Origin of the sequence: Streptomyces shenzhenensis, from assembly GCF_003688995.1 — a bacterium.
Taxonomy (GTDB): domain Bacteria; phylum Actinomycetota; class Actinomycetes; order Streptomycetales; family Streptomycetaceae; genus Streptomyces; species Streptomyces shenzhenensis_A.
The window spans coordinates 1-57671 of record NZ_PENI01000019.1 but is presented as its reverse complement, the minus strand read 5'-3'; the positions used below and the strand labels follow the sequence as shown (position 1 = coordinate 57671).

Sequence of the window (57671 nt, the reverse complement as noted above, 5' to 3'; positions counted from 1 at the left end):
GGGGTATGCCCCGTGAGCGCTCGAGTGCCGGTGTACGACACCGGCATGCTCATCGCGCCCGCCGATCGCAAGGCGAAGGCGATGGCGCTCCATGAAGGGCTGCGGGCGGCCCCGCACCGAGCGCTGGTGCTCGGCCCGGTTCTCGCTCAGGTGTGGCGTCCCCCGTCCGGCGCTGGTGCACTCCCTGTCCGGGGCGCTCAAGGACTGCACCGTCCCTCAGGCTCGTACGTCCGAACCGCCGGTGCGGGAGACGAAGGCGGGCCGTCCGGAGTGCCTGGCCTGCGTCACGGGCCCGGACCTGGTCGACTGGCGGCGCATCGGCACTGCGCTGGGGCGGGCGGCCCTCCCGGCGAAGAAGCGGCCGGACGCGGTCGACGCCTGGGTGGCCCTCGCCGCAGCCCGGCACGGCAGTGCGGTCGTCTTCACCAGTGCCCCGGACGACATCCGCGCGTACCTGGCGGTGTTGGCCCCGCCGGATGTGCATGTGGTTGCCGTATGAGGCGGTGCGGCGGGGTGGGTGATGCCGGCGGTCATGGTCGTTGTCCTTCGGTTGTCGGTGCCACGGCCGGCGTTCAGGGCGGCTGTGTTCGCGGAGTTCGGTGTCAAGCGGCTTGGCCTGCGGTGATGGAGCGCGCCGTCGGCGCGTTCACGGTCTGCCGCTGCCAGATCGACGCTCCGGCGCAGATGAGGCCGATCAGGAACGGGTGAACGGCGCCGCGTTCGATGAGGCCGATGACGCCGATGGGGGTGTCGCCCGCGGTGAAGATCATCGCGAGGTAGAGCGTCATCGAAAGCAGGCCGATCACGCCTACCGCGATCAGCGCTGCTCCCATGCGCGGCGAGAGGCCGATGCGCCGACGCCTGCTTCCGAGCACGAGGGCGAGCGTGTTCCCGCCGATGAAGCCGGCGAAGGCACCCATGCTGTGGAACTCGCCGGTGCCGTTCTCGAGTGCCTCGCCGGATCCGGGAAACAGCGCGAGCAGGACACCGCCGACGGCCAGCAGCGTCGCGGGTACGAGCGTTGCCCAGCGGCGCCCTCCCGACAGATCGCGCAGCGTGGCGACCCCGGCCAGGATCGTGATCCCGAAGAGGAGGAATCCGGTGTTCATCACCCAGGCGAGGGGCGAGTACATGTACTGCCCGAACAGGGTCGAGGGCCCGTGGACTCCGAGGTTGCTGATGAAGTGGTGCGTATAGCTGTACGCCGGGTCGGTCCACGCTGCGGCGGCGATGAACTCCCCGAGCAGGAAGATCGCCGGCCCGGCGATGAGCAGCGCTCCCGCAGTCCGGCGCTGCGGAGACAGGTGCGCGTCGGTTTTCTCGGTCATGGCCGTTGTCCCTTTCCACTGGTGGTGCCGGGTCGGCGCGAGGGTCGCCGGAGATGGCGGCGGCGTACACGGCGAGCCATGGCTTCACTGACACACTTACTATATCGAGACTACTTTTGCCGTCAATGTAGTTAGTGTTCGAAGGTAGAGTGAGCGCATGGTGGATGCAGCGGCGGTCGGGCGACGCGAGCGCAAGAAGGCGGCGACGCGAGCGGCGATCCTGGAGGCGGCGACGACGCTCTTCCTCGCGCGCGGCTTCGACGCGGTGACCGTGCGCGAGATCGCGGACAAGGCCGACGTGTCACCCAAGACGGTCTTCACGCACTTCCCGCACAAGGAGGCGCTTGTCTTCAGTGACGAGGACGAGCGGCATGAACGCCTCGTCGCCGCGGTGAGCGGCCGCCCGGCGGGGACCACGATCTCCGACGCGCTGAAGGCCCACTACCTCGCCGAGATCGCCGCGCTCCACACCGAGCCCCAGCGTCAGATCCTTGCCCTCATGGAGGACACGCCGGCCCTGATCGACTACGCGGAGAAGATGTGGTTGCGCCACGAGGACGCCTTGGTCGCGACGATCACCGAGGAGTTCGGGCTCGCCGAGCCGAGTGACGAGATCCGCTTCTACGTCCGGTTCGCCCTGCACGTCCAGCTCATCGCCACCCGCGAGGCCGATCCTGAGCCGGCCGTCGATGCGGGATTCCGGCTCCTCGACAAGGGCTGGGCGCGCTACGGCGAGACCGGCGGACAGAGCGCGGCCGCGAAGGTGCGCTGAGCAACGCGGCGGCTTCCCGGGTGGGGTGAGTTCTTGAGGGGCTGGGACGGTTCTGTTTGAGAGCCTTTGGGGGTGTTACGTGTCAGGCGATGGATACGGTTTCTGCCGAGAACCGCGGCGCACGGTGACCGGGGCCGCGGCGGCGGGCTCGACGGGGCGCCCGCGCGGCTGAGCGCGCTGCGGGCGTACGCGGCCGGTATCGGGACGACGCTCGACGAGGCGACGACCTGCGGGGAGCTGACCCGGGCGGCGGCGGGGCTCGCGGGCGGCGCGGCGGCCGTTCTGCGCCGGGTCGGCGGGACCCTCACCGGCTATGCCGCGATCGCCGGGGACCCTGGTGCGCTGCCCGACGCCCGCCGGGCCGCCGCCACGGCCCTGGACGCCGGTTTCCCGGCGGACGGCACGCCGCAGCACTGGACCCACGGGGGCCGGCCCGCGCTCTGTGTGCCGCTGGCCACCGGCGAGCGCCACTACGGCGTACTGGTCTGCGGCCGGGACGCCGGGCCGTTCACCCCTGCGGAGGCCGAACTCCTCGCGCTGCTCGCGGAACGCGCCGCCTCGCACATCCGGCACGCCCGCGCGTACGAGCGGGTCAGCCGCACCGCGGGCGATCTGCAGCGGGCCCTCCAGGCCGAACCCGGCCGGCCGCACCCGAACCTGGCCGTCGCGATCCGCTATCTGCCGGCGGGGCGGCGGGCGCTGGTCGGCGGCGACTGGTGCGAGGCCGTACGGCTGCACTTCGGCCGCACCCTGCTGGTGGTCGGCGATGTCATGGGGCACGGCCTGGAGGCCGCCGTCGACATGCACGCCTACCGCTCCTCGCTGCGCTCCATCGCCTCCGCCGACCTGCCCCCGCACCGGGTGCTGCGCCAGCTGGACGACATCGCCGCCGCCGAGGCCGACCGCCGGCCCGCCACCTGCCTGCTCGCGCACGTCGATCCGGCCCGGCGGCGGCTCACGGTGGCCGGCGCCGGGCATCTGCCGCCCGCCCTGATCACCCGGGACGGCACGACGAGGCTGCTCCCCGTCCCCGTCGGACCGCCCCTGGGCACCGGCTTCGGGGGGTACGAGTCGGCCACGCACACCCTGGAAGGGGACGAGACCCTGGTCCTGTTCACCGACGGGCTGGTGGAGCGCAGGGGCGAGGACATCGACAGTTCCCTGCGCCGGCTGGCCGGGCTCCGCTTCGCGCCGGGTGCGACCGTCGAGAGTGTCCTCGACACCATCGTCACCCGTCTGGACGCCCGCCGTGCCGAGGACGACGTGGCGGTCCTGGCCGCCCGGGTCCGCCCGCGCCGCGGCACCGTCGCCGCGACGGATCCGTAGAGCGCGTCGCCGTGCCCGCGCGTGCTTCCGGCCACGGTCCGGTCACGACCCGGCGGCAGGCGCTCGCCCGCCAAAGTATGGAAACAGTCGCGGTCTAGACTCTGCACGCAACGGCCTGCGCACCGACGACCGTGGCCGGAAGTAGGCAGTATCTGCCAAACCCGAAGGGTATTCGGCGCTTTGATACGGATAGATTCAGTCACCAAGCGGTACCCGGACGGCACCGTGGCGGTCGACCGGCTGTCGCTGGAGATACCGGACCGCTCGATCACCGTGTTCGTCGGGCCCTCCGGCTGCGGCAAGACTACGACGCTCCGGATGATCAACCGAATGGTGGACCCCTCCGAAGGGCGCATCCTCCTCGACGGCGTCGACATCCAGGCGCAGCCCGTCAACACACTGCGCCGGTCGATGGGTTACGTCATCCAGAACGCCGGTCTCTTCCAGCACCGCAGCATCGTCGACAACATCGCCACGGTCCCCAGGCTGCTGGGCTGGAGCAAGCAGAAGGCCCGCGCGCGGGCCGCGGAGCTGATGGCCCGGGTCGGACTCGACGCCTCGCTCGCCAAGCGCTACCCCTACCAGCTGTCCGGCGGACAGCAGCAGCGCGTCGGCGTCGCCCGGGCGCTCGCCGCCGATCCGCCGGTGCTGCTGATGGACGAGCCGTTCTCGGCCGTCGACCCCGTGGTGCGCAAGGGCCTCCAGGACGAACTCCTGCGGATCCAGGAGGAACTGGGCAAGACCATCGTCTTCGTCACCCACGACATCGACGAGGCCATCAAGCTGGGCACCATGGTCGCCGTGATGCGCACCGGCGGCAAGCTGGCCCAGTTCGCCCCGCCCGCCGAGCTGTTGAGCGCCCCCGCGGACGCCTTCGTCGAGGACTTCCTCGGCGCCGACCGGGGCATCCGCCGGCTGTCGTTCTTCCCGTCCGGCGAACTGGAGCTGCGCACCGCGCCGGTCGTCGCGATCGACGCCGAAGCCGGGCAGATCGCCGCGCGCGCCGCCGACGAAGCGCCGTACCTCCTCGTCACGGACCTCGACGGGAAGCCGCTCGGCTGGAGCGCGGCGGAGGATCTCACCGCCGGGGCGATCGACCGGGACCGGCTGCTGTCGTACGGGCGGCCGTTCGTGCCCGGCACCGACTCGCTGCGCGCCGCTCTCGACGGCGCCGTGCTCTCGCCGACCGGCTGGGCCGTCGGCGTGGACGCCACCGGCCGGGTCGTCGGCGTCGTCTCGCAGCAGATCATCGGCGAGGCGATCCGCTCCGCGCACGCCACGGGACGCAGCACGGCGAAGGTCGGCCGATGAACGGCTTCTTCGACATCCCCAGCGACCTCCAGCACAGTTACTTCGGCCTGGTCGGACTGCATCTGCGCGAGGCGTTGCTGCCGGTGCTCGCCGGACTGCTCGCCGCGCTGCCGATCGCCCAGCTCTGCGTGCGCTTCCGCCGCCTCTACGCGCCCGTGCTGGGCGTGACGACCGTGCTGTACGCGATCCCGTCGCTCGCCTTCTTCGTGGTCCTCATCGACTACACCGGCCAGAGCGAGATCACCGTGATGATCCCGCTGGCCGTCTACAGCCTCGTGGTGTTCGTCCCGGCGATCGTGGACGGGGTCCGCTCGGTGCCCCAGGAGACCCTCGACGCCGCCACCGCCATGGGGCTCGGGCCGGTACGCCGCTACCTCCAGGTGCAGTTGCCGATCGCCGCACCCGCGATCATCGCCGGCCTGCGCGTCGCCACCGTGTCCAGCATCTCCCTGGTGAGCGTCGGCATGCTGATCGGCAACCAGGGCGGGCTCGGCAATCTGCTGCACGACGGCATGATCTACAACCAGCCCCGCCTGGTCTGGCTGTCCGTCGTCGGCACGGCCGTCCTCGCCGTCCTCGCGGACACTGTGCTGGTCGCCGTCCGACTGCTGCTGACGCCCTGGATGCCGCGCGACACCCACGGGATCCGCACCGCCGGGGCCGACACGCAGACCACCACCCGGCCCGAACCGACCGCGGTCGCCCTGGAGGACGCAGTCCGGTGAACCTACTCCACTTCATCAACGCCTTCTTCAGCGACGGCGCCCACTGGCACGGCTACGACGGCATCCCCACCCGGCTGCGCGAGCACGTCCAGTACTCGGTGCTGGCCCTCGCCGTGGCGGCCGCCATCGCCCTGCCGCTCGGCCTGCTCACCGGGCACACCGGACGCGGCGGCAACATCCTGGCGTCCATCGCCACGGCCGCCCGCGCGCTGCCCAGCTTCGGCCTGCTCGTGCTGATGTTCGTGCTGCTCGGCTTCGGCCTGCTGCCGGTGATGATCCCGCTGGTCGTGCTCGCCGTCCCGCCGATCCTGGTGACGACGTACGAGGCGGTGCGCTCCGTCGATCCGTCCCCGGTGGACGCCGCCCGCGGCATGGGCATGGCGGAGTCGCGGATCCTGCTGCGGGTCGAACTGCCCGTCGCGCTCCCGCTGATCCTCAGCGGGCTGCGCTCGGCGGCCATCCAGATCGTCTCCACGGCCACCATCGCCGCGTACGTCAGCCTCGGCGGCGTCGGCCGCTACATCGTCGACGGCCTCTACCAGCGCAACTACGAGAAGGTCGTGGGCGGCGCCACGCTGGTGGCCGTGATGGCCCTGGCGACACTCGCGGCGTTCTGGGCGGTGGCCCGGATCGCGGTGTCGCCCGGCGTGCGCAGGAGCGGCTGAGGGTCAGCCCTCGGTGCGGGCCAGCGCCAGCTCCAGTACGACGAGCAGCGCGTCCCGCACCGAGCCGCGTTCCCGGGCGTCGAAGACCACCAGCGGGACGCCGTCGGTGACGTCCAGCGCCCAGCGGACCTCGTCCAGGGTGTGCTCCACCGCGCCGTCGAAGGCGTTGATCGCCACGGCGAACGGGATGCCCTTGTGCTCGAAGTAGTCGACGGCCGCGTAGCAGTCGTCGAGGCGCCGGGTGTCGACGATGACGAGCCCGCCGACCGCGCCCTCCACGATGTCGTCCCACATGAACCCGAACCGGTCCTGCCCGGGCGTGCCGAACAGATACAGCTTGAGCGTCGGGTCGATGGTGATGCAGCCGAAGTCCATCGCCACCGTGGTCGTGGTCTTGCGCGGGGTGTGCGTGAGGTCGTCGACGCCCGCCGCGACCTCGGTGATCGCGGCCTCGGTGGTCAGCGGCTCGATCTCGGAGATCGCGCCGACGGTCGTCGTCTTGCCCACGCCGAAACCGCCCGCGATGACCATCTTCACCGGCAGGGGTGGTCGTACGGGGGTGTGCGCGGCAGAGCCGTGGACCAGTGGTTCAGTCGGTGTCACGGAGTACCCCTCGGGAGTCGGGGATGGCTCGGAGGCCATCGATAACCCTGCGCAGGACGGATGCGTCGTGGGTGCTGTCGAAGTCTGGCACGTAAACCGTCAACTGCCCGGCGGAGCGCAGGTCTTCGGCCAGCACGTGGACCACGTTGAGGTGCAGCCGCAGCCGGGCCGCGAGTTCTGCCAGCGACTGCGGCAGCCGGCAGGCGGCGACGATGTCGTGCCGCTCGAAGGAGAGCCCGTCGAGCGCGTCCAGACCCGCGACGGTGGCCACCACCTGGGTCTCGACGGGCATCGTCCGGCCGGAGGCGGTGTTCGCCACCCGGCCGGACGTGACCAGGAACGGCCGTACGGCGGGGGCCGGTCCGACCGGGTCGGGGCCCGGGGGCGGGGAGCCGTCCGCCATGGCGTCCTACGCTTCCTCTCTTCGGTGTCGGTGGGCCGGTCAGCGGGCCGACGCGACGCCGACGCTGTTCTTCAGTTCGAGTACCAGCTGGGGGCTGAGTGCGGCCCCGGCCCGGTTGGCGAACAGCGTCATCTCGTAGGCGATGTTGCCCAGCTTGGCCTCCTTGTCGGCGACCACACCGAGGACGGCGCCGCTGCCGATCGCGGAGACGATGACATGACCGCCCTCCAGATCGATGATGACCTTGTTGAGGCCGCCCAGACCGTAGTTGCCGGAGGCGCCGGCGGCCAGGCTGGTGATGCCGGAGACGATCGCCGCGAGCCGCTCGGAGTGCGCGCGCTCGCGCAGCTCCGACACGGCGATGAGCAGACCGTCCGACGACACGGCTATCGCGTCGACCACGCCCGCGGTCTCGGTGGCGAAGCGGTTCAGCAGCCAGGTGAAGTCGGCTGCGGCGGCCTGCAGGTCGGTCGGCGGGGTGCCGCCCGTCGGGGTGTCACCTGTCGACGTGCTCACTGCTCGGCTCCTTCCGGATGATGATTCTGGTCATGCGGCTGGTCCGCGCGCGCGGTCCCCGTGCCGGGGCGCGCGTGGCTGCCGGTGTCGCTGTCGAGCCGGGCCCGCGCCACGGCGGCCTCGAACTCCTCAAGTGCGTCGCGCTCGGCCTGCGCGTCCCGGGGGCGCGCCGCCTGCGGTACCGCCTGCTGGACGCTCGCGGTGGTGCGGAGCGTGGCTCCGCGTACCCGGCGGCGCAGCGGGCGGGCGCCCGCTGCGGCGTCGTCCGCGGGCGCGGCGGACGGCGGCATCTCGGTGCGGGCGCGCGGGATCAGCGGGGGTCGGCTGCCGGAGGCCGCGGTCTTCTCGTGGGGCGCGGCGGAGCTGCCCTCGGTCACGGCGGCGTTCTCCCTGGTCGGCGGGGCCGTGCCGGCGGCATCCTGCGGGACGTCGCGCCGGGGCAGACGGCGGGGGAGCGGGTCGTGCTCCGCGCCGGCGCCGTCGAGGGCGTACGCGTCCTCCCGGTCCGGGCGCGCCGGCGACGGACCCGAGGGCGCGCCGGAGGCGGTGGCCGGGGCGGACGGGCGCGGCGGCTTCACGGGCAGGACCGTGGCCGGGTGCGGGCCGGTGCTAGCGGGCGTGCCCGCCGCGGTGCCGGCCGGGCGCTCGGCCGGGGCGGCCCCGGCGGCGGCCGCGCCGTCGGCGGACACCGGGCTCATGGTGAGCAACAGCGAGGACGGCAGCGACACTTCGGCCGTGACACCGCCGCCCGGGGTACGGGTCAGCTCGACCCCGGTCTCCCAGCGGCGGGCCAGCGTGCCGACCACGAACAGGCCGAGCACCTTGGTCGGTACGAGGTCGAGGCGTTCGCGGCGGATCAGCCGGGCGTTCTCCTCGGCGAGGCGCTCCGCGCTCATGCCGAGGCCGTGGTCGGTGATGACGACGTGCGCTCCCTCGGCGCCGCAGCGGACGGTCACCTCGACGGGGCTGCCCTCCGGCGAGAACGACACCGCGTTCTCCAGGAGTTCGGCCACCATGAGGGTGAGGTCGCCGATGATGTCGGGCTCGACCATGGCGTCCGACGCGGTGTACAGCCGTACCCGCTGATAGCCCTCGATCTGGCCGAGAGCGGCCCGCACCACGTTGGTGAGGGGCGTGGGCCCGGAGTCCAGCACGGTCTCGCGGATGCCGGCCAGCAGCATCAGGCTGTCCGCGTTACGGCGCAGACGCACCGCGATGTGGTCGATGGAGTAGAGGCGTTCGAGCACGGCCGGGTCGGTCTCGCCGCGCTCCACCGCGTCGATCAGGGCCAGCTGACGAGTGGTCAGGTTGCTCACCCGGCGGCCCACGTTGCCGAACATCTCGGCGGTGTTGCGGCGGCTGAGCACCTGCCGCTCCAGCAGCGCTGCGGCGGTCGTCTGCACATGGTTGAAGGCCTCGGCCAGGTCGCCGATCTCGTCGCGCGCGGTGACCGGCATGTCCCGCAGCCGGGGCGGCCGGTCGTCCTCGGTGTCGTCGTCGGCCACCCGGGCGAGCTCCCGGCCGGCCACCTCGGCGACCTCCTGCGCCACTCCGGTCAGCGCCTGCACCGGGCGGATCACCGAGCGGCGGACCAGCACGGCGAGGGCGAGCCAGAGGGCGAAGCCGAGCAGCGCCCCGCCCAGCAGCAGCCCGGCGCGCCACTGGGCCGAGCGGGAGGCGTCGTCGGCCCGCTCGGCGATCTGGCCGATCAGCGAGGTGGTGATCTTCAGCCGGGCCGCGGCCTGCTCCGGGTAGTCGGGGTAGGCGTTCAGGGCGCCCTTGACCGCCTGCCGGATCTCCTCCTGGCTGCCCGACTCCAGCCTGCTGGTGTCGATCTGCAGCTCGGCGAACGACTGGGCGATGGCGCGCTGCGCGCGGGTGTGCTCCATCCCCGCCAGCTGCTCCGCCTGCGCCTCGGTGGCGAACCGGCCGAAGCGGTCGGCCTGGTGGTCGTACAGGTCGTAGGAGCCGACCGCGTTGGTGAACTCGATCAGCGCGTTGGTGTCCCCGGTGGTGGCCGAGAACACGCTGGTCTCGAAGGCGCCGTGGGCCGCGTCCGCGCGCAGCAGCGAGTCCAGCAGGTTGCCGGTGAAAGTGGAGGCGAGCGAGGTGTTGCGGTCCAGGCCGAGCCCGTCGATGAGGCCCTGGGCCGTGTTGGCGTAGGCCGGGTCGATGTTGTCGGCCGGCAGATAGGCCGCCTCGACCGAGTCGCGCAGGCTGGACAGGCCCTCGACCTCCCGCAGCGCCTGCGCCTCGCTCTCCGGCAGCCGGCCGCCGAAGGTGTCGAGCACCTTCTGCACCTGGGCGTCCACCGCCTCCTGGGCGGCCCGGTAGTCGGCGGGTGAGGGCCGGCTGACCCCGGACTCGTAGCGCACCGACAGCAGGATCGCCTGCTGGTGCTCGGCCTCCACCCGGTCCACCAGCCGCGCGACCTGCGCGCTGTCACGCACCAGCTGCGCCGCCGACCGCGCCGTGTTCGACTGCTGGACCAGATCCGTGATCAGGTACGACAGCAGTGCGGCGACCACGGCGAGCGGGACGCCGACGAGCAGATTGAGTTTGCGCCTGAAAGGCCACCGGTCGGCGAAGCCCCTGATGCCGCTCCGCGCCGGCGGGGCGTGCCGGGCGGGCGCGTCCACCTCGTTCGTGGACACCGGTCCTCCTTCGTGGGGGGTGTCTTCCGCGGGGCGTCTTCGCCCCGGTGTACGGGGCCTCGTCACCCCGTCGTGCTGGGGCGTCCTTGCCCCGGAACTGGTGCGCAACGACACCGAAACGGAACCAGTGCACCGCTGTGCCCGAAATCAACTGCGGTGAGACTACAGCTTGATTCAAGGACTGATCAGCTCGCCTTTCATCAAGAATCCGTTACAAAGAGAACGCTCCTCATACACAACTGACCACGGATCGAAGCCAATCGGTGACCCGCTGGCACTTGACTGGGCGAGAACTGGCTGGATTGGATCAGTGGCGAGCTGTTTCAGAGTTGTTCACCAACCCCGCCAACCCCACCGCCCACTGAACCCGGAACGGGAACCGTGACTTCCAACACCCACACCAGCAGGTTCATCCGGAGACACCGAGGCGCGGCTGCCGTCGCGCTCGCCGCTGCAACGGCCCTGCTGGCGGGCTGTTCCTCCGCCGACGGCACCTCCGACGACCCGCTCAAGGGCGAGAAGGCCAGCGGCGACACCGTCGTCGTGGGCTCCAACAACTTCGCCGAGAGCATCCTGATCGCCGACATCTACGGCGAGGCCCTGAAGGCCAAGGGAATCAAGGTCACCTACAAGCCCAACATCGGCAGCCGTGAAACGACGTACGGCCTGCTCAAGAACGGTTCGATCTCGGTCCTGCCCGAGTACAACGGTGCCCTGCTCGCCTACCTCGACTCGAAGGCCACCCCGAAGACCATCGAGGAGACCACGGCGGCCATCGAGGCCAAGCTCGACTCCAAGCTGACCCTGCTGGAGCCGGCCGAGGCCCAGGACAAGGACTCCGTCACGCTCAACGCGGCCACCGCGAAGAAGTACAGCCTGACCGGCCAGTCGTCCATCGCCGACCTCAAGGACGTCGCGAAGGACCTGGTCATCGGCGGTTCCCCGGAGTTCCAGACCCGGCACCAGGGCCTCGAGGGGCTGAAGTCCGTGTACGGCCTGGAGTTCAGCTCGTTCAAGGCGCTGGACGCGGGCGGCCCGCTCACCCAGGCGGCGCTGAAGAAGAACACCGTGCAGGCCGCCGACATCTTCACCACGGACCCGACCATCTCCAAGGAGAAGTTCGTGGTCCTCCAGGACACGGAGAACCTCTTCGGGTTCGCCAACGTCCAGCCGCTGGTCTACAAGGGCTCGCTCTCCCAGGAGGGCACCGACGCGCTCAACGCGGTGTCGGCCAAGCTGGACACGGCGACCCTGCTGGACCTCGACACCCAGGTGCAGTTGGAGAACAAGGACCCGCTGGACGTCGCCAAGGCCTGGCTGAAGTCCGCCGGCCTCGGCTGACGTCCGCACCGTGGACGCGAGCACGGACGGCGCGACGCGGGTGCCCCTGGTGTCCACGGACACCGGGGGCACCCGCGTCGCACTGGACGGCCGCGGCCTGGACCTGCCCGGACTCGTCCTGCTCGCCGACGCCGTCGCAGCTCCCTTCGTCCCCCCGGAGGCACTCGACCGGGCACACCGCGCCTGGGACACCATGGCCCGCCTGGCCGCGCACGGCCGCCTCTACGGCCGCGGCACCGGCGTGGGCGCGAACCGCTCCGTCCCGGTCGAAGCGGGCGACGAGACCGAGCACGGGCTGCGGCTGCTGCGCAGCCACGCGGGCGGCGCGGGACCGCTGCTGCCCGCCCGGCAGGTCCGCGCGATGCTCGCGGTCCGCGCCAACCAGCTCCTGGCCGGCGGCTCCGGCATCCACCCCTCCCTGATCACCGCCCTCACCGAGGCCCTGCGCCGCGGCGTCCACCCGGCGGTCCAGACATACGGCGGCGTGGGCACCGGCGATCTGACGGCCCTGGCCCAGACGGGCCTCACCCTCATCGGCGAACGCCCCTGGCTGGCCGCCGCCACGGACACGGCCCGGGCGCCGGACGTGGACCGCGGCCCCACCCGGCCGGCGGCCGGGACGGACGCCGCGCCGGCCGGGCTGCCCGCGCCTGTCACGCTGCGCGCCGGCGACGCGCTCGCCCTGCTCAGCAGCAATGCCCTCGCGCTCGGCCAGGCCGCGCTCGCCGGACACGCCGTGGCCGTCCTGCTGCGTGCCACGCACGCCGTCGCCGCGCTCTCCCTCGCCGCCGTCGCCGGGTCCCCGGAGGCGTATGCCGCCCCGCTGCACGCCCTGCGCCCCTACCCCGGACCGGCCCGCGCCGCCGCCGAGGTACGCCGGCTGCTGGAGCTGCCCGACCGGCCGGTCACCGCCGGGCGGCGCATCCAGGACCCGTACGGCTTCCGCGTCTTCCCGCAGGTGCACGGCGCCGCGCTGGAGGCCTGCGACGCGCTGCGCCGGATCGTCGAGGTGGAGATCAACACCCCCACGGAGAACCCGGTGCTGGCCGCCGACGGTCACGCCTACCACCACGGCGGCTTCTTCGCCGCCCCGCTGGGCCTGGCCCTGGACGGCCTGAACCTGGCCCTGCTGCAGACGGCCCAGCTCTCCGCCGCCCGCCTGTCCGCGCTCGGCCGCGCCGACCTGACCGGACTGACCGACTTCCTCGCCACCGGCCCGGCCGGCAGCTCCGGCACCATGATCCTGGAGTACACCGCCAACTCGGCCCTCGCGGAGCTGCGTTCGTGCGCCGCCCCCGCCTCCGCCGGGCACGCCGTCCTCTCCCACGGCCTGGAGGAGGCCGCCGGCTTCGCCGGCCAGGCCGCCCGGCAGACCCGGCGGGCGGCCGATGCCTACGCCACCGTCCTCGCCTGCGAACTGGTCGCCGCCGTACGGGCGCTGCGTCTGCACCGGGCGGCCCCGCCCGTCCCCGCGCTCGCGCTGGCCGCGGCCGTGCTCCCGCCGGACACCGAGGACCGTCCCCTGACCGGGGACATCACGACGGCGACCGACCTGCTGCCGCTCCTGGCAGAACTGTGACCGGGACCGCACCCCACCCCCGGCGGGCGGTGGTGGGGCGGCTCGCCCTCAGAGGTCGAACTCGTGCGGCGGGAGGTCCAGGGTGAAGCAGGCCTCCCGGACCACCGCCTGCTCGGTCTTGTCGAAGTCGCCGTCGGCGCCGCCGATGACGATGCCGATCTGGATCACCGCGCGGGCCTCGGCGGGCTTCTTCTTCGCCTTGGCGATCTCCTGGAGCACACTGACCTTGCCGAAGTCGAAGTCGGCGGTCAGCTTGTTCAGGTTCTCCTCGAAACGGCGCCGCAGATCGTCCGCGGGGAAGTTCTGCAGCACCTCGTTCGTGGCGATCAACTGGGCCACGCGCTGGCGCTCGGCCGGGTCGATGGTCCCGTCCGCGGCGGCGACGAGCGCGCACATGGCCATGCTCGCGTCACGGAAGGCACCGCTCTTCAGGTCGTTCTTCTTCGCCACGAGCTGGGTCTGCATCGTCGATGCGGACTCCTTGATGCGGTCCCACAGGGCCATGCGAACTCCTTGAATGCACAGTCGAATGCCTCTACAGCACCGTAGAAACTCTCGGGAGTCCCGTTAAGTTCCGGTGGCCCGCGGCACGATCACCTCGGTGCCCGAGGCCTCCGTCCGGCCCACCGGCAGCGTAGGTGCGGCGCGTTCGTCGCGTACCGGTCGACCGGCCGGAATCAGGGGGCGGTTTCCGGCCGTATGGCATCGACGGCCGGCGCGCGCCGGGCCGTTGCAGGCGTGATGACCTCCGGTGGGGCGGCTTCCGCGGCTGCTGAGCCGGTCGATGTGCAGATGCACCGACCGGACCGTCCGTTCTACGGTCCGGCCGCCGCGCCATTGAGAACCGACCGTCCGCCTCGTATCGTGGCGATCAACGGTGTGGCGCACACCTGTCCGCCGGAGCCTCCGCAAACCGGGAGAGAGCCGAGGGACACCCGTGCTTCGACACCGTCCGTTTACGGAAGAGGGCGGGCGATCAGGCTCGCCCGTACCACCGTTGTGCGTGCCGAACGCCCGGTCCGCACACCGAACGAGCGCTTTCGCATGGTGAGCTATCGTGTGCGGGGGGTAAAAACAAACGGCACGCCCCGTTCTTTTCCGGCCGTCAAGGAGTGTCCAGCAGATGGCGAGGCAGTTACGCGCCGAGCAGACCCGCGCGACGATCATCACGGCCGCGGCCGACCTGTTCGACCGTCAGGGCTACGAGTCCACCAGCCTGAGCGACATCGTCGAGCACGCCCGGGTCACCAAGGGGGCGCTGTACTTCCACTTCGCCGCCAAGGAGGACCTAGCGCACGCCATCATGGAGCTCCAGTCCAGGTCGGCCCGGCAGTTGACGGCCGAGGTGGACCGCCGCGGCTGCTCCTCGCTGGAGTCCCTGATCCGCACCACGTTCGGCATCGCCCGGCTCGCCGTCGAGGGCCCCATCCCCCGGGCGGGACTCCGGCTGGCCACCGCGGACATCTCCGTACGCCCGCCGCTCAGGCACCCCTTCACCGAGTGGCTGGAACTGGCCACCCGCAAACTCCTCGGCGCCGTCAAGGAGTCCGACGTCCATCCGGACGTCGATGTGGAGGCCGCCGCCCACTCCCTGGTCTGTTTCTTCGTCGGCACCCGCGTCGCCGGCCGCTCCCTCGACCCCGTCGGCCGGCTGCCCCGCCGGATCGCCGAGATGTGGCACCTGTTGATCCGCAGTCTGGTGCCGGTGCCCCGCAGGGCCCGCTATCTCACCCTCGCCACGCAGCTGGAGCGGGAGATCAGAACCGTCTGAACCGCGCGGTACGGTGACGGACATGCCCGACACCCCCGCCGCGCCCGTGCTCCTCGGCAACGCGCCCGGCTCGTTCCCGCACAGCGTGCTCGCCGAGCGGCACCCGGCGATCGTCCGCCAGGTACGGGACTCCTTCCCGTACGGGCCCGAGCAGCACCGCGCGCTGGACGCGCTGCTGAAGAGCTGCGCCGACGGCGTGATCGAACCGCTCCCCGCCGCCGCGGCCGACCGTGACCGATGGCGGGAATGGGGCATGGCGGCGCGGACCGGCCGGTCCTGGTTCGATGTGCCGTGGCTGTGGTCCGAGAGCCACTTCTACCGCCGGCTCCTCGACGCCGTCGGCTACTTCGGCCCCGGCGCCTGGCAGGGCATCGACCCCTTCCGGCCCGTGAAGCTCGCCGAACTCGACGCCGCGGAGACGGACGAGGAACTGGCCGCGCTGGACGCGCTGGAGGACCGGCCGGAGGACGAGCGGGCACGGGCCCTGCTGCACGGCTCGCTCTGGGGCAACCGCGCCGACCTCGGCTTCCGCCTCTCGGACACGGGTGCCGAGGCCCGGGCTGCGGTCCCCGCGCTGGTGCACGACGACAGCGACGCCCTGTGGGCGCGGCTCCCGCCCGCCGGCACCGGCACGCTGTGCCTGGTCGCCGACAACGCGGGCCGCGAACTCATCCCCGATCTGCTGCTGATCGCCCACCTGCTCGGCGAGGGCCGGGTCGGGCAGGCGGTGCTGCACGTCAAGCCGTACCCGTACTACGTCTCCGACGCGACCACCGCCGATGTGGTGGACGCGCTGCGCCGGCTCACGGCGGCGCCCGGCGCGGCGGCCCGGTACGGGCGGCTGCTGTGGACGGCCCTGGCCGACGGACGCCTCGACGTGCGGGCGCACCCCTTCTCCTGCGCCCCGCTGCCGTACGCGAACATGCCCGACGACCTGCGCGCCGACTTCGCCGCGGCCGTCCTGACGATCGTCAAGGGCGACCTCAACTACCGGCGTCTGGTGGGCGACCGGATGTGGCCGCCGACCACACCCTTCCGCGAGGTCACCGCCTACTGGCCCGGCCCCGTCGCCGCCCTGCGCACACTGAAGTCCGACGTGGTCACCGGTCTGGACGCGGCCACCGAGACCGCCCTCGTGCGGGCCGAGGGACAGCGCTGGCGCACCGCGGGCACGCATGCGCTGATCCAGGTCAGGACGTCACAACGACCGTAGCGGAGGCCGGCCGGGCGCTCGACGCATACGTGGCCGACCTGCGGAACTGGCTCGCCGGCATCCTGAACTGGCACCGCACGGTCGACCGTTACAAGCCCGGCTGTCTGGGCCGCCGCGCCAACGGCTTTCTGCCGTACCGCCCGACGCGGGCACCCTCACCGCGGGCCACGGTCTGACCCTGCTGCCCCGCGCTGCGGTCGCCGTACCGCCGGCCGAACCCCCGGTCGTGCACCCCGCCGCGTCGCCGCGGTCCTCCGGTGGGGGCCGGACCGGGGTGTCCGCGTGATCTTGTGGCTTCCCACCGCCGACCCCCGGGCAGTCTCACTCGTTCGTGGCTCGTCGGGTCCGGGCACGCCGGGTAGAGCATCTGCCGGAGGCGATCCATGGAACAGACAGCGTTGCGTCCCAAGCCCATGCCCGGTCAGGAGCAGCCGGCCGACCCCGCGCCCGGTTCCGCCCGGCGCCTGCACGCCGCCCGGCGGCGCGGCCGGCGGCTCAGAGCCCTGCTGTTCGGACTGTTCGCCGGCACGGTGCTGGTCCTGTCGGGCGTCGGGCTCGGCGCGGCCGGCGCCACCGTGATCGGCATGGGCAAGCTGGCCGATCTTCAACGCCAGGCGCCGCCCTCGCACCCGTCGGCCCCCGTCACCTCGGCCGCGTCACCGGGGCCCTCGGCCGCGTCGGCCGGCGCGACCCTCGGTGTCGAGGCCGTGGACGCCGAGAAGGCGGGGGCGCAGGTCATCGCCGTCCACGAGCCCGGCCCCGGCCACACGGCGGGCCTGGTCCGCGGCGACGTACTCCTCCAGTTCGGGCCGAGCCGCATCGACACGGCCGCCGACCTCGCCCGGGCCGTCTCCCACGCCCGCCCGGGAGAGCAGGTCACCCTCACCGTGCGCCACCACGACGGCGGCCACCAGCAGGTGACCGTCGTCCCCGGCATCGTCACCTGAGCACCGGCGAGCGGCCCGCCGGCCGGCCGGCGGCACGGCACCGGGGGGATGACCGGCCGCCGCCCGGTCACCGCGACGCGCGTCCATGACGGCTCGCGCCGCCCTCGGTGTGGGGGCAGGATGCTTCCCATGGTTGTTCGCCCTGCCCGCGCACGCGTCTCCGGAGGCCTAAATGTCCGGTAGCCCGCCCGCTCCCTTCACCGCCGACGACTACCGGGCCCGCATGGACCGCGCGGCGCGCTCAGCCGCCGACGCCGGACTCGCCGGGCTGCTGGTCGCGCCGGGACCCGACCTGGTGTGGCTCACCGGCTACGCGCCCACCGCCGTCACCGAACGGCTCACCCTGCTGGTGCTGGCCGCCGACCGTGACCCGGTGCTCGTCGTGCCCGCCCTGGAGGCCCCGGACGCCCGGAAGGCGGTCGGCGCGCCCGCGCTGACCCTGCGGGACTGGACCGACGGCACGGACCCCTACGCCGTGACCGGTGCCCTGCTCGCCCCGCGCGGCCGGTTCGGCATCAGCGACAACGCCTGGGCGATGCACCTGCTCGGCCTCCAGAAGACGCTGCCCGGCACCTCCTACGCCTCCCTCACCGACGCCCTGCCGATGCTCCGCGCCGTCAAGGACACCGCGGAACTGGAGCTGCTGGCCGCTGCGGGAGCGGCGGCCGACGCGGCGTTCGAGGAGATCCGGAAGGCCTCCTTCGCCGGCCGCCGCGAGTCCGACGTGGGCCGCGACCTCGCCGACCTGCTGCGACGGTTCGGGCACTCCCAGGTCGACTTCACCATCGTCGGCTCAGGACCGAACGGCGCCGACCCGCACCACGAGGTCGGCGACCGTGTCATCCGGCGCGGCGACATGGTCGTCCTCGACTTCGGCGGCCTGAAGGACGGCTACGGCTCCGACACCACGCGCACGGTCCACGTGGGCGAGCCCACCGACGAGGAACGCACGGTCCATGACATCGTGCGCGCCGCCCAGGAGGCGGGCTTTCGCGCGGTACGGCCCGGCGTCGCCTGCCAGGAGGTCGACCGCGCCGCCCGCGCGGTGATCGAGGACGCCGGGTACGGCGAGTACTTCATCCACCGCACCGGACACGGTATCGGCGTCACCACGCACGAGCCGCCGTACATGATCGAGGGCGAGCGGCAGCCCCTCGTGCCCGGCATGTGCTTCTCCGTGGAACCCGGCGTCTATCTGCCCGGCCGGTTCGGCGTGCGCATCGAGGACATCGTCACCGTGACCGAGGACGGCGGCCGCCGGTTCAACGACACCACCCGCGACATGGTCATAGTGGAGTAAGGGCACCGCCCCCGCGAGCAGGAGACACCCCCTCGACGACACCCCGGACGACAACGGCGCGACCATGACCCAGGCACCGACCCCCACCACGGACACCGTCCGCCGGCTGATCCGTGCGCTTGTCCAGGAGAGCGCGGACGGCGCCGCCGGACCCGACGTGCGGCCCGTCGCGGAGGGCGGCGAGCACGCCACGTGGTGGGTCGGCAGCCGCTATGTGCTGCGGCTCGCCCCCGACCGGGACGCCGCCGGCCGCCAGCGGCGCGAACTGCGCGTGCGCGACCTGGTGCGCCCGCACCTGCCGGTCGGCGTCCCGGTCAGCGTGGCGCACGGCGAGTGGGCGCCGGGACTGACCTACACCCTCGACACCAGACTGCCCGGCGGTTCCGGGGAGGAGCGCGAGGTGTCCGCCGTCGGCGAGGCCGACCTCGCCGGGCTGCTCACCGGCCTGCGCGAGGTGCCCGTACGGCAGGCCGAGGGCCTCGGCGTGCCGCGCGCCGCGCCGCGCTCGCTGGAGGCGCTGCGCCGGATGGCCGTGACCGCCGCCGAACGCCTGGGCGCCGCCGACGAGTTCGACCCCGCCCTGCTGCGGCAGCTCACCCGGGCCGGCGCGGCGCAGCTCACCGCCCAGTCCGGCACCGCGGTCCTGGTCCACCACGGCCTCAAGGGCGAGCACCTGGTGGTGAGCGACGACGGGCGGGTGCGCGGGGTCCTCGACTGGACCGACACGGCCGTCGGCGACCCCGCGGAGGACATCGCCGGGCTCGCGCTCGCCGTCGGGTCCGGCGCGGCCGTGCGCGCCGCCACCCTCGCCGACTACGGCGCCCGTCCCTGTCTGCGCGGCCTGTGGCTCGCCCGCTGCGACACCGTGCTGCGGCTCGCGGACCGCCTCGACGGCCGTGACGTGGGCCCCCTGCCGCTGCTGCGGACCCAGCTGCGGCGGGCCTGGGAGGCGATCCTGCTGGAGCGGGTGACCGAGTTCCGGGACGACAAGCCGGACGAGGCCGGGTAGCCGGGCCGCCCGGCGGGTCCGGCGCGCTGCGGCGGCAGCTCAGGCCTGGTCCAGCACCACGCACGACTCGCCGGGCAGGTGCAGCAGCCCGTCCGGGCCCGGCGCCTCGACCGGTTCCCAGGCGGCGAGCACCTCGGCCCGGCGGGTGCCCAGCGCGATCGCCGCGGGGCCGGGACCGAGGTTCACGGCGACGCGGATGTCCCCGCGGCGGAAGGCGAGCCAGCGCGCCTCCTCGTCGTACGCCACCTTGGTGTCGGCGAGATCGGGATCGGTGAGGTCCGGCTGCTCCCGGCGCAGCGCGAGCAGCCGGCGGTACCAGGCCAGCACGCGCGCGTGGGGCTCGCGTTCCGGCTCCGACCAGTCCAGGCAGGAACGCTCGCGGGTCGCCGGGTCCTGCGGGTCGGGCACGTCCTGCTCGGCCCAGCCGAGCGCCGCGAACTCCCGCCGCCTGCCCCGCCGTACGGCCTCCGCCAGGCCGGGATCGGTGTGGTCGGTGAAGAACTGCCACGGTGTGCCCGCCGCCCACTCCTCGCCCATGAACAGCATCGGCGTGAACGGCGAGGTCAGCGTGAGCGTGGCCGCGCAGGCCAGCAGGCCCGGGGAGAGGGCGGCCGACAGCCGGTCGCCCCGGGCCCGGTTGCCGACCTGGTCGTGGCTCTGGGCGTAGCCGAGCAGCCGGTGCCCGGCCGTGCGGGTGCGGTCCAGCGGCCGGCCGTGGTGCCGGCCCCGGAAGCTCGCATAGGTGCCGTCGTGGAAGAAGCCACCGGTCAGGGTCTTGGCGAGGGCGGCGAACGGGGCCCGCGCGAAGTCGGCGTAATAGCCCTGGGACTCGCCGGTCAGCGCTGCGTGCAGCGCATGGTGGAAGTCGTCGTTCCACTGCGCGTGCACCCCGAGCCCGTGCTCCGCGCGCGGGGTGATGATCCGCGGGTCGTTGAGGTCGGACTCGGCGATCAGGAACAGCGGCCGGCCCAGTTCGGCGGCTAGGCCGTCCACGGCCGCCGACAGCTCCTCCAGGAAGTGCAGTGCGCGCGTGTCCCGCAGCGTGTGCACCGCGTCCAGCCGCAGCCCGTCGATCCGGTAGTCGCGCAGCCAGGCCAGCGCGCTGCCCACGAGATAGCCGCGCACCTCGTCGGAGCCGGGCGCGTCCAGGTTGACGGCCGCGCCCCAGGGGGTGTGCTGGGTCTCGGTGAAGTACGGGCCGAACGCGGGCAGATGGTTGCCGCTCGGGCCCAGGTGGTTGTGCACGACGTCCAGGACGACGCCGAGGCCGAGCGCGTGCGCCCGGTCGACGAACCGTTTCAGCGCCTCGGGTCCGCCGTACGGCTCGTGCACCGCCCACGGCGACACGCCCTCGTAGCCCCAGCCGTGCCGCCCCGGGAAGGGGCACAGCGGCATCAACTCCACGTGGGTCACGCCCAGTTCCACCAGGTGCCGGAGCCGCTCGGCCGCCGCGTCCAGGGTGCCCTCGGGGGTGTACGTGCCCACGTGCAGCTCGTACAGGACGGCGCCCGGCAGCGCGCGGCCCGCCCACGGGGCACGCCATTCGTACCGGGTGTGGTCCACGACGGCGCTCGGCCCGTCCGGTCCGTCCGGCTGACGGCGGGAACGGGGGTCGGGCAGCACCGGGCCGTCGTCCAGCGCGAACCCGTACCGCGCGCCGTCGGCCGCCGCCGCCTCCCCCGACCACCACCCCGTACGGTCCGGATCGGGTTCCAACGCGCGCGTGGCTCCCTCGCAATGGAGCGTCACCCGGTCTGCCAGCGGTGCCCACACCTCGAACTGCACGGACGGTTCCCCTTCGTCTGCTCACCGTGATGTAGCCCGTCCATCGTGCCGTGAGCGGGGCGGATCCGCTTTTGAATCTTGGCTTTCCCGGTGGATGTCGCCAGAAGTACGCGCGCGTGGCGGGCGTTTTCGCGTCGCGGGGGTCTCCTGGACACCCCGGGTTCACTGACCGACAATCGCCAATGTGACGTCGTCCTTCGAGCACCACACATATCCCGCGCGGCTGTCCGACGCCGAGCGCGACAAGGCGCTGAAGGTGCTCCGCGACGGCGCCGCCGCGGGCCGGCTGTCGCACGACACGTTCGTGCGCCGCATGGAACTGGCGCTCATCGCGCGCCGGCCCGACGAACTCGCCGCGCTCACCGCCGACCTGACCCGGGAGGGCCGCTTCGCACGCGGCGTCCTCGGCGCCGTCGAAGCGGTCTCCGGGTTCACCGTACGGCTGCGCAGGGCCTGGCACGCCGAGCGGCTGCCCAAGCTGCTGCTGCCCCACCCGGCGGCCGGCCAGGCGCTGCGCATCGGCCGTGACCCGGCCAACGGGCTGCGCCTGAACCATGAGACGGTCTCCCGCGTGCACGCCGAACTCAGCCGCCAGGGCGGCATGTGGGTGCTCAGGGACCTCGGCTCGACCAACGGCACGAGCGTGAACGGGCGCCGGGTGATCGGCGCCGCCGTCGTCCGCGCGGGCGACCAGGTCGCCTTCGGCCGAGCGGCCTTCCGCCTCACGGCAGGCTGAACAAGCCCACCACCCCGCCCACGGGCAGCCCGACGGAAGTGCCGCTCCCGCCCATTGCTCGGCGGTGGGCCGGGAGTTCGGTCATGTGGTGCGGTCGCGGGCGTGGAGGGCCGCGGCCAGGACCGTGCGCGATTGGTGTTCGACCTGGTGCTCCAGCGGCACCCAACGGGCGCGGAAACGTTTCGCAAAGGCGTCGCACCAGGCCACGACGAGCTGTTCGAGTCCGGGCGCGGCCCGGTCGTCGGCGGCCCGGAGCACCCGCAGCAGCATCGCCGCCGCCCGCAGCGGCAGCCGCCGCCCGAACGCGTCCACGCTGCCGACGTACGCCATCGTCGTGTCGACGGGCGGCGTGTCGATCCAGTCCGCGGCCAGCCCCGGAATCAGTTCGAGCGCCCACCGGGCGGCCCGCAGCAGCGGACCCCCGGTGCCGTCCAGCCGCGGCAGCGCCTCGGCCAGCACCTGGTCCACCTGGAGCGCGTCCCGCTGCAACCGGTGCGCGAGCCGGCGCATCGCCGCCGCCGGGGCGGGATGCGGCGCCGGGTCGTCCACCAGGTCGCTGGCCCACATGGGCACCTCCACCACGGCTGTGAGACCGCCGTACCGGTGCGCGTGGTACCAGGTGCTGTGCCGCGCGTCGTCCGGCATGCTCGGGTACGCGACACCGGAGTCCGGCCCCGGCATCACCCGCACCCCGGGCCCCGAGGCGGGCCACCCGGCGGCGTCCGAGGCGCCCGTCTCCACCGGGATGTGCAGCTCGGCGGCGGACTTGGCGAACGGCTCGGCGAGCCCCGGCACGTCCCTGGTCAACTGCACCCAGCTGCCGCCCAGATCGGTACCGTGCAGCGTCACCTGGAGATAGGGCCGCACCTCGTCGATCACCCCGGTCAGGGCCCGGGTCTCGGGCGGCAGCCGGTCCGGCGGCAGCACCGAGGGCGACCACTCCGGCTGCTCGGGCCCGGCCGGGCGGTAGAAGCCGAGGTGGTAGTCGAGCAGGCTGCGCGGCGTCGGCGTCACATGCAGACTCGCCCCGTCCGGGTCCGCGCACAGCAGGAAGTGCCAGGCGGTGCCGGACCGCAACTCCCGCTCGTGCAGCACCCGTTCGGCGAGAGCGAGGAGCGTGGAGCCACCGGTCGGCTCGTTGGCGTGGGCGCCCGCCACCACCAGGACGGCCCGTCGGGCATGCCCCACGGACAGCAGGTGCAGGGGTCTGCCCGCACGGGAGACACCGACCTGTCGCAGTGCGCACAGGCTGGGCCGCTCCCTCGCCAACGCCCTGGCCACCGCGATGAGTTCAGGAACGCTGGGGTAATGCAGCTCCGGCAGCAGACCCACCCCCGACTTGTCCGCCTGACTTCGCCATCCCCAGTGCCGCACGACAGCGGGGAACTGTCAAGGACGACACCGCGGAGGCTCGGGCTCCGGTGCGGCGCCGCCGGGTCCGGGGCTCCACCCCCGGGACGAGGTGGCCCGACCTCCTGTGACATGGACGAACGTGACCTGCGTCCGCCCTGGCGCACGGTCATGGCCGGGGCGCCGCACCAAGGGACGTGACGGCTTCAGTCCGTCCCGCCGGCCCGCTCCAGCAGGGCCACCGGTCCCGGCCCGAACAGGTCCGCCACGCGCGCGTGGCCGTCGAACGTGCGCTCCGGGGCCAGCACGTCCGCCCAGCGGCCCGGCGGAAGCGCGAGCCGCGTGTCGCGCCAGCCGCCTGCCTCCGCCAGCCGCAGCGACAGCCGCGTCACCGCGGTCACCACCTCCCCGGACCGCGCGAACGCCAGACAGTGCGCCGCGGCCGGGCCCTCCGCGGCCAGCGGCGCGTACGTCGCCGCGTCCCCGAAGACGTCCGGACGGCGCGCGCGCAGCCGCAGTGCCGCCGCCGTCACCGCGGCCTTCTCCCCGGACCGCCCCGGCTCCAGGGGCTCCACGGACCCGGCGGTCTCCCCGGCCGGGAACCGCACCGGCCGCCGGTTGTCCGGGTCCACCAGCGCCCGGTACTCGTCCTCCGTGCCCTGGTACAGGTCCGGCACCCCGGGCATCGTCAGATGGACCAGGGCGGTGCCGAGGACGTTCGCCCGCACGTGCGCCGCCAGGGAGTCCCGGAGGGCGGCCACACGCGCGCCGGGCGCACCGCACGGCCCGGCCGCGACGAACGCCGCCACCGCCTCCTCGTACGCCGTGTCCCGCTCCGTCCAGCCGGTGTGCAGGCCCGCCTCGCGCGCGTGCTTCAGCAGCGCCTGCCCGACCCGCTCCGGGTCCGCCGGGCCCAGCCCGAACACCGTCTGCCAGGCCGCCCAGGCGAGCTGCGCGTCCGGCATCACGGCGGCGTCGCGGCTCACCTCGGCGAGGACGTCCGCCCACCGCCGCGGGCACTCGGTGAGCACGGCCAGCGCGGCACGCACATCGGCGCTGCGCTTGGTGTCGTGCGTCGACACCACGGTCCCGGTGCCCGGCCAGTCGCGCTGCACGCGCGCGCAGTACGCGTGGAAGTCCTTGGGGGACACGGCCGGGCGGCCCGGATCGCCGCCGACCTCGGTCGCGGACAGCAGCGGCACGTACCGGTAGAACGCGGTGTCCTCCACGGACTTGGCGCGCAGCGCCGACGCGGTCTGCGCGAACCGCGCCCGGAACTCGGTGAGGTCCGGACCGGCGCCGGGCGTCCCGTCCGCGGGCGGTCCCAGCAGCAGGCCGCGCACGACGTCCACCGCCTCCCCCTCCTCGGGCACGGCGAAGGCGTGCCGGGCCTCGGCGGCGGCCTCCCGGGTGACCACCAGGGCCGTGTCCCCGGAGCCGTACGGCCGGTACACCCGCAGCCGGACCAGCAGCTCCCGCAGCGCGGTGCGCAGCGCCCAGGGCGCGCGGTCGCGCAGCGCGGGGTCCGGGGAGGCGGCGCACAGCCGGCTCGCCACCCGGGTCAGCCGGTCCGTCTCGGCGGCCAGCTCGTGCGAGAGCACCTCGTGCGCGGCCCGCCGCACCGTGGCGTCCCAGTCGCCGCCCCGGTCCGTGCGCGGCGCCGCGAACCGCCGGTAGTGGCCGAGCAGTTCGCCGGCGCCCGCCGGGTCCGTGAACAGGCCGTCGACGTGCCGGAGGGCGTCGTAGCCGGTGGTCCCTGCGACGGGCCAGGAGGCGGGCAGCCGTTCCCCGTCGGCCAGGATCTTCTCGACGACGGTCCAGCGCCCGCCGGCCGCCTCGTGCAGCCGCCGCAGATAGCCGTCGGGGTCGGCGAGGCCGTCGGGGTGGTCGACCCGCAGCCCGTCGACCACGCCCTCGCGCAGCAGCTGGAGGATCTTCGCGTGGGTGGCCTCGAACACCTCCGGGTCCTCCACCCGTACGCCGATGAGTTCGGAGATGCTGAAGAAACGCCGGTAGTTGAGTTCCGTACGGGCCAGCCGCCACCACACCGGCCGGTACCACTGGGCGTCCAGCAGCCGGGGCAGCGGCAGGTGCGCCGTGCCCTCGCGCAGCGGGAAGGCATGGTCGTGGTAGCGCAGCACGTCGCCGTCCACCACCAGATGCGAGATCTCCGCGCCGAGCGGACCGCCGAGGACCGGCAGCAGCAGTTGCCCGCCCTGGGCCGCCGTCCAGTCGATGTCGAACCAGCGCGCGTACGGCGACGCGGGACCCTCCCGCAGCACCTCCCACAGGGCGCGGTTGTGGCGCGGGGCCAGCGCCATGTGGTTGGGCACGATGTCCACGACGAGGCCGAGCCCGTGCTCCCGCGCGGTCCGTGCGAGCGCCCGCAGGCCCTCCTCACCGCCCAGCTCACCCCGTACGCGCGCGTGGTCCACCACGTCGTAGCCGTGCGCGGAGCCCGGCACGGCCTCCAGGACGGGGGACAGATGCAGATGCGACACGCCGAGCGAGGCCAGATGCGGCACGGCGGCCGCGGCCGCCGCGAACGGAAACCCGGGCTGCACCTGGAGCCGGTAGGTGGCCGTGGGCACCCCCGGTGCGGACCGCCCGGCCGGCATAGGGACATCTGTCATGCAGACCTATGTACCCATCCCGTCCTCTGTCGTGTCACAGTCTCCCCCGCACGCACGCACCCACGCGCGCGTGGCGGACGGCCGGCGCGTGGGGCGACAGGCAAGATCTCTATTTCCCCTTGGAAACACGGCTGTTCAGGCCTCGGTGCCTGCGAGTTCACGTTCGCTCGGAACTGTTTTCGTGACGCGAACAGCCCATGGACGGAGCACTATGCAAAGCATGGTTCAAGGCGGGGTCGCCGGGCTCCGCCTCGACTGGAACGAGTGCGCGGGCGGGCCTTCTCCCGTGGCCGTCGCCCGAGTCGCCGCCAACGCCGCCGATCTCCACCGTTATCCGCGAGGGCTGCTGAGCGAGGTGTCGGAGGCCGTCGCCCGAGAGAACGGCGTGGACCCCGCCTCCGTGCTCTTGACCAACGGTGTGGACGAGGCCGTAGACCTGGTCCTGACCCTGGTCGACACCGCGTGGTTCGTCTCGCCCGGGTTCGACTCCTACTCCGACCGGGCCGCGGTCCTCGGCCGGACGGCGCGGCCGATCTCACTCGACGAGCACTGGGAACCGACCGTCTCCCCGGCCGAACTCGCCGGCCAGGGCGCCGTGTTCATCGCCCAGCCGCACAACCCGACCGGCCACCTGTTCGACTCCGCCTGGGTCGACGCGGTGGTTGCCGAGGCGGAACTGGCCTTCCTTGACACGACATATGCCGCGTTCGCCGGCCCGGACCTCCAGGGGACGCTGACCGATCCGTACCCGCTGGACACTCATCCCCGCCTGCTGATGTTCCGCAGCTTCTCCAAGAGCCACGGCCTCGCCGGTGTCCGGCTCGGCGCGCTGATCGGCGCACCCGGACTCATCAGTCGGCTGCGCGGAAACCAGCGCTTCCACTCGGTCGACTCCGTTGCCCTGCACGCCCTCGCCGGCGCCCTTGACGACCCTGGGCACCAACTCAAGCTGCGTGACCAGGTGTTGACCGAACGTCCGTACTACGTGAAGGCGCTGCACGCGCACCCGGTGTTCGCGGAGGCGCGCGACACCCACGCCAACTTCGTCGTCGCCCGCACCCGCGACGGACTGTCCTCGGCAGAGGTCACCCGGCGACTGGCCGAGCAGAACGTGTGGGTACGGGACTGCGGCGAGCTCGGTCTGACCGGATGGCTCCGGATCTCCGTCGGCACCCGCGACGAACTCGGCGAGCTCATCGACGCGTTGGACGCGGCCGATCCCTTCCCCGGTCCATGACCGCCACACATCCCGCACCGCACCACGCCCGCAGCTTCCTGAAAAGAGGGTCATGAACAACCCCGCAGTAGAGACGGATTTTGAGCACCGGCTCGTCGAGGCGATCCAGCCGATCCGTCATCTCGCCCTCGCCCATGCGCTGTACACGATGCTGGACAACGGCGTGTACCAGACCGTGAAGGCCGAACCCGGCCTCACCTCCGCCGCCATCGCCGAGCGGCACGGCCTGGACGCCGAACGCTTCGCGGGACTCTGCCTCTACCTCGCCAACGAGGGCTACTTCGCACAGCGTGCAAAGGGGGCGCAGGAGGGCTGGCATCTCACTGAGAAGGCGAAGGCACTCGAGCCCTTCCAGCCCTGGTACACGCTGCTGGTGGGCGGGTACGCCCAGACGTTCGGACAGCTCGGCGAGGTGCTCAAGCACGGTGCCCCGTTCGCGACCCGCGACGGGGCCAAGGTCGGCGCCGGTTCGTGCGGCATGAGCATGTTCGACGCGCTGCCACTGGCCGACCGACTCCTGAACACCCTGCCCGCGCAGGACCTCACCGTGGTCGACCTCGGCTGCGGAGACGCCGCGTTCCTGACCGAGCTTGTCCGGCGCCGTCCAGGCCTGCGCGCCGTGGGTATCGAGCCCGACGAGGTGGGCAGCCGGCTGGCCGAGGAACGCGTCGAGGCCGAAGGGCTGTCCGACCGCGTCACGATCCACCGGGGACGTGCCGCCGACGCTGTCTCCGTCGAGCTGCCGACTGACGGAACGCTCTGCTTCCTGACCGCTTTCGTGCTCCAGGAGATGCTGGAGCAGGAGAGCGAGGCGGCGGTGACGGAACTGCTGCGCAAGACCATGAACACCTACCCGGGCGCGTACTGGCTGGTCATCGAGGTGGACCAACAACTGGACGACCCCCGGACCATGAGCCACGCACTCGGTCTGTCGTACTACAACCCCTACTTCCTGCTGCACGTCATCACCGAACAGCGGCTGGAGAAGCGCGCGTTCTGGGACGACCTGTTCGACCGGGCTCAGCTCGACGTGGTCGACTTCGCCCACCCCGACGCGAGCGTCGACTCCACCGCGCTGGAACTGGGCTACCTGCTGCGCCGCCGAGAGCCGGCCCCACAACACGTCTGACGGCTCGCGCGGCACCCGCCTCTCCCTCCCTTGCTCATCACGGCCGAACCCGAGGATCCCCCGTGCTCGCCACCCCCACCCCCACCGTCACACCGACCGCCCTCGGCGTCGTGACGGCCCTCGCGCAGCATGCACGGAGCCGCCCCGACGCCGTTGCGATCATCGACGGCCCGGACGAGCTGACGTACCGGCGCTTATACGCGGCCGCCACCCACTACGCCGCGGAACTGCGCCGCTCGGGTGTCCAGCCGGGCGACTCGGTCGGCCTGTGTGCCAGGCGCGGCCCGGCCACGGTAGTGGCGATGTTCGGTCTGCTGCTGGCTGGAGCCGCCTTCGTACCGCTCGACCCGGCGGACCCGGACGAGCGGCTGCGGTCCGTCGCCGAGCGCGGCAGGCTCAACGCCGTGATCGCGCCCGAGCTCTGGGCGAGTGCGTTCGAGGCCGCCGGGCTACGGGTACTGCCGGCCCCGGGCACGCCCGCGCCGGAGGCGGCGGACGAGCCCGCGCCCCGGTCGGCGGAGTCCGGTACGGACACCGGCCCGAGCACCGGACCGGACGCAATCGCGTACGTCATTCACACCTCGGGAAGCACCGGGCAGCCCAAGGGCGTCGCCATCCCGAAAAGGGCGCTGGACCACTTCAGCCGGGAGATAGCCGCCGGGTACGGCCTCGGCCCCGGCGACCGGGTGCTTCAGTTCTCCTCCATCGCGTTCGACGGCAGCATCGAGGAGATCTTCCCGCCGCTGTACGCGGGCGCCACCGTCGTCATACGGCCCGAGGAGCCGCTGTCGTCCCCCGGCGCGTTCCTCGACTGGTGCGGCGAGCTGGGCCTCACCCTGCTGCACATACCGACGGCGTACTGGCACGAGGTCGTCGACACCATGGTGCAGAACGGAGTGCGGCTGCCCGCCTCCGCCCGCATCGTCAGTGTCGGCGGCGAGCAGATCCGGCAGGACCGCGTCGCCGACTGGCGGCGGCTGCACCGCGGCTCCCCGGTGCGGCTCGTCAACGTCTACGGCCCCACCGAGACCACCGTGGTCGCGACCTGGGCGGACCTGGCGGGTCCGGGCACCGCGGAGCGGGCCGAGGACGCGCCCGCGGCCATCGGCCACCCGCTGCCCGGCATCCTGGTCCAGATCATGGGCGCAGAGGGCCCCACAGCGCCCGGCGAGGAGGGCGAGCTGTACATCGGTGGTCCGACCGTCGGCGCCGGGTATGTCAACCTTCCCGAACTGACCGCCGAGCGGTTCTGCGTCGGCCCTGACGGCGTCCGTTACTACCGCACCGGCGACCGGGTACGGCGGTTGCCCGACGGCAGCCTTGTCCACCTGGGCCGGATGGACCGCCAGATCAAGGTCCGCGGCTTCCGGGTCGAGCCCACCGAGGTCGAGCAGGTCCTCCTGACCGACCCGCGCGTCCGCGACGCCGTCGTACGCTACGACGCCGGGCGGGCCATGCTCGTCGGCTATCTGCTGGCGGCCGGAGACGTGGCCGCGGGACCGGTCGCCCTCGACGACCAGGATCTGACCGAACTGGCCGCACAGCTGACGGACAGGCTGCCCGCTTACGCGGTGCCCTCCCGGCTCGTCCCGGTCGAGGCGTTCCCGCTCAACTCCCGCGGCAAGGTGGACGCCGAAGCACTGGCCGCCCTCCCCTTCCCCGCGACCGCCGGCGACGCGGCGCCGGGCCAGTCGACCGGGACCGGACGGGCCGTCGCCGGGCTGATAGGCGACGTGCTGGGCGTGGGGTCGGTCGGCCCGGACGACTCCGTCTTCCTGCTCGGCGCCAACTCCCTGACCGCGATCCGCATTCTCACCCGCGTCGAGCGGACGTTCCGAGTCCGCCTCACCCTCGCGGACCTGTACGCCAACCCCACCGCGGCAGCCCTGTCGGTCATGCTGGCGGACGCAGGCAGGCCCACTGGTCCGGTCACCCGGCCGAACGCGCTTCCCCACTCGCCCGAACCTGAAAGCGCGGCCAACGACGCGACCGCCTCGGTTTCCGACGAACTGCTGCCGCTCACCGCCTTCCAGCAGGACGCCTGGCTCGCCGAACAGCTCCAGCCCGGCACACCCATGAACACCCTGGGCCTGCGTTACCGCGTCACCGGCCCCGTCGATCCGGCGTCCGTGACGGACGCCCTGCGGCACCTGGCCGAGCGGCACGAGGCGCTGCGCGCGGTCTTCGCGCAGACGGACGACGGGCCGCTGATGGTCTTCGGTGGCCCGGCGCAGGACGGTCAAGTCGACGCCCACGACCTGACCGTCCTGCCGACCGCCGAACGCGAGGTCCGGCGCGGCGAACTGGCCGCCGCCCGGGGCCGTACCGTGTTCGACCCCGCGGCGGGCCCGCTGCTCGCGGCAACTCTGCTGCGGCTGGGCGACGACGAGTGGGAACTCGTCGTCGCCGTCCACCACTTGGTCTTCGACGGCTGGTCGGCGGCGGTTGTCGCCGACGACCTCGCGCACCTCCTGGGCGGTTCCGCGCCCGCCCCGGCAAGCCGCTTCTCCGCTCACCTGCGCAGGGCCCGGCGGGCCGCGGCAGACCCGGCCGGCCGCGCCGCGCTGCTCGACCACTGGACCACCCGGCTGGACGGCATCGACACCGACGTGGAGCTGCCGGCCGACCTGCCCCGCCCGGCGGTGCGTTCCTTCACCGGCGCCAAGATCGAGCACCGGCTGGACACGGCGCTGCTGGCCCGTGTCGACGAAGCGGCCGCTCGAGCCGGCACCACCACGCACGCCTTCGTCCTGGCGGCGCTGCAGACCCTGATCGCCCGCCTCACCGGCCGTACCGACATCACGGTGCTCGCGCCAGTCGCGCTCCGCGACGACCCGGCGAGCGAGCACGGTGTCGGCGCCTTCATCAACATCCTGCCGCTGCGGACCGACCTTTCCGGCGATCCGGATTTCCGGACAGCGCTGCGCCGCGCGACCGGGACGGTGGTGGACGCCCTCAGCCATCCCGACCAGTCGCTGGCCGAGCTGGTCCGGGCACTGCCGGTGCGGCCCCGCGCCGACCGGAGCCCACTCACCCAGGTGATGCTGATCGTGGTCAACACGCCCGCGGCCATGGCCGACCACGGCCCGGTGACGGTCGAGCACCTCGGCGACACCTTCCCCGGCACCACGAAGCTCGACCTGACGGTCATGCTGGACTTCCCGCCCGCGGGGCCGGTGCTGTCGGTCGAGTACGCCACCGAGTTGTTCCACCGAGCCACCGCGCAGCGGCTGCTGGAAAGCCTGCTCACGCTGCTCCGAGGCGCGCTCGACGACCCGGCGGCGGCGATCAGCCGTCTGCCCCTGCTGTCGGCGGAGCGGCGCCGCGAGGTGCTGGCCGCCGGCGGCGCGGCACAGGCCACGGCGGCTACCGCGCAGGACACCTCCGGCACGTTCGGCCGGGGTGGCGTGCACACCCTGATCGAGGAACACACCCGCCGGGCCCCGAACGCTCCGGCGGTGACCCACGAGGGCCGGCACTGGAGCTATGCCGAACTGGACGACGAGGCCGAACGGCTCGCCCGGCGACTGCGTGCCGCAGGGGTGGGCGCCGGCGACCGGGTCGGCATCCACATGAACAGGGGCCCGCTGGTGTACGCAGCGATGCTCGCCGCCTGGAAAGCGGGCGCCGCGTACGTACCCCTGGACCCGCGGCACCCGGCCGAGCGGCTGCGCCACATGTTCACCGACAGCGGCGCCCGCGCGCTGCTCACCGACGGCCCGGCCGAGTTCCCCGTGCCCGACGGCATCCCGGTCCTCCGCGCCACCCGTGCCGGGGCCGACCACGCCACCGCGCCGGAAACCGAGGACACCTCCGGAGCAGCCGTCGGCCACCCGGCGGCGACACCGGCCGATGCCGATCTCGCCGCGGCGACTCGGGGCGGCCTCGACGACCCGGCGTACATCATCTACACCTCCGGCACGACCGGACTGCCCAAGGGCGTGGTCGTCTCCCACCGCAACCTGTGCCACGCCGTGGCCATGTGGCAGGAGACGTACGAGCTGACGCCGGGGCTCTCCCACCTCCAGGCAGCCAATTCCTCCTTCGACGTCTTCGTCGGCGAAACCCTGCGCGCGCTCGGCACCGGCGGCCGGATCGTCGTCTGCCCGCACGAGACGCTCCTCGATCCAGCAGAGCTGTACGCCCTCTTCCGCGCCGAACAGGTCAACGTCGCCGAACTCGTGCCGACCGTGCTGCGCGGCCTGCTGGAACAGGCGGAACGCGCACCGGGCGCGCCTGGGCTCCTGCCCGACCTGCGGCTGCTGGCGGTGGGCGCCGAGAAGTGGTACGTCCACGAGTACCGGCGCGCCCTGGCCCTGGTCGGCCCCGGCGGACGGGTCGTCAACTCGTACGGCGTCACCGAGGCCACCGTCGACAACGCCTACTTCGAAGGCGACGTCGACGCCGAACCGGCGCAGGCGCCGCTGCCGATCGGCCGCCCCTACCCGGGCAATCACCTGTACGTACTGGACTCCCACGGCAAGCCCTTGCCCTTCGGCGTCCCCGGCGAACTGTGGATCGGCGGCGCGGGGGTTGCCGTCGGGTATCACGACCGGCCCGCGCTCACCGAGGAGCGGTTCCAGCGCGACCCGTTCAGCCCCGTCCCGGGCGCCCGGATGTACCGCACCGGGGACGGCGCACGGCTGCGCGCCGACGGGCTGACCGAATTCCTCGGCCGGCTGGACGACCAGATCAAGATCAACGGCCACCGCATCGAGTTGGACGAGGTGGAGGCGGCGCTGGCGGCCCAGCCCGAGGTGCGTGCGGCGGCCGCCGCGCTGTGGCCGGACTCCCGGGGCGTCACCCGGCTCGTCGGGTACGCGGTTCCGGCCGACCCGGAGCGGCCGCCGAGCGCGGCAGCGCTGCGCCGGGGGGTGCAGGAGATCCTCCCGCACTACGCGATACCGTCCCAGACCCTGCTGCTGCCCGCGCTGCCGCTCAGCGCCAACGGCAAGGTCGACCGCAAGGCGCTGCCGCAGCCGCCCGACCACCTGGGCGGCACCGGCGAGCGGGTCCTGCCGCGCACCCGGACCGAGAAGGAACTCGCCGTGCTCTTCGGCGAGGTGCTGGGCCGTGCGTCGATCGCGCTCGACGACGGCTTCTTCGAACTGGGCGGCGACTCCTTCGCCGCGCTGCGTCTGGTCCGCCTGGTGGAACATCGGTGCGGGGTGCGCGTCGCGCTGCTGGACCTCTACCGCAACGCAACGGTCGAGGGGCTCGCCGAGCACATCGGGCAGCGCACCGGGGCCGCGACCGGCGCGGAGGGGGCGCGGGCCACGGCGTCCGCGGTCGGCGGGGAGGGTTCGCTGCTCGAGCGGTTGACTCCGGCCGCCGACGGCCCTGCGGCGGCCACGTTGGTGTGCATCCCGTACTCCGGCGGGCACGCCCTGGCGTTCGAACCGGTCGCCCGGGCGCTGCCCGACACCTGGTCGCTCTACGCCCTGCAGAGTCCGGGCCGGGACTGGAGCCGTCCGGACGAGTCGGCGCTGCCCTTCGACGAGCTGATCGACCGCTGCCTGGACGAGATGCGCGAACTGCCCGGCCCGCTGTACCTGTACGGTCACTGTCACGGGTCCGCGATCACGGTTGAGCTGGGGCTGCGGGCGGAGGAGGCAGGGCTGCCGCTAGCCGGTGTCGCGATCGGCGCGATGTTCCCGATGGCGCGGCTTCCCGGACGTTTCTTCGACTGGGTGTACCGGAACTTCCCGGTGGACAGGCTGGTGTCGGACCGCGCCATCCTGGAGGAGATCCGGGCGCTGGGCGGGGGCATGTCGGAGTTCGACGACCCGGCGGAGTACGCCTTCGCCATGCGTGCGGTACGGCACGACGAGCGCGGCTCCGAGGACTTCTACGCCCGGTCGCTCAGCGCGCCGCGCGCACGCGTGCTGAAGGCGCCGCTGCTGAGCGTGGTCGGTTCCAAGGACCGGGTCACCGAGCTGTACACCGAGCGCTTCCACGAGTGGGAACACTACGCGGACGATGTCGAGCTGGCGGTGATCCCGAAGGCGGGCCACGGCTTCCTCAAGCACCAACCGGAGGAGCTGGCGGCCGAGGTGGTGACCTGGGCAGGCCGTACAACGGATACGACCGGGATCGCCCCGAGAGGGGCCGTACCGGACGGCACCGGGAAGCCGCGGACCCGGCGGTCCGCGCCGCCCCCCGTCTCGTCGGCGCCGGGCCCCAAGCCCGGACTGGGCCGGTTCGCGGTGGTCGCGGCGGGGCAGTTCGTCTCGACGGTCGCCGGCGCGCTCAGCCAGCTGGTGCTGAGCCTGTGGGCGTACCAGCAGACGGGCCAGGTGACCGCCTTCGCGTTCGTCACCGCGGTCTCGCTGCTGCCCGGCCTGCTGATCGGCCCGCTCGCGGGTGTGGTCGCCGACCGTTACGACCGCCGGAAGGTGATGCTGGGCAGCGATCTGGCCGCCGGGCTCGCCACACTGGCGATGATCGGCCTGATAGCCGGTGACAGCGTCAACATGCTGTACGTCTACCTGCTCTGCGGGCTGACCTCGGTCACGAGCGCCTTCCAGCGCCCCGCGTATCTCGCGGCCGTCGCCCAACTCGTCCCCAAGCCGTTCCTCGGACACGCGGGCGGGGTGACACAGCTCGGTACGGGAGCGGGCGCGCTGTTCGCTCCGATGCTGGGCGCCGGACTGCTGAGTGTCGTCTCCCTGCCGACGATCCTGTTCATCGACGCGGCCAGCTTCGCCGTGGCCGTGGCCACGCTGCTCATGGTCCGCTTCCCCGACCGTCTGTTCCGCAGGCGTGAGGAATCCGTCCGCTCGGAGATGCTGAACGGCTGGCGCTACATCACCCGGCGCCCCGGCCTGAAATCGGTCCTGTGGTACTTCATCGTCGACCACGCGTTGTACGCCGCCGGGTTCACCCTGATCACCCCGCTGATCCTGGTCGAGTACGACGTGTCCACCCTGGGCATGGTGCTCAGCGCCGGCGGGCTCGGGGCGCTGCTGGGCTCGCTCGCCATGAGCGTGTGGGGAGGCACCCGCCGCCGGACCGACGGCATGCTGCTCTTCATGGCCGCGAACAATGTCGGGCTGCTGGTGATCGGGCTGGCGGGCAGCCCGTGGATGCTGGTCGTGGGCATGTTCGGCATGGCGTTCACCGAGTCGCTCATCAACGGCCATTGGATCGCGCTGCTCCAGCGGAAGGTGGGCTTGGAACTCCAGGGCCGGGTGCTGGCCATCTTCCTCACCGTGGTCACCTCGGCGATCCCGTTGGGCAACCTGGCGATCGGTCCGCTGGCCGATCATGTCTTCCGGCCGATGCTGATGCCCGGCGGAGCGCTCGCGGACACCCTCGGACCGGTGCTGGGTACGGGGCCGGGCCGCGGTCTCGCGCTGGTGATCATCTCCAGTGGTCTGCTGCTGACGGTCTGGACGGTCCGATCCTGGTTCAACCGGAAGCTTCGCTTCGTCGAGGACGCACTGCCGGACGCGGTACCGGACGCCGAGATCGAGGACCGCGACACCGAACAGGCGCGCGCGGATGAGCGGCTGCGCCGGCTCGCCGCAGGACTCCCCCCGACAGGGGCTGCGGTGGTCACCGGCACGGCGGGTTCCTCCGTGCGGGCGGCCGACACCGCATCAGCCGTCGACGCGGCCGTGGCAGCGGCCGAAGAGGAGTGGCTGACGACTTGGCGCAGCGTCTATGACGCCTCGTACGCCGGTTCGTGGGACGCGATGGGCGAGGACTTCACGGGCTGGAACAGCAGTTACGACGGCTCGGCGATCCCCGTCGCCGAGATGCGCGAGTGGCGGGACGCGGCCGTCGAACGGATTCTCGCGGCGGCCCCGCGCCGGGTGCTGGAGATCGGCGTGGGCAGCGGGGCGTTCCTTGTGCGGATCGCACCGCACTGCGAGAGGTACGTGGGTACGGACCTGTCGCCGTTGGCTGTCGCAACGCTCGACCGGCAGTTGGAGGCGCATCCCGCGCTCCGGCAACGGGTGGAACTGCACGCACGGCCCGCCCACCTCACCGACGATCTGCCGGCCGGGTCGTTCGACACCGTGGTGATCAACTCGGTGGTGCAGTACTTCCCCAGCGATGCCTACCTGACCGCTGTGCTGACCGGAGTGCTGCGCCTGCTGGCGCCCGGCGGCAGAGTATTCATCGGTGATGTCCGCAACCTCCGTCTCCAGGAGTGCTTCACCGCCGGTGTGCAGCAGCGGCGGGCGCTGGCCGGGACCGCCGCGGCGACGCTGCGTGTCCTGGTCGACCGAGCGATCGAGTCGGAGAACGAACTGCTGCTCGACCCGCAGTACTTCGCGGACTTCGCCGGCCGGTGCGGCGACGTGGCTGCGGTGGACATACGGACCAAGCGGGGCGTGGCCGACAACGAACTGACCCGTTACCGCTACGACGTGGTCCTGACCAAAGCCCCGGTCAGCGTGGTGGAGCTGGCTACCGCGCCGGCGGTGGCCTGGGGGAGCACGGTCGCGACCCTGGAGGAGCTCGCCACGCGGCTGGCCGACGCCGAGACGGTGCTTCCGCTCCGCGTCACGGGAGTGCCCAACGCCCGTCTGCTGGACGACCTTTCCGCCTTGGACCGGCTTCCCGGCGCCGGGATGGTCCGCAGATCTGCGGCGGGGTCCCCGGCTCCGGACCCCGAGGAGTTCCACCGCCTCGGCGCCCGCCACGGGCTGTGGACGGCGACCACCTGGTCGCAGGCCGGCGACGACTGCATCGACGTGCTGTTCGGGCCGCCGGACGCCAAGCCGGACGATGCCTTCACCGGCCTGTTCCCGCCGCTTCCACCGGCGAACCGCCGGCTGGCCAACACCCCGTCCGCACTGGCACTTCAGGCCGGCCCCTCGGAGTAGACACCGCAGCCGTGCCCCTGCCGTGCCGCCGGGGGCGCCTTGGCCCCGAGCCTCGGCGGAAAGTGACGGAACCCGCCGTGACATGTCTCCCTCTTACCCGGCGACCAGCGCACACCGCGCCGCGCGAGACGCCGTGTGCCGAACCAGTGGGACCGACAACTCCCGGGAAAGCAGGGGGAGTAGGGGGACAACAGTGCGCGAGACAGTGCACCGACATCTGGGCAAGGTGGTGGCCGGTGCGGCCATCGCGGTGGCGGCGACCGCCGTGATGATCGGGATCACCCTGCCGGGCACGGCGGGAGCCCAGGGCGCGGGAGGCGCGGGAGGTGGCGCGGCGGACGGCCCGGCCACCGGGCAGGCCGCGCCCGGACGGGCTGCGGCGGTCGCGCCGGGCGTGGTCGAGCAGCCGCCGGCGCAGGGCGCGCAGGGCAAGGGGAGCGACCCGCTCACCGACGACGAGATCGCCCGGGTCGAACGGATCGCCCTGGACCGGCAGCAGTTCGGCGCCGCGCAGAACGTCGAGGGCGAGCGCGGCCCGCAGCGCCTCACCGTCGACCTCGCCGAGCCGGACGCCGGCGAGGTCGACGACCCGGCCGCGCCGCGCCGCGCGGACGTGACGTTCTACGACTACCGGGACGACACCCTCGTCACCAGGACCGTCGACCTCGGCGCCGGCAAGGTCGTGCGGACCGGCGTCCAGCACGGCGTCCAGCCGCCGCTGAGCCGCGCCGAGAACGCCGAGGCGGCCCGGCTCCTGATCGCCGACCCGCTGGGCGCGGGCCTGCGGGCGGACTACCGCGACGCCACCGGCCGGGACCTCACCTCCCCGGACCAGCTGCTGCTCAACGGGGCGGTCTACCGGGCCGCGCCGGGCGCCCAGCCCGCGGCCCTGGACAGGTGCGGCGAGCACCGCTGCGTACGGCTGTTCCCGAAGGTCGTCAACGGGCCGTGGATCGACGCCCGGTACCTGGTGGTCGACCTGAGCGCGGGCAAGATCGCCGCGCTCGACCGCGGCTGAGCCGCAGCCCGTCGGCCGCTTCGGCCCTCTTCCATGAACCCCGGTACCGCCCGATACCCGGTACCTTCCGCACCTCCTGCGAGGGAGTCATCTCTTCATGCGTGTGACCAGAATCAGCCGTGCCCGCACCCGGGCGGCCGTCGCCCTGTCCGTGGCCGCGCTGGCCGCCGGTGCCACCACCGGCACGGGCCCGGCCGTCGCCCAGCCGCGCGCCGCCGCACCGGCCGCCGCCGACTGCAGCGCCGCCTACCGCATCGAGCAGAAGCTCGCCGGCGGCACCACCTGGCGGATGTGCTGGCGCTACGACAGCAAGGCCGGGCTCGTCCTCGACGACGTCTCCTACCAGCCCAAGGGCGAGGCCAAGCCGATCAAGGTCCTCAACAGCGCCCGGCTCGGCCAGATCCACGTCCCCTACGACGACGGCAGCGTCGAGTACGACGACCTGACGGGCTTCGGCTTCGCCCAGGGCCTGATGAACCTGGCGCCGGGCGAATGCCCCGGCGGCACCATCAAGACCGTCAAGGTGCCGGACGCCTGGGACCCGCGGCACCCGAACGTCAAGGGCCTGTGCACCACCACCCGCACCCGCGGCCACGCCTACCGGATGCAGGGCGACAGCGCGACCAAGGTCTACCAGACCCAGGGCAAGGACCTGCTGGTGTACACCGTCAACCAGGTCGGCTGGTACGAGTACATCTCCGAGTGGCGCTTCCAGGACGACGGCACGATCACCATGAACGTCGGCGCGACCGGCAGCCTCTCCTACGAGGACTACGACGCGGGCGACGGCCGCGGCTGGCCGATCGGCAAGGGCGCCAAGGCCTACGCCACCAGCCACAGCCACAACGTCTTCTGGCGGCTGGACTTCGGCCTCGACGGCTCGTCCCGGACGAAGATCGAGCAGTACGACTCGACCGTCACCGCGCCGGCCCGCGGCCAGGAGGCCCCGACGGCCAGGACCACCCGCACCAAGGTCACCAAGGAACTTGCCGGGGACTACAAGACCTACCGCTGGTGGCGGGTGGTCAGCGCCACCGGCAAGAACAAGGACGGCCACGCCCGTTCGTACGAGATCGTCCCCGGAACCACGACCAGGTACCCCGGGCGCAGCTACACCCGGCACGACGTCTACTTCACCCAGTACAACAAGTGCGAGCAGTTCGCCAGCAACAACACCGGCAACTGCCCCGCCGGGGCGGGCAAGTCCGTCGACAAGTGGGTCAACGGCCAGACCCTCACTCACCCCGTGGTCTGGATGAACGTGGGCTTCCACCACATAGCGCGGGACGAGGACCAGCAGCCCATGCCGGTCCACTGGCAGGGCTTCTCCATCGCCCCGCGGGACGTCACCGCTATGAATCCGCTCACTCCCGATCAGCTCTCCTGGCAGAACGGGCACTGGCAGCCTCGCAGTTGAGAAACGACCCTGTCCATCCGGCTGCATCGCCGACCGCTCCCGGAGTACCCTTCCTTGATCGTTGGGACGGGGATGCTCGGGGGAGCGGAAGGCGGTGCACGGGTGGGCTCGGGAGGGCTGGAGCTGCCCCCTGGTGACGGGAGTCGCGAGGGGAACTCCACAGACGTCCCGCCCGGCGCGGTGTCCCTGGCCCGGCCGATGGACGCGGCGGGCTCGATCGGCCCGGAACTGGACTGGGGCACCGAGGCCTGGCTGGAGGTGCGCACCCGGGCCCAGCGGGCCGGCCGGGCCTACATCTGGCTGAACCTCGTCGAACAGCGGCTGCGCGCGGTCGTGGCCGCCGTCCTGCGGCCCGTCTACGAACCCGTCCACGGCGACGAGTGGGTGGTCGCCGCGGCCGGCCCCGCCGGCCAGGAGTGGGTGCAGCGCGCGGTTGCCGTGCGTGAAGTCAGCCGCCGCAAGGGCTACCTGCTCGATCCGGCCGACGACAACGTGCTCAGCTTCCTCACGCTGCCGCAGCTGCGCGAGCTGATGGTGCAGCACTGGCCGTGCTTCGAGCCCTACTTCGACGAGCGCCGGGACGTCGAACTCGCCCTGGACGAGCTGGAGGTCACCCGGAACGTCGTCTCGCGCAACCGCGCGCTGTCCGAGGCCGTCCTGGCCCAGGCCGAGCGGGCCTCCGCCCGGCTGCTGGAGATGCTCGGCACGGGCGGTGACGTGCCCTCGGCGCGGCGGCTGCCCGTCGACGCGGTGGAGGACCTGGTCGGCGACCGGTACGCGGACGTGGTCGCCGTGCACCCCGACCGGGTGCGGCTGCTGCGCCAGTTCCCCGCCGAGGACATCTTCGGCGGCGCCCGCCGTCTGGACGCCATCGGGATCGGCCTCAACCTGCTCGTGCAGAACTTCTCCGGGCGGCGCCTGGTGCGCCTGGCCGAGTCCGGCGGCCGGGTCCGTCTGCTCTTCCTGAACCCGGCCTCCAGCGCGGTGAAGCGGCGGGAGCGCGAACTGGGGATGAAACGGGGCGAGCTGAGCCGGTCGGTCGAGATGAACATCCTGCACATGCGCCGGGTGCGGTCCCGGCTGCGGGACCCGGGCGCCTTCGAGATCCAGGTGTACGACGAGACGCCGCGCTTCACGGCGTACCTCGTGGACGGCGACGGCGCGGACGGGGTCGCGGTGGTGCAGTCCTATCTGCGCGGGGCGCGGGGGATGGAGTCGCCGGTGCTGGTGCTGCGGGGCGGCAGCCGCCTGGTCAAGGCGGACGACGTGGTCGAAGCCGGGCTCTTCCCGACCTATCGCGAGGAGTTCGAGCTGGCTTGGGCGGATTCGCGCCCGGTGTCCTGAACCGTCCCCGGAGACAAGCGGAATGCTGTCCTCGGATTGTCAGTGGTGCGTGCGATCGTAAGGACCGCTGGGGGAACGCACCATCGAGAAGGGGGGCCGCCCATGGGCCGGCACCGGGAGCCGCTGATCGGCTTCGACCTGGAGACGACCGGGACTGATCCGCGCACGACGCGCGTCGTCCCGCCCGCCGTCGCCGCCGACGCCGCCGTGTGTCCTCGCGCTTCGGCAGGGGCCCGGGCCCGGCGGGGCGCGGCGGGCAGCGGGGTCCTGCGATGAGCTGGATCAGCGGGCCGCTGGTCGCCTTCGACCTGGAGACCACGGGGACCGACATCGAAAGCGACCGGATCGTCACTGCGGCGGTCGTGGCCGTGGCCGCGGACGGGCGACCGCCCGAGCCCCGGACCTGGCTGCTCGACCCCGGGGTCACCATCCCGCACCAGGCCTCGGCCATCCACGGCATCTCCACGGAACACGCCCGCAGACACGGCGTGTCGGCGGCGCCCGCGGTCGAGGAGATCACCTCGACCGTCGCCGATGCGCTGAACTCGGGGACGCCGCTGGTGGTGATGAACGCGCGGTACGACCTCTCGCTCCTGGACCGCGAGTGCCGACGGCACGGCATACGGCCGCTGGCGGCGCGGCTGCGGGGCGGGGCGTCACCCGTCATCGACCCCCTGGTCCTGGACAAGCACGTGGACCGCTACCGGAAGGGGTCGCGCAACCTCCGGGCGCTCTGCGAGCACTACGGGGTGCCGCTCGACGACGCGCACAACGCGGTCGCGGACGCGGTGGCCGCGGCGCGTGCCGTGCGGTCCATGGGCGCCAGACACTCGGTCATAGGCACGCTGGCCCCGACGGAGCTGCACGACCTCCAGGTCCGAGCGGCGGCCGAACAGGCGGCCTCGCTGCAGAGATACCTGCGCCGCACCTCGAACCCCGCGGCGACGGTCGAACCGGCCTGGCCGGTCGTGCCGTACGGTCACTGACCCCCGCCCCGACGCCCGGCCGCACCGGCGCGGCGCCGGACAGGGCGCGGCACGGGCCGCCGCAGGGCGCCCGCCGCACCGGGCCCGCGAGGCGGACGCCCGGTACGTCAGAAGGGGTGCCAGCGCACCGTTTCGTCGCCGTCGCGCAGGGATGCCACCCGGCGGCGGAACTCGGCCAGCGCCTTGGGGTTGGCCGGGGCGTGCTGGGCGACCCAGGCACAGCTGGCCGTCTCCCGGGCCCCGCGCAGCACCGAGCAGCCGGCCCAGTCGCGCACGTCCCAGCCGTACGTCCCGGTGAACGAGTCATAGGCCGCGGTGGGCAGGCCGTAGCGGTCGTGGGAGAGGGCCATGACCACCAGGTCGTGCTCGCGCAGATCCGCGGAGAAGGTCTCCAGGTCGACCAGGACCGGTCCGTCCGGGCCGATGTGCACATTGCGCGGGAGCGCGTCGCCGTGGATGGGGCCCGGCGGCAGCTGGGGGTTGAGCGCGGCGGCGGCCGTCGCGAAGCCGTCGCGGCGCTCGCGCAGATACGCCGCGTCCGCGGGGTCGATCGCGTCGCCCGCGAGCCGCAGCCAGCGCTCCACGCCGCCCAGCAGCTTGCGCGGCGGCAGCGCGAAGGGGGCGGCGGGCAGGGCGTGCACGAGCCGCAACAGTTCGGCCAGATCCCGGGGCTCGGCGGGCCGCAGGGACGCGGGCAGCCGGTGCCACACGGTGACCGGATGTCCGGCCACCAGCCGGGCCTCCGGGTCGGCCGCGCGCACCGCCGGAACACCCGCCTCGGCCAGCCATCCGGCGATCCGCAGCTCGCGCCGCGCCCGGTCGAGCAGTTCGGTGTCCCGCCCCACCCTGACCACCAGATCACCGGCGGCGAACACCGCGTTCTCGCCCAGGGCGAGGAGCCGCGCGTCCCGGGCCGGACCCGGCAGCACCCCTGCCATGGCCAGTACGTCCCGTGCGCGTGCCTCGTCCATCGTCCGCCTCCGTGGTCGTGCCCAGGGCGCCGCCCGGTGCCGGCGCCCGTCGGCCAGTCTCGCATCCGTACTGGTCGCGGCCGGTGCGCGGTGCCTTGACGCGGCCCGCCGCCGTCACGACCATGACGGGGCCCGCGCGGGGCCGTGCGGAGGGGGGAGACGCCGTGTCCGTGGTGACCGACGAGAGAGGGCGACCGGCGGGGCGGCCGGGCCGGGCCGTGCGGGCCACCGGTCACGGCGCCTGGTTCCTGGTGCTGCCCGCTCTGATCCCCATCCTCGTGCTGAGCGTGGGACCGCTCCTGTACGGCATCCTGCTGGCGTTCACCGACGCCCAGTCCGGCCGGACCGCGCCGACGCGGTGGATCGGCGGACTCAACTTCCGGGACCTGCTGCAGGACACGCTGTTCTGGGAGTCGTTCCGGATCGGGCTGGTGTGGGCCGTCGCGGTGACCGTCCCGCAGTTCCTGCTCGCGCTGGGCCTGGCCCTGCTGCTCGATCAGGATCTGCGGCTGCGCCGGCCGGCCCGGGTGCTGGCGATCGTCCCCTGGGCCATGCCCGAGGTCGTCGTCGGCCTGATGTGGCGGCTCGTCTACCACCCGGACGCCGGCGTCCTCAACGAGACCCTGCGCGACCTGGGCCTCGGCGAGGGCCGGGACTGGCTCGGCGGGCTCGGCACCGCCCTGCCCGCGGTGGTCGTCGTCGGGGTCTGGGCCGGCCTGCCGCAGACCACCGTCGCCCTGCTCGCCGGGCTGCAGAACACCCCGCGCGAACTGCACGAGGCGGCGGCGGTGGACGGCGCCGGCGCCTGGCGCCGGTTCCGCACGGTCACCTGGCCCGCCCTCAGACCGGTCGCCCTGGCCATCACCGCCCTCAACCTCATCTGGAACTTCAACTCCTTCGCCCTGGTCTATGTGCTGACCAACGGCGGCCCCGGCGGACGCACCCGGCTTCCCATGCTGTTCGCCTACGAAGAGGCCTTCCGCTACGGGCAGTTCGGCTACGCGGCGGCGATGGGATGCGTGCTGGTCGCGGTGGTCTCGGTGCTCCTGGCCGTCTTCCTGGCGGGCCGGCTGCGGGGAGGTGACGACGCGTGAGGACCCGTACCGGCGCGCGGCTCGGCCAGTACGCGGCGCTGCTCGCCTATCTCGCCTTCCTCGCCCTGCCGTTCCTGTGGCTGGTCTCCACCGCCTTCAAGCCACCGCGGGAACTGGCCAGTCCGCACCCCACCTGGATCCCGAGGGATCCCACACTCGCCAACTTCCGGCAGGCCTTCGACGAGCAGCCGCTGGTGCACGCGGCGCTCAACTCGCTGCTCGCGGCGCTCGGGGCCGCGGTGATCGCCGTACTGATCGGGACGCCGATGGCGTATGTCGTCGCCCGCCGCCGCACCGCGCTGTCCCGGGCGGCCACCGGATGGGTGGTGGTCAGCCAGGCGTTCCCCTTCGTCCTGGTGATCATCCCGCTGTTCCTGGTGCTGAAGAGCCTCCGGCTGATCGACTCCCTGGCCGGGCTGATCCTGGTCTACGTCGTGTGGGCGCTGCCGTTCGCGCTGTGGATGCTCGCCGGCTATGTGCGGGCGGTACCCGTCGAGCTGGAGGAGGCCGCGGCGGTCGACGGGGCCGGGCGGCTGCGGACGCTGGTGTCGGTGACCGCGCCGCTGCTGGCCCCGGGGATCGCGGCGACGGCGCTGTTCGCGTTCGTCACCGCGTGGAACGAGTTCTTCTTCGCGCTGGTGCTGCTGAAGACCCCGGAGAAACAGACCCTGCCCGTCGTCCTCACCCACTTCATCGGCGCGGAGGGCGTCGCGGACCTGGGACCGCTGGCCGCCGCCGCGTTCCTCGCGACCCTGCCCTCCCTGGTGGTGTTCGCGCTCGTCCAGCGGCGGATCACGAGCGGCATGCTCGCCGGGGCGGTGAAGAGCTGATGCGGACCCGGACGGCGGCCCTGCTCGGCGCGCTCCTGCTGCTGCTCGCGGGCTGTTCCTCGGACGGCGCGGACGGCACGGGCCCGATCCGGCTGCGGTTCCAGTCCCTGGCCTGGCAGCAGGAGTCCGTGGCCGTCACCAGGGAACTGGTACGGGAGTGGAACGCCACGCATCCCGGCGTCCAGGTCGAGTACGTCCAGGGAAGCTGGGACAGTGTCCACGACCAGCTGCTCACCGCCTTCGAGGGCGGCGAGGCCCCGGACCTCGTCCATGACGCCTCCGACGACCTCGCGGACTTCGCCCACGGCGGCTATCTCGCCGATCTCACCGACCTGCTGTCCGACCGGCTCAAGTCCGACATCCCGGGCCGGAGCTGGCGGACCACCACGTTCGGGGACGGGATCTACGGCGTGCCGTTCCTTCAGGAGCCGCGGGTGCTGATCGCGGACGCGGCCCGGCTGCGGACGTCCGGGGTGCGGATACCGACGCCGGAACACCCGTGGAGCTGGGCCGAGTTCCGGCAGGTGACCGCGCGGCTCAGCGGCGCCGGGACGTACGGGGTGGCCTGGCCGCTCAGGGAGCCCGTCTCCGCCACGCTCAACCTCTCCCTGTCGGCGGGCGGCCGGCTCTTCCACCGGGGCGCGGACGGCAGGGTGACGGTGCGGTTCGAGGCGGGTGACGAGGTGGTGCCGCGCACCGTCCGGGACCAGGTCGGCACCGACCGCAGCGCGCCCGGATCGACGCTGGGCAGCGGCGGCTCCGACACGCTGCCCGGGTTCTTCGGCGGCCGGTACGCGATGGTGCCGCTCGGCTTCTCCTACCGGCAGCAGGTCGCGCAGCAGGCGCCCGAGGGCTTCGAGTGGCAGGTGCTGCCCGCCCCGGCCGGCGCCGCCGGGCTCACCCAGGGGGTCAGCCCGCAGACGCTGTCCATAGCCGAGGACAGCCCGCACAAGAAGGAGGCCGCCGCGTTCGTCGACTTCCTGCTGCGGCCGGACAACATGGTGCGGCTGGCCCTCGGGGACTGGATGCTGCCCACCGGCACCCGGGCCCTGCGGGACCCGGCGCTGCACACCGCCGAGAACGGCTGGGCGGTCGGCGCCGCCCTGGCCGCCCATCTCAGCCCCGCACCCGCCCAGGCCGTGCGCGGCTACCCGGAGTGGAAGGACAAGGTCGCCACCCCGGCCCTCCAGGAGTACTACAGCGGAGCCATCGGCCTGGACGAACTCCGGCACCGCCTGGAACACGACGGAAACCTGATCCTGTCCCGCTACCAACGCTGAACCGCTCCGCACCGGCTTCTGAGCAGCGCCCCGGAAACCTCGTTGCACGAGACGTATCGTCTCGCCTAGCCTCGTGGCATGACCACTCCCGCGCATATCGCCATGTTCTCCATCGCCGCCCACGGCCATGTGAACCCCAGCCTGGAGGTGATCCGCGAACTCGTCGCGCGGGGGCACCGGGTGACGTACGGGATCCCGCCGGCCTTCGCCGAGAAGGTGGCCCGGACCGGGGCCCTGCCGGTGCCCTACACCTCCACGCTGCCCGGCCCGGACGCCGACCCCGAGGCCTGGGGGACCACCCTGCTGGACAACGTGGAGCCCTTCCTGGACGACGCGATCCAGGCGCTGCCCCAGCTGATCGAGGCCTACGAGCACGGCGGGCACGGCGTGCCGGACCTCGTCCTGCACGACATCGCCTCCTACCCGGCCCGGGTCCTCGCCCACCGCTGGGGTGTGCCCGCGATCTCGCTCTCGCCGAACCTGGTCGCCTGGGACGGCTACGAGGAGGAGGTCGCCGAGCCGATGTGGGCCGAGCCGCGGAAGACCGAGCGCGGCCGTGCGTACTACGCCCGCTTCGCTTCCTGGCTCGCGGAGAACGGGATCACCCGGCACCCCGATCCCTTCGCCGGCCGCCCCGCACGCTCCATCGTCCTGATCCCGAAGGTGCTCCAGCCGCATGCCGACCGGGTCGACGAACGCGTCCACAGCTTCGTCGGCGCCTGTCAGGGCGACCGCTCAGCCGAGGGCGACTGGCGGCGCCCGGCCGGCGCCGAGAAGGTGGTGCTGGTGTCGCTCGGCTCGGCGTTCACCAAGCAGCCCGCGTTCTACCGGGAGTGCGTCGCGGCCTTCGGGGACCTGCCCGGCTGGCACCTGGTGCTCCAGGTCGGCCGGCGCGTCGACCCCGGTGAGCTGGGCGTCGTACCCGCGAACGTGGAGGTGCGCTCCTGGGTTCCGCAACTGGCGATCCTGAAGCAGGCCGACCTGTTCGTCACGCACGCCGGCGCGGGCGGCAGCCAGGAGGGACTGGCCACCGTCACGCCGATGATCGCCGTACCCCAGGCCGTGGACCAGTTCGGCAACGCCGACATGCTCCAGGGCCTCGGTGTGGCCCGGCGTCTCGACACCGAGAAGGCGGACGCCGCGACCCTGCGGGCCACGGCGCTCGCCCTGGTCGACGACCCCGAGGTGGCCCGGCGGCTCGAGCACATCCGGGCCGACATGGCCCAGGAGGGCGGCACCCCCCGAGCAGCCGACCTCATCGAGACCGAACTCCCCACCCCGGCGCGCCGCATGTGAACGGGCCGGCGAGCCCCGGCCGGGGTCTGTGGGTGTGGTGTCCGGGTGGGGGCCCGGGGGTCTGCTGGCGTCGCATCCGGGCGGTGGCTTGTGCTTTCGGCCCTCGGGCCCGGGCCAGGGGCCCGCGGGTGTCGGCGTCGCGTGCAGGAGGGGGCCCGCGCGTCGGGACGCCGGATTCGGGAGGAGACACGCGGGAGCCGGCGTCGGGTCGGTGCCCGGGGCTCGTCGTGTCTCGTCTCGGGCGCGGGGCGGGCCACGTGGTGTCTGTCGCGGGTCGTGACCGAGAACCCCGCGGCTCCCCGTGCCGGGTCGGCCCCGGCCCGGTGGACGCGGAGACGCCGTCACCGGGAGGAGCTTGCGGGTGTGTCCCGCTCCCGGATTCGCGGCCCCCGGGACGGCACACCCCCGGCTGGCGTGGGGGAGGGCCCGTCGGTTCCCCGGGGGGAATCGGCGGGCCCTCGGGGGCCGGGTCAGACTCGCAGGGGTTCGTCCTTGTCCCGGTGGGCCGGGGGCGGCGGCTCCGGGGACTCGTCGTGGGTGAGGTCGGGCAGCCGGTGCAGCCACTTCGGCAGGTACCAGTTCCGCTCGCCCAGCAGGGCCATCACGGCGGGCAGCAGCACCCCGCGGATGACGGTCGCGTCGATGAGCACCGCCGCCGCGAGGCCCACGCCCATCTGCTTCATGGACTGCATGGACAGCGTGCCGAAGATCGCGAACACGGCGACCATGATGACCGCGGCGCTGGTGACCACGCCCGCCGTGGTGACCACCCCGTGCTGGATCGCCTCCTTCGTGCCGCGCCCGCGCAGCCGTGCCTCGCGGATCCGGGAGACCACGAACACGTGGTAGTCCATGGACAGGCCGAACAGGATCACGAAGAGGAACAGCGGCAGCCAGGTGACGATCGCGCCGACGCCCTCCGCGCCCACCAGCGAGGCACCCCAGCCGTGCTGGAAGATGGCGACGAGGATGCCGTAGGCCGCGCCCACCGACAGCAGGTTCAGCACGATCGACGTGATGGCGACGGTCAGCGAGCGGAACGACAGCAGCATCAGCAGGAAGGCGAAGACGACCACGAACGCGAAGACCGGGACGACGGAGCGGATCAGCTGGTCGTTGAAGTCCTTGGAGCCCGCGACCTGTCCGGTGATCGGCGCCCGGACACCGTCGATCTTGCCGAGCGTGGCCGGCCGCACCTCGTCGCGGAGCTTCTCCAGGCTCTTGCCCGCCTTGTCCATGTCGGAGCCGCCGACGAGCGGCACGGACACCAGGGCGACGTTCTGCGCGTCGTGCAGCTTGATGTCGACCGGGCCGCGCGACGCGCCCGAGTCGATCGCCTGCTGCTTGAAGTCGGCCAGCGCCTGCTTGACCTCGGGCGCGTTGATGTCCCGCGCCCTGACGACCACCTCGGCCGGCTCGGAGCCGCCCGGGAACGCCTCGTTGACCCGGTTGTACGTCTGCACGATGGCCAGGTCGTTCCCGAACTCCTGGTCCAGCGTGAGCTGCGAGGTCTTCATGCCCAGCGCGGGCGCCGCAATGGCCAGCAGCGCGCCCACCGCGACGACGACGGACACCACGGGCCTGGCGAGCACGCCCCGCAGCACGGCGGTCCAGAACCGGCTCTCGGCGGGGACGCCACGGTTGCGCCGGCGCAGGAACGGGATCCGCCCCTTCTCGACCCGCTCGCCCAGCAGCGACAGAAGCGCGGGCAGCACCGTCACCGACCCGACCATCGCGACCGCCACGACCATCAGCGAGGCCAGACCCATCGCCTCGAACTCGGCGATCCCGGTGAAGAGCATGCCCGCCATCGCCACGCACACCGTGACACCGGAGACGATGATCGCGCGCCCGCTGGTCGCGGCGGCGATCCTGAGTGCCGTGCCCGGGTCCCGCCCGGCCTCCCGCTCCTCGCGCTCCCGGCGCAGATAGAACAGGCAGTAGTCGACGCCGACCGCCAGGCCGACCAGCAGCATCACGGAGTTGGCGGTGTCGCTCATCGGCTGGACGTGGCTGACGAGGCCCATCAGGCCCATCGTCGCCACGATCGCGGTGATCGCGAGGGCCACCGGCAGCAGCGCGGCCACCAGCGCGCCGAAGGCGATCAGCAGGATGCCGAGGGCCACCGGCACGGCGGAGTACTCGGCCTGCTGGAAGTCGGACCCGAAGGCGTCCTGGTACTGCTTGGTCATGCTGGCGCCGCCGATCTCCTCGATCCGCAGCGAACCATGGTCCTTCTGCACGCCCTCGACGGCCTTCAGCACCGGCTCGACCCGGTCGGCGGCGGTCTCCGCGGCGCCACGCATGTCGAACTGCACCAGTGCGCTGCGGCCGTCCTTCGAGATCGTCCCCGTGTCGTACGGGGACGTCACGTCGGTGACCCTGCCGGTGGCCCCGACCGCCTCGACGACATCGGCGACGGCGGCCTTGAACGCGGCGTCCGTCGCCGTGACGGCGCCGTCACGGGCCTGGATCAGCACGGTCTCGCCGGCCGGCTCCTTGATCCCCGCGTCGTCGATGATCTGCGCCGCGGTGTGCGTCTCGCCCCCCATCTGGTCGCTCGCGTCGACGTCGACGCGGCCCGCGGCCGAACCGAGCCCCATCGCGAGGACGACGAACAGTACCCAGATCCCGACGGCAGCCCATCGGTGCCGTGCGCTCCAGCCGCCGGCCCGGGCGGCCAGGCCCCGCACCCGCGAATCTCCGTTCCCCATGACGGGCTTGCCCCCTCGTCTGCGGTGACGGCCCCGGCCGCCACGCGTTCGCTACGTGTCGTTTCGAAGGTAGGGGCGAGATAAGCGCATCTCGTCGTGCTGCCCGGTGAGCTGCGGCGGGCCCGGCTCATTCCGTGGGACCCCGGGAGCTCATCGCCCAGGAGTACGGTTGCCCCTTACATCTATCGGGGGGTGCGGGGAGGGGTATCAGGGGCGGCCGGCCGTGCCGCGTCCGATCCGTCAGCCAAGCACCCGCTTTGTGGTTACGCAGGTTTGTTGAACAAGTCACAGGCGCGTGTACAGGTTGCTCCCGCCGCTGCGATCGGCGAGAGTTTCGCCGAGCCCGCGACCACGGGCCCGGCCGTCGTGCCCGCCCCCACGGGGCACGACGGCCGCTCGTCGCTATCGTGTGCGGATGACGACGTATGCGGCGCTGCTGCGCGCGATCAACGTGGGAGGCAGAAGGCTCCCCATGGCCGAGCTGCGCCGGCTCCTGGAGGGCTTCGGCCATGACCGCGTACGCACCCATCTGCAGAGCGGCCAGGCGGTCTTCGTGTCGGACCACGCCGACGAGGACGCCCTGGCCGCGGAGATCAGCCGGGCGCTGGAAGCGCGGTTCGGCTTCGCCGTGGACGTGATCGTGCGCGACCACGCCTATCTCAAGGCGGTCGCCGACGCCTGTCCCTTCCCGGCCGCCGACCTCGAACCCCGCCGGCTCCACGCCACCTACTTCTCCGCGCCCGTCGACGCGGCCCGCTACGCGGACATCGACGCCGCCGCCCACCTCCCCGAGGAGTTCCGCCTCGGCGACCGCGTTCTGTATCTGTACGCGCCGGACGGCGTGGGCCGCTCCAAGCTGGCGGAGGTCCTGTCCCGGCCGCGCCGGACCAAGGACGTGATCGCCACCAGCCGCAACTGGAACACCGTGCTCAAACTCGTGGAGCTGACCGCCGGGGCGGAGTGACCCCGCGCACACCGCGGCCCGGCGGGGCTGTCGCGTTTGTTCAAGAGGCCCGCGCCCGCGCTGCCTAGCGTGGCCGCATGACGTACGACGCTCTGCACCCGTATATGACCGAATGCGCCGCCGAGGCGGCCCGTGTCGCGCGCGGGGTGCCCGCGGCCCGGCTCGACGACCGCACGCACTGCCCCGACTGGAACGTCCGCACCCTCGTGAACCACTGGGTCCTCTACACCTCGCACGGCCTGCAGCACCGCGCTCTGCGCAAGCCGCTGTCCGAGGAGATGACGGCCCGCGACTTCACCGCCGATCCCGGCTGGGCCGAGGCGTACGCCGCCCAACTGGACCGCGCGGTCGCCGCCTGGGCGGACCCCGCGGTGTGGGAGGGCGAGATCGACCTCGGCCCGGCGAAGATGCCGGCCGCCGAGCTCGCCGGGATGATCATCAAGGAGATGGCGGTGCACGGCTGGGACGTGGCGGTCGCCACCGGCCAGGAGTTCCACGTCTCGACGGGCGCCGCCCGCCTGGTCCTGGACGTGGTGGAGAAGCACGGCGACCTCTACCGGCAGTACGACGGCTTCGCCGACCCGGTGCCGGTGCCGGACGACGCGCCCGTGTTCGAGCGGGCGCTGGCGTCCAGCGGCCGGGACCCACGGCACTCGACAGGAGCCGGACATCAGCCCAGCTGTGACACCTAGACCGCACGGGACGCAGAACCAATTACCGGACGCCGAAAGGAAGTTCGGCGGGGTGCCCACGGCCCGCAGCGCCCCGAAGGGGCGCGGGGAACTGCGCGCTCAGCCACAGCGCGCCTGCGGTCGAAGGGGTGTTGTCAGCGAAGGGGTGTCTGCGAGGCGAGCTGCGCCGGGGCAGTGCCCCAAAGGGGCGCGGGGAACTGCGCGCTCAGCCACAGCGCACCGGCAGTCGAAGGGGTGTTGTCAGCGAAGGGGTGTCTGCGAGGCGAGTCGCGCCGCGGCAGTGCCCCGAAGGGGCGCGGGGAACTGCGCGCCCAGCCACAACGCACCCGCAGTCGACCGACGGCATGCCCTGGTCTCCCCGTCGGAGACACCGTCATACCGCTCCAGCACAACCCGGGCCACCTCAGGCGCCGCCCCCAGCACATCGGCCAGAACATCCGCATCCCGAGCGCCCCGCGCGATGCGGTCCGGCAGGAAACCGGGCGCCAGGACGTACGGCGCGACAGCCACCCGGTCGCAGCCGAGCGAACGGAGTTCCCGCACCGCCTCCTCGGTACGCGGGAACCCCGCGGGCGATCCCGCGGAGGCGAACGCGGGCCGCACGGCCAGCCAACCGGTCTGCCGCCACTTCCGCGCGATATCGGCGATCACTGCGATCGCCTCCGGGTCCGTGGACCCCGCCGAGGCGAGCACGACCCCGGTCGAGGGCCGGTCGGCGCGCGCCACCCCGGCCGCGCGCAGCCGGCGCTCCAGCGCCGCAAGCAGCAGCGGCGACGGCCCGAGCACCTCGGCCTGCCGGATCCGCAGCCGCGGCGGCGCGTCCCGCAGCACCGCCGGCACATCCGCCTTGGCGTGGAAGGCACGGGTGAGCAGCAGCGGCAGCGCCACCACGTCCCGTACGCCCTCCGCCGCCAGGGACTCCAGCACCCCGCGCACGGACGGGACGTCGAAGTCCAGGAAGCCGGTCGCCACCCGCAGCCCCGGCCGCAGCGACCGCACCCGCCGCACCAGGGCGTGGACGGTCGCGGCATGCCGCGGATCGCGGCTGCCGTGGGCGATCACCACGAGCGCGGGACGGACCGGTGTGCGCATGCCGTGCCTCAGCTCTTCACCAGCAGCCCGCGGCTGCGCAGCACCCACCGCTCCAGCGGGCTGAAGATCAGCAGGTCGATGGCGATGCCGACGAACAGGATCAGCAGGATGGCCTCGAACACCATGGCCATGTCGCTGGCGTTGCGGCCGTTCTCCAGCAACTGGCCGAGGCCCACGCCCAGGTCCGGGAACGACGCGATGATCTCGGCGGCCATCAGCGAGCGCCACGAGAACGCCCAGCCCTGCTTCATGCCGGCCACATAGCCGGGCAGTGCGGCGGGCAGCGTGACGTACCAGGTGCCCTTCAGACCCGTCGCGCCCATCGTGCGGCCCGCGCGCAGGAACAGCGGCGGCACCTGGTCCACGCCGGAGACCAGCCCGTTGGCGATCGACGGGACCGCGCCGAGCAGGATCACCGCGTACATCATCGAGTTGTTCAGGCCCAGCCAGATCACGGCCGGCGGCACCCACGCCACCGACGGCAGTGACTGGAGCCCGGACAGGATCGGACCGATGGCCGCGCGCACGAACCGCACCCGGGCCACCAGCAGACCCAGCGGGGTGCCGATGAGCAGCGCGAAGCAGAAGCCGAGCAGGCCGCGCGAGACGCTGGTCCAGATGTAGTCCAGCAGCGTGCCCTGCAGCCAGGCGTTCTGGATCTCGTGCCACACCGCCGTGGGGGAGGGCAGCTTGGTGGGATCGTCGACGATCTTGAGGGATATCAGGCCCTGCCAGACCACCAGGACCACGACGATCGCGGTGACCGGCGGCACGACCTTGTCGACGAGGGTCTTGCGCAGCGGTGTGCGGCCCGCGGCCGACGTCTCCAGCGCGTCGAGGCCCGCCTCGATGCCGGGCAGTTCGGCGGAGTCCGCCGTCTTCGTCTCAGTGCTGGCCATGGCGGCGGATCTCCCCACGCAGTACTTCGGTGATCTCGACGGACAGTTCCGCCACGGGGGCGTCCTCGATGCGCCGCGGCTGTGGAATGTCGACCGTCCACTGGCGGGCCACCCGGCCGGGCCGGGAGGACAGCAGGACGACGCGCTGCGCGAGCCGTACCGCCTCGCGCACGTTGTGCGTCACGAACAGCACGGACAGTCCGGTCTCGGCCCAGATGCGGGTCAGCTCGTCGTGCAGCACGTCCCGGGTGATGGCGTCGAGCGCCGCGAACGGCTCGTCCATCAGCAGCAGACTGCTCTCCTGGGCGAGCGCGCGGGCCAGCGCCACGCGCTGCCGCATGCCGCCCGACAGCTCGTGCACACGCTTGTCGTACGCGCCCTTCAGCCGGACCAGTTCGAGCAGTTCCTCGGCCGTGGTGCGGCGCTCGGGCTTGGCGACGCCCCGGAGCTTGAGGGCGAGTTCGATGTTCTTGCCCGCGGTCAGCCACGGGAAGAGGGCGTGCTCCTGGAACATCAGGGCCGGGCGGCCGTCCGTCGTGATCGAACCGGCGGTGGGCTCGTCGAGGCCCGCCACCAGGTTCAGCAGCGTGGACTTGCCGCAGCCCGACGCCCCCAGGAGGGTGACGAACTCGCCCGGCGCGACATCGAGGCTGATGTCGTCCAGGACGAGCTGCTGCCCGCCCGGCCCCGCGAAGGACTTGGAGACATGATCGAGGCGTGCCGCGTGTTCGACGGCCTCGGCGGCCTCGGCGTACGTCGTGGCCATGGTCGTCACCTCCTGGGAACGCGTCGGAATGGGTCAGCTGGTGCCGAGGCCGGCGGCGTCGACCGGGCTCTCACCCGCGGCCTCGAGGACCTTGTTGAGGATCGTCAGGTCGTAGATGCCGGCCAGGTCGGGCTGCTCCAGCAGGCCGGCCTTGACCGCGTGCTCCGCCTCGGTGTCGAGGGTGGACGCCAGCGGGTCGTCGGTGATCTGGATCGACTTCCACGCCGGGTCCAGCACCTCGGCCGGCAGCGCCTTGCCGGAGTCCAGCTCCAGCTGCTTGTTGGCCGCCGCCTTCGCCTCACCGGGGTTCGCGTTGATCCACTTGTTGGTCTCGACGGACGCCTTCAGGACCGCCTCGACGGCCTTCGGATGCTCCTTGAGGAACTTCTGCGACACGATGATGTTCGTGATCACGAACTTCTGGTCCGGCCACAGCGTGGCCTCGTCGAGCAGCACCTTGCCGCCCTCGGCGACCAGCTTCGACGCCGTCGGCTCCGGCACCCAGGCGCCGTCGAGGGAGCCGGCCTTGAACGCGTCCGGGGTCACCTTGTTGTCGCTGCGGACGACCGTGACGTCACCCTTGCCGCTCTGCGCGTCGACCTTCCAGCCCTGGTCCGCGATCCAGTTGAGGAACGCCACGTCCTGTGTGTTGCCGAGCTGAGGCGTGGCGATCCTCTTGCCCTTGACGTCCTTCAGGGACTTGATCTTGTCCGGGTCGACCACGAGCTTCACCCCGCCCGAGGCCGAACCGCCGATGATCTTCAGGCTCTTGCCGTCGGACTTGGTGTAGCCGTTGATCGCCGGGGAGGGGCCGATCCAGCCGATGTCGATGGAGCCGGCGTTCAGCGCCTCGATCTCGGAGGGCCCGGCGTTGAAGGTGGCGTACTGGGCCTTGGTGGCCCCCAGCTCCTTCTGGAAGAAGCCCTTCTGGTTGCCGACCAGCGCGGTCGCGTGGGTCAGGTTCCCGAAGTAGCCGATCCTGACGGAGTCCAGGCCGTCGATCTTCTCGGAGCCCGCGGCGACCTTCTGATCGGACGAGCTGTCCTTGGACTCGGAGCCGTAACCGCAGGCGGCGAGCGCGAGGAGGGGGAGTGCGGCGGCCACGGCGAGCCCGCGGCGGAGTGCGGAGGAGCGGTTGGCAGGCACGGGAGGTGTTCCTCTCGTTGGCCCGGCGGTCACGGTCTCTCAGGTCGTGGCCGGGAATTCGGCAGGTCTTCGGTCAGGGGGGTGGGGGGTGCGGGCGCGCAGGCAGTGCGCGTACGTCAGCGCACACATCGCGCCACCCCGCCCTGCCCGCTGCCGAGGGCGCCGCTGCCGACACGGCCGCCCTCCTTGGCGAACGTCGAGAAGAAGTCGGTCGTGGCCATGCTCAGAAGTCCCAGCCGTCGTTCTCGTCCTCGTCCTTGACCGGCGCGGGCGAGGCGAAGGACTCGCCGACCATGCCGGCCGTGAGCGTCGTGCCGTCGCTCGGGTCGATCAGGATGAACGAGCCGGTGCGGCGCGAGTCGGCGTACGAGTCGAGCGGGAGCGGTTCGGCGGTGCGGATCTTGACCCGTCCGATGTCGTTGGCGACGAGCCGGCCCGGGTGCGGGTGCAGGGAGAGGTCGTCGAGGGTGAGCCGGGACGGGATGTCCTTGACGATCGCCTTGACGGTGCGGGTGCCGTGCTTGAGCAGCACCCGGTGGCCGACGGCCAGCGGCTGGTCGGCGACGTGGCAGACGGTCGCCTCGACGTCCTGCGTGGTGGCCGGCGCGTCCTTGCTCGGCACGATCAGGTCGCCGCGCGAGATGTCGATGTCGTCCGCCAGCAGGATCGTCACCGACTGGGTGGTCCAGGCCGCCTGGACCGGCCTGCCGAGCAGATCGATGCCGCTGATCCGGGAGGTCCGGCCGGCAGGCAGGATCGTTACGTCATCGCCGACGTGGAAGGTGCCGGCCGCGATCTGCCCGGCGTAGCCGCGGTAGTCGGGGAGCTCGGCGGTCTGCGGGCGGATGACGTACTGGACGGGCAGCCGGGCGTGGCAGTGCGCCAGGTCGTGGCTGACCGGGACCGTCTCCAGGTGCTCCAGGACGGTCGGGCCGCCGTACCAGTCCATGGTCGCGGAGGGCTCCACCACGTTGTCGCCGACCAGCGCCGAGATCGGGATCGCGGTGACCTCCGGGACGCCCAGCTCCGTCGCGTACGCGGTGAACTCCTCGGCGATCGCGGCGAAGACGGGTTCCCGGTAGTCGACGAGGTCCATCTTGTTGACGGCGAGGACGACGTGGGGGACGCGGAGGAGGGTGGCGATGGCGGCGTGGCGGCGGGTCTGTTCGACGATGCCGTTGCGGGCGTCGACGAGGATGACGGTGAGTTCGGCGGTGGAGGCGCCGGTGACCATGTTGCGGGTGTACTGCACGTGGCCGGGGGTGTCGGCGAGGATGAAGCGGCGGTGGGGGGTGGCGAAGTAGCGGTAGGCGACGTCGATGGTGATGCCTTGTTCGCGTTCGGCGCGGAGTCCGTCGGTGAGCAGGGCGAGGTCGGGGGTGTGTTGTCCGCGGTCGGCGGAGGCGCGTTCGACGGCTTCGAGTTGGTCGGCGAGGACCGATTTGGAGTCGTGCAGCAGGCGGCCGACGAGGGTGGACTTGCCGTCGTCGACGGAGCCCGCGGTGGCGAACCGGAGCAGGGTGGTGGCGGGGAGTTCCTCGGTGGTCGTGGTGGTCATGCTAGAAGTACCCCTCGCGCTTGCGGTCTTCCATCGCGGCCTCGGAGAGTTTGTCGTCGGCGCGGGTGGCGCCGCGTTCGGTGAGTCGGGAGGCGGCGATCTCGGTGATCACCTTGTCGATGGTGTCGGCGTCGGAGTCGACGGCGCCGGTGCAGGACATGTCGCCGACGGTGCGGTAGCGGACCTGCCGTTTCTCCACGTGCTCGCCGTCCTTCGGGCCGCCCCACTCACCGGCCGTCAGCCACATGCCGTCCCGTTCGAAGACCTCGCGTTCATGGGCGAAGTAGATCTGGGGCAGGGCGATGTCCTCGCGGGCGATGTACTGCCAGACGTCGAGTTCGGTCCAGTTGGAGAGGGGGAAGACGCGGACGTGTTCGCCGGGTGCGTGGCGGCCGTTGTAGAGGTTCCAGAGTTCGGGGCGTTGGCGGCGGGGG

At 72.7% G+C, this 57671-nt stretch carries 47 protein-coding genes (1 of these 47 running past the window's edge); 30 read left to right on the top strand and 17 right to left on the bottom strand.

Translation table 11 applies throughout. The annotated features are described in order from the left end of the window. Window positions 1-16 carry the end of a ribbon-helix-helix protein, CopG family gene (locus CTZ28_RS26775; RefSeq protein ID WP_121892272.1) on the top strand. 311 nt of this gene lie to the left of the window's left edge, so only the last 16 of its 327 coding nucleotides appear in the window; its start codon lies beyond the left edge, outside the window; the stop codon is at window positions 14-16. 75 nt (window positions 17-91) lie between these two features. After that, a complete protein-coding gene (locus tag CTZ28_RS26770) occupies window positions 92-499 on the top strand; it encodes a hypothetical protein (protein WP_259471816.1) in 408 nt (135 codons plus the stop codon). Window positions 500-602: 103 nt separating this feature from the next. Here CTZ28_RS26770 and CTZ28_RS26765 read toward each other — a convergent pair whose 3' ends face one another. Continuing rightward, entirely contained in the window at window positions 603-1328 is a 726-nt protein-coding gene (locus CTZ28_RS26765; protein ID WP_121892271.1) for a DUF998 domain-containing protein, read from the bottom strand. Between the two features lie 157 nt (window positions 1329-1485). Between CTZ28_RS26765 and CTZ28_RS26760 the strand changes: the two genes are divergently transcribed. The 5 genes from CTZ28_RS26760 to CTZ28_RS26740 all read left to right on the top strand — a co-directional run bounded on the left by CTZ28_RS26760 (window position 1486) and on the right by CTZ28_RS26740 (window position 6127). Continuing rightward, window positions 1486-2100 (top strand): TetR/AcrR family transcriptional regulator, encoded by a 615-nt coding sequence (locus CTZ28_RS26760; RefSeq protein WP_121892270.1) that lies wholly within the window; start codon window positions 1486-1488, stop codon window positions 2098-2100. Window positions 2101-2172: 72 nt separating this feature from the next. Further along, window positions 2173-3426 (top strand): PP2C family protein-serine/threonine phosphatase, encoded by a 1254-nt coding sequence (locus CTZ28_RS26755; protein ID WP_183154599.1) that lies wholly within the window; start codon window positions 2173-2175, stop codon window positions 3424-3426. A gap of 180 nt (window positions 3427-3606) precedes the next feature. Continuing rightward, the gene (locus tag CTZ28_RS26750; protein ID WP_121892268.1) at window positions 3607-4737 is read left to right on the top strand and encodes an ABC transporter ATP-binding protein; all 1131 of its coding nucleotides are present in this window, start codon (window positions 3607-3609) and stop codon (window positions 4735-4737) included. Then, window positions 4734-5462 carry an ABC transporter permease gene (locus CTZ28_RS26745; protein WP_121892267.1) on the top strand — a complete coding sequence of 243 codons (729 nt, stop codon included), beginning with the start codon at window positions 4734-4736 and terminating at the stop codon, window positions 5460-5462. Before CTZ28_RS26750 ends, CTZ28_RS26745 begins: the two co-directional genes overlap by 4 nt. Then, entirely contained in the window at window positions 5459-6127 is a 669-nt protein-coding gene (locus tag CTZ28_RS26740; protein WP_121892266.1) for an ABC transporter permease, read from the top strand. The genes CTZ28_RS26745 and CTZ28_RS26740 overlap by 4 nt, the downstream gene beginning before the upstream one ends. 3 nt (window positions 6128-6130) lie before the next feature. Here CTZ28_RS26740 and CTZ28_RS26735 read toward each other — a convergent pair whose 3' ends face one another. Genes CTZ28_RS26735 through CTZ28_RS26720 form a run of 4 tightly spaced genes read right to left on the bottom strand, consistent with a single transcriptional unit; the run spans window position 6131 to window position 10303 of the window. Continuing rightward, window positions 6131-6730, bottom strand: a complete 600-nt coding sequence (locus CTZ28_RS26735) for a GTP-binding protein (RefSeq protein ID WP_121892265.1) — start codon at window positions 6728-6730, stop codon at window positions 6131-6133. After that, window positions 6717-7133 (bottom strand): DUF742 domain-containing protein, encoded by a 417-nt coding sequence (locus tag CTZ28_RS26730; protein ID WP_121892264.1) that lies wholly within the window; start codon window positions 7131-7133, stop codon window positions 6717-6719. Before CTZ28_RS26730 ends, CTZ28_RS26735 begins: the two co-directional genes overlap by 14 nt. Window positions 7134-7172: 39 nt before the next feature. Further along, window positions 7173-7649, bottom strand: coding sequence for a roadblock/LC7 domain-containing protein (locus tag CTZ28_RS26725; protein ID WP_121892263.1), 477 nt, complete (start codon window positions 7647-7649; stop codon window positions 7173-7175). After that, window positions 7646-10303, bottom strand: a complete 2658-nt coding sequence (locus CTZ28_RS26720; protein ID WP_121892262.1) for a sensor histidine kinase — start codon at window positions 10301-10303, stop codon at window positions 7646-7648. Before CTZ28_RS26720 ends, CTZ28_RS26725 begins: the two co-directional genes overlap by 4 nt. Before the next feature lie 381 nt (window positions 10304-10684). Here CTZ28_RS26720 and CTZ28_RS26715 point away from each other — a divergent pair, with 381 nt between their 5' ends. Then, on the top strand, window positions 10685-11644 hold the full coding sequence (locus tag CTZ28_RS26715; protein ID WP_121892261.1) for an ABC transporter substrate-binding protein: 960 nt from the start codon (window positions 10685-10687) through the stop codon (window positions 11642-11644). Window positions 11645-11654: 10 nt separating this feature from the next. Continuing rightward, window positions 11655-13223, top strand: coding sequence for an aromatic amino acid ammonia-lyase (locus CTZ28_RS26710; RefSeq protein ID WP_259471815.1), 1569 nt, complete (start codon window positions 11655-11657; stop codon window positions 13221-13223). Window positions 13224-13271: 48 nt separating this feature from the next. Here CTZ28_RS26710 and CTZ28_RS26705 read toward each other — a convergent pair whose 3' ends face one another. Further along, window positions 13272-13727, bottom strand: a complete 456-nt coding sequence (locus CTZ28_RS26705; protein ID WP_121892260.1) for a tellurite resistance TerB family protein — start codon at window positions 13725-13727, stop codon at window positions 13272-13274. A 619-nt stretch (window positions 13728-14346) separates the two neighbouring features. On the opposite strand from CTZ28_RS26705, the gene CTZ28_RS26700 reads away from it, so the two are divergent. From CTZ28_RS26700 to CTZ28_RS26680, 6 genes are all read left to right on the top strand, one after another. Next, the gene (locus tag CTZ28_RS26700; protein ID WP_121892259.1) at window positions 14347-14994 is read left to right on the top strand and encodes a ScbR family autoregulator-binding transcription factor; all 648 of its coding nucleotides are present in this window, start codon (window positions 14347-14349) and stop codon (window positions 14992-14994) included. A gap of 22 nt (window positions 14995-15016) precedes the next feature. Beyond that, window positions 15017-16207 (top strand): damage-control phosphatase ARMT1 family protein, encoded by a 1191-nt coding sequence (locus CTZ28_RS26695; RefSeq protein ID WP_121892360.1) that lies wholly within the window; start codon window positions 15017-15019, stop codon window positions 16205-16207. A gap of 29 nt (window positions 16208-16236) precedes the next feature. Beyond that, window positions 16237-16383 (top strand): hypothetical protein, encoded by a 147-nt coding sequence (locus CTZ28_RS47210; protein WP_183154610.1) that lies wholly within the window; start codon window positions 16237-16239, stop codon window positions 16381-16383. A 207-nt stretch (window positions 16384-16590) separates the two neighbouring features. Continuing rightward, the gene (locus CTZ28_RS26690) at window positions 16591-17154 is read left to right on the top strand and encodes a PDZ domain-containing protein (protein WP_121892258.1); all 564 of its coding nucleotides are present in this window, start codon (window positions 16591-16593) and stop codon (window positions 17152-17154) included. A 172-nt stretch (window positions 17155-17326) separates the two neighbouring features. Next, on the top strand, window positions 17327-18454 hold the full coding sequence (locus tag CTZ28_RS26685; RefSeq protein ID WP_121892257.1) for an aminopeptidase P family protein: 1128 nt from the start codon (window positions 17327-17329) through the stop codon (window positions 18452-18454). Between the two features lie 64 nt (window positions 18455-18518). Then, entirely contained in the window at window positions 18519-19463 is a 945-nt protein-coding gene (locus CTZ28_RS26680; RefSeq protein WP_121892256.1) for a phosphotransferase family protein, read from the top strand. Between the two features lie 39 nt (window positions 19464-19502). Here the strand turns inward: CTZ28_RS26680 and treZ are convergent, their stop codons facing one another. Beyond that, the gene (treZ, locus tag CTZ28_RS26675; RefSeq protein ID WP_121892255.1) at window positions 19503-21248 is read right to left on the bottom strand and encodes a malto-oligosyltrehalose trehalohydrolase; all 1746 of its coding nucleotides are present in this window, start codon (window positions 21246-21248) and stop codon (window positions 19503-19505) included. 184 nt (window positions 21249-21432) lie between these two features. Between treZ and CTZ28_RS26670 the strand changes: the two genes are divergently transcribed. Further along, window positions 21433-21984, top strand: coding sequence for a DUF1707 and FHA domain-containing protein (locus CTZ28_RS26670; RefSeq protein WP_121892254.1), 552 nt, complete (start codon window positions 21433-21435; stop codon window positions 21982-21984). An 81-nt stretch (window positions 21985-22065) separates the two neighbouring features. Here CTZ28_RS26670 and CTZ28_RS26665 read toward each other — a convergent pair whose 3' ends face one another. After that, window positions 22066-23316, bottom strand: a complete 1251-nt coding sequence (locus CTZ28_RS26665) for a M14 family zinc carboxypeptidase (RefSeq protein ID WP_121892253.1) — start codon at window positions 23314-23316, stop codon at window positions 22066-22068. Window positions 23317-23540: 224 nt separating this feature from the next. Further along, on the bottom strand, window positions 23541-25967 hold the full coding sequence (gene treY, locus CTZ28_RS26660; RefSeq protein WP_259471814.1) for a malto-oligosyltrehalose synthase: 2427 nt from the start codon (window positions 25965-25967) through the stop codon (window positions 23541-23543). Window positions 25968-26187: 220 nt separating this feature from the next. Here treY and CTZ28_RS26655 point away from each other — a divergent pair, with 220 nt between their 5' ends. The 8 genes from CTZ28_RS26655 to CTZ28_RS26620 all read left to right on the top strand — a co-directional run bounded on the left by CTZ28_RS26655 (window position 26188) and on the right by CTZ28_RS26620 (window position 41935). Beyond that, complete coding sequence (locus CTZ28_RS26655; RefSeq protein WP_183154598.1) at window positions 26188-27204, top strand: pyridoxal phosphate-dependent aminotransferase; 1017 nt, start codon at window positions 26188-26190, stop codon at window positions 27202-27204. 52 nt (window positions 27205-27256) lie between these two features. Beyond that, window positions 27257-28333 carry a methyltransferase domain-containing protein gene (locus CTZ28_RS26650; RefSeq protein WP_121892250.1) on the top strand — a complete coding sequence of 359 codons (1077 nt, stop codon included), beginning with the start codon at window positions 27257-27259 and terminating at the stop codon, window positions 28331-28333. 62 nt (window positions 28334-28395) lie between these two features. Continuing rightward, window positions 28396-37170 (top strand): non-ribosomal peptide synthetase, encoded by an 8775-nt coding sequence (locus tag CTZ28_RS26645; protein WP_121892249.1) that lies wholly within the window; start codon window positions 28396-28398, stop codon window positions 37168-37170. A gap of 193 nt (window positions 37171-37363) precedes the next feature. Further along, entirely contained in the window at window positions 37364-38188 is an 825-nt protein-coding gene (locus tag CTZ28_RS26640) for a Tat pathway signal sequence domain protein (protein WP_121892248.1), read from the top strand. Between the two features lie 97 nt (window positions 38189-38285). Further along, window positions 38286-39605 (top strand): copper amine oxidase, encoded by a 1320-nt coding sequence (locus CTZ28_RS26635; RefSeq protein WP_121892247.1) that lies wholly within the window; start codon window positions 38286-38288, stop codon window positions 39603-39605. A 72-nt stretch (window positions 39606-39677) separates the two neighbouring features. Further along, window positions 39678-40949 (top strand): SAV2148 family HEPN domain-containing protein, encoded by a 1272-nt coding sequence (locus CTZ28_RS26630; protein ID WP_121892246.1) that lies wholly within the window; start codon window positions 39678-39680, stop codon window positions 40947-40949. 102 nt (window positions 40950-41051) lie between these two features. Further along, window positions 41052-41225 carry a hypothetical protein gene (locus tag CTZ28_RS49660; protein ID WP_398656769.1) on the top strand — a complete coding sequence of 58 codons (174 nt, stop codon included), beginning with the start codon at window positions 41052-41054 and terminating at the stop codon, window positions 41223-41225. After that, window positions 41222-41935: a 3'-5' exonuclease gene (locus CTZ28_RS26620; protein ID WP_121892245.1), complete on the top strand. Its 714-nt coding sequence runs from the start codon at window positions 41222-41224 to the stop codon at window positions 41933-41935. The genes CTZ28_RS49660 and CTZ28_RS26620 overlap by 4 nt, the downstream gene beginning before the upstream one ends. Window positions 41936-42042: 107 nt before the next feature. On the opposite strand, the gene CTZ28_RS26615 is transcribed toward CTZ28_RS26620, so the two are convergent. Then, a complete protein-coding gene (locus CTZ28_RS26615) occupies window positions 42043-42906 on the bottom strand; it encodes a phosphotransferase enzyme family protein (protein WP_121892244.1) in 864 nt (287 codons plus the stop codon). 122 nt (window positions 42907-43028) lie between these two features. Between CTZ28_RS26615 and CTZ28_RS26610 the strand changes: the two genes are divergently transcribed. From CTZ28_RS26610 to mgt, 4 genes are all read left to right on the top strand, one after another. Beyond that, window positions 43029-44000 (top strand): carbohydrate ABC transporter permease, encoded by a 972-nt coding sequence (locus tag CTZ28_RS26610; protein ID WP_183154597.1) that lies wholly within the window; start codon window positions 43029-43031, stop codon window positions 43998-44000. Beyond that, the gene (locus CTZ28_RS26605; RefSeq protein ID WP_121892242.1) at window positions 43997-44830 is read left to right on the top strand and encodes a carbohydrate ABC transporter permease; all 834 of its coding nucleotides are present in this window, start codon (window positions 43997-43999) and stop codon (window positions 44828-44830) included. Before CTZ28_RS26610 ends, CTZ28_RS26605 begins: the two co-directional genes overlap by 4 nt. After that, complete coding sequence (locus tag CTZ28_RS26600; protein WP_121892241.1) at window positions 44830-46110, top strand: ABC transporter substrate-binding protein; 1281 nt, start codon at window positions 44830-44832, stop codon at window positions 46108-46110. Before CTZ28_RS26605 ends, CTZ28_RS26600 begins: the two co-directional genes overlap by 1 nt. Window positions 46111-46188: 78 nt before the next feature. After that, window positions 46189-47406, top strand: coding sequence for a macrolide-inactivating glycosyltransferase (gene mgt, locus CTZ28_RS26595; protein ID WP_121892240.1), 1218 nt, complete (start codon window positions 46189-46191; stop codon window positions 47404-47406). A gap of 470 nt (window positions 47407-47876) precedes the next feature. On the opposite strand, the gene CTZ28_RS26590 is transcribed toward mgt, so the two are convergent. Next, a complete protein-coding gene (locus CTZ28_RS26590; RefSeq protein WP_121892239.1) occupies window positions 47877-50120 on the bottom strand; it encodes an MMPL family transporter in 2244 nt (747 codons plus the stop codon). 415 nt (window positions 50121-50535) lie between these two features. Between CTZ28_RS26590 and CTZ28_RS26585 the strand changes: the two genes are divergently transcribed. Together CTZ28_RS26585 and CTZ28_RS26580 are read left to right on the top strand one after the other, a co-directional pair. Next, window positions 50536-51084: a DUF1697 domain-containing protein gene (locus tag CTZ28_RS26585; RefSeq protein ID WP_121892238.1), complete on the top strand. Its 549-nt coding sequence runs from the start codon at window positions 50536-50538 to the stop codon at window positions 51082-51084. A gap of 77 nt (window positions 51085-51161) precedes the next feature. Then, complete coding sequence (locus CTZ28_RS26580; RefSeq protein ID WP_121892237.1) at window positions 51162-51776, top strand: TIGR03086 family metal-binding protein; 615 nt, start codon at window positions 51162-51164, stop codon at window positions 51774-51776. A gap of 240 nt (window positions 51777-52016) precedes the next feature. Here the strand turns inward: CTZ28_RS26580 and CTZ28_RS26575 are convergent, their stop codons facing one another. The 6 genes from CTZ28_RS26575 to cysD form a co-directional block, all read right to left on the bottom strand. Further along, window positions 52017-52868, bottom strand: coding sequence for a sirohydrochlorin chelatase (locus CTZ28_RS26575; RefSeq protein WP_121892236.1), 852 nt, complete (start codon window positions 52866-52868; stop codon window positions 52017-52019). Window positions 52869-52876: 8 nt separating this feature from the next. Continuing rightward, the gene (locus tag CTZ28_RS26570) at window positions 52877-53767 is read right to left on the bottom strand and encodes an ABC transporter permease (RefSeq protein ID WP_121892235.1); all 891 of its coding nucleotides are present in this window, start codon (window positions 53765-53767) and stop codon (window positions 52877-52879) included. Next, entirely contained in the window at window positions 53754-54533 is a 780-nt protein-coding gene (locus tag CTZ28_RS26565; protein WP_121892234.1) for an ABC transporter ATP-binding protein, read from the bottom strand. Before CTZ28_RS26565 ends, CTZ28_RS26570 begins: the two co-directional genes overlap by 14 nt. A 33-nt stretch (window positions 54534-54566) precedes the next feature. Next, the gene (locus CTZ28_RS26560) at window positions 54567-55679 is read right to left on the bottom strand and encodes an aliphatic sulfonate ABC transporter substrate-binding protein (RefSeq protein ID WP_121892233.1); all 1113 of its coding nucleotides are present in this window, start codon (window positions 55677-55679) and stop codon (window positions 54567-54569) included. 223 nt (window positions 55680-55902) lie between these two features. Then, window positions 55903-57237 (bottom strand): sulfate adenylyltransferase subunit 1, encoded by a 1335-nt coding sequence (locus tag CTZ28_RS26550; protein ID WP_121892231.1) that lies wholly within the window; start codon window positions 57235-57237, stop codon window positions 55903-55905. 1 nt (window position 57238) lies between these two features. After that, window positions 57239-57671, bottom strand: a 433-nt coding sequence (cysD, locus tag CTZ28_RS26545) for a sulfate adenylyltransferase subunit CysD (protein ID WP_121892230.1), incomplete at its 5' end; no start/stop codon positions are given.

What these genes read in the sequence shown, in the direction of transcription:
- CTZ28_RS26760 (WP_121892270.1), top strand. Translation starts at nt 1,486, where the DNA reads ATGGTGGATGCAGCGGCGGTCGGGCGACGCGAGCGCAAGAAGGCGGCG.
- CTZ28_RS26655 (WP_183154598.1), top strand. Translation starts at nt 26,188, where the DNA reads ATGGTTCAAGGCGGGGTCGCCGGGCTCCGCCTCGACTGGAACGAGTGC.
- CTZ28_RS26770 (WP_259471816.1), top strand. Translation starts at nt 92, where the DNA reads ATGAAGGGCTGCGGGCGGCCCCGCACCGAGCGCTGGTGCTCGGCCCGG.
- CTZ28_RS26685 (WP_121892257.1), top strand. Translation starts at nt 17,327, where the DNA reads ATGTCCGGTAGCCCGCCCGCTCCCTTCACCGCCGACGACTACCGGGCC.
- CTZ28_RS26730 (WP_121892264.1), bottom strand. Translation starts at nt 7,133, where the DNA reads ATGGCGGACGGCTCCCCGCCCCCGGGCCCCGACCCGGTCGGACCGGCC.
- CTZ28_RS49660 (WP_398656769.1), top strand. Translation starts at nt 41,052, where the DNA reads ATGGGCCGGCACCGGGAGCCGCTGATCGGCTTCGACCTGGAGACGACC.
- CTZ28_RS26650 (WP_121892250.1), top strand. Translation starts at nt 27,257, where the DNA reads ATGAACAACCCCGCAGTAGAGACGGATTTTGAGCACCGGCTCGTCGAG.
- CTZ28_RS26630 (WP_121892246.1), top strand. Translation starts at nt 39,678, where the DNA reads ATGCTCGGGGGAGCGGAAGGCGGTGCACGGGTGGGCTCGGGAGGGCTG.
- CTZ28_RS26590 (WP_121892239.1), bottom strand. Translation starts at nt 50,120, where the DNA reads ATGGGGAACGGAGATTCGCGGGTGCGGGGCCTGGCCGCCCGGGCCGGC.
- CTZ28_RS26635 (WP_121892247.1), top strand. Translation starts at nt 38,286, where the DNA reads ATGCGTGTGACCAGAATCAGCCGTGCCCGCACCCGGGCGGCCGTCGCC.
- CTZ28_RS26550 (WP_121892231.1), bottom strand. Translation starts at nt 57,237, where the DNA reads ATGACCACCACGACCACCGAGGAACTCCCCGCCACCACCCTGCTCCGG.
- CTZ28_RS26565 (WP_121892234.1), bottom strand. Translation starts at nt 54,533, where the DNA reads ATGGCCACGACGTACGCCGAGGCCGCCGAGGCCGTCGAACACGCGGCA.
- CTZ28_RS26585 (WP_121892238.1), top strand. Translation starts at nt 50,536, where the DNA reads ATGACGACGTATGCGGCGCTGCTGCGCGCGATCAACGTGGGAGGCAGA.
- CTZ28_RS26580 (WP_121892237.1), top strand. Translation starts at nt 51,162, where the DNA reads ATGACGTACGACGCTCTGCACCCGTATATGACCGAATGCGCCGCCGAG.
- treY (WP_259471814.1), bottom strand. Translation starts at nt 25,967, where the DNA reads ATGACAGATGTCCCTATGCCGGCCGGGCGGTCCGCACCGGGGGTGCCC.
- CTZ28_RS26600 (WP_121892241.1), top strand. Translation starts at nt 44,830, where the DNA reads ATGCGGACCCGGACGGCGGCCCTGCTCGGCGCGCTCCTGCTGCTGCTC.
- CTZ28_RS26610 (WP_183154597.1), top strand. Translation starts at nt 43,029, where the DNA reads ATGACGGGGCCCGCGCGGGGCCGTGCGGAGGGGGGAGACGCCGTGTCC.
- CTZ28_RS26745 (WP_121892267.1), top strand. Translation starts at nt 4,734, where the DNA reads ATGAACGGCTTCTTCGACATCCCCAGCGACCTCCAGCACAGTTACTTC.
- CTZ28_RS26695 (WP_121892360.1), top strand. Translation starts at nt 15,017, where the DNA reads ATGCCCGACACCCCCGCCGCGCCCGTGCTCCTCGGCAACGCGCCCGGC.
- CTZ28_RS26700 (WP_121892259.1), top strand. Translation starts at nt 14,347, where the DNA reads ATGGCGAGGCAGTTACGCGCCGAGCAGACCCGCGCGACGATCATCACG.
- CTZ28_RS26690 (WP_121892258.1), top strand. Translation starts at nt 16,591, where the DNA reads ATGGAACAGACAGCGTTGCGTCCCAAGCCCATGCCCGGTCAGGAGCAG.
- CTZ28_RS26615 (WP_121892244.1), bottom strand. Translation starts at nt 42,906, where the DNA reads ATGGACGAGGCACGCGCACGGGACGTACTGGCCATGGCAGGGGTGCTG.
- CTZ28_RS26575 (WP_121892236.1), bottom strand. Translation starts at nt 52,868, where the DNA reads ATGCGCACACCGGTCCGTCCCGCGCTCGTGGTGATCGCCCACGGCAGC.
- CTZ28_RS26680 (WP_121892256.1), top strand. Translation starts at nt 18,519, where the DNA reads ATGACCCAGGCACCGACCCCCACCACGGACACCGTCCGCCGGCTGATC.
- CTZ28_RS26570 (WP_121892235.1), bottom strand. Translation starts at nt 53,767, where the DNA reads ATGGCCAGCACTGAGACGAAGACGGCGGACTCCGCCGAACTGCCCGGC.
- CTZ28_RS26705 (WP_121892260.1), bottom strand. Translation starts at nt 13,727, where the DNA reads ATGGCCCTGTGGGACCGCATCAAGGAGTCCGCATCGACGATGCAGACC.
- mgt (WP_121892240.1), top strand. Translation starts at nt 46,189, where the DNA reads ATGACCACTCCCGCGCATATCGCCATGTTCTCCATCGCCGCCCACGGC.
- CTZ28_RS26765 (WP_121892271.1), bottom strand. Translation starts at nt 1,328, where the DNA reads ATGACCGAGAAAACCGACGCGCACCTGTCTCCGCAGCGCCGGACTGCG.
- CTZ28_RS26620 (WP_121892245.1), top strand. Translation starts at nt 41,222, where the DNA reads ATGAGCTGGATCAGCGGGCCGCTGGTCGCCTTCGACCTGGAGACCACG.